The 54,738-nt window shown below is 67.3% G+C and carries 57 protein-coding genes (2 of these 57 only partly in view); 25 read left to right on the plus strand and 32 right to left on the minus strand.

Annotation, left to right across the window (positions count from 1 at the left end):
- Positions 1-227: the start of a GntR family transcriptional regulator gene (locus AC07O0_RS13580; RefSeq protein ID WP_494623819.1), read on the minus strand. 511 nt of this gene lie to the left of the window's left edge; the window shows 227 of its 738 coding nt (coding positions 1-227); its start codon is at positions 225-227; the stop codon falls past the left edge of the window.
- 159 nt (positions 228-386) lie between these two features.
- On the opposite strand from AC07O0_RS13580, the gene uxaC reads away from it, so the two are divergent.
- From uxaC to AC07O0_RS13625, 9 genes are all read left to right on the plus strand, one after another.
- Positions 387-1,790, plus strand: coding sequence for a glucuronate isomerase (gene uxaC / locus AC07O0_RS13585; RefSeq protein WP_494623821.1), 1,404 nt, complete (start codon positions 387-389; stop codon positions 1,788-1,790).
- Positions 1,787-2,638 carry a 5-dehydro-4-deoxy-D-glucuronate isomerase gene (gene kduI, locus AC07O0_RS13590; RefSeq protein ID WP_494623823.1) on the plus strand — a complete coding sequence of 284 codons (852 nt, stop codon included), beginning with the start codon at positions 1,787-1,789 and terminating at the stop codon, positions 2,636-2,638. Before uxaC ends, kduI begins: the two co-directional genes overlap by 4 nt.
- Positions 2,638-3,402, plus strand: coding sequence for a 2-dehydro-3-deoxy-D-gluconate 5-dehydrogenase KduD (gene kduD, locus AC07O0_RS13595; protein ID WP_494623824.1), 765 nt, complete (start codon positions 2,638-2,640; stop codon positions 3,400-3,402). The genes kduI and kduD overlap by 1 nt, the downstream gene beginning before the upstream one ends.
- A complete protein-coding gene (locus AC07O0_RS13600) occupies positions 3,399-3,740 on the plus strand; it encodes a cupin domain-containing protein (protein ID WP_494623826.1) in 342 nt (113 codons plus the stop codon). Before kduD ends, AC07O0_RS13600 begins: the two co-directional genes overlap by 4 nt.
- A gap of 94 nt (positions 3,741-3,834) precedes the next feature.
- Entirely contained in the window at positions 3,835-4,818 is a 984-nt protein-coding gene (locus tag AC07O0_RS13605) for a TRAP transporter substrate-binding protein (RefSeq protein WP_494623828.1), read from the plus strand.
- A 172-nt stretch (positions 4,819-4,990) separates the two neighbouring features.
- Positions 4,991-5,524 carry a TRAP transporter small permease gene (locus AC07O0_RS13610; protein WP_494623830.1) on the plus strand — a complete coding sequence of 178 codons (534 nt, stop codon included), beginning with the start codon at positions 4,991-4,993 and terminating at the stop codon, positions 5,522-5,524.
- 3 nt (positions 5,525-5,527) lie between these two features.
- Positions 5,528-6,808, plus strand: coding sequence for a TRAP transporter large permease (locus AC07O0_RS13615; protein WP_494623832.1), 1,281 nt, complete (start codon positions 5,528-5,530; stop codon positions 6,806-6,808).
- Complete coding sequence (locus AC07O0_RS13620; RefSeq protein WP_494623834.1) at positions 6,805-8,274, plus strand: mannitol dehydrogenase family protein; 1,470 nt, start codon at positions 6,805-6,807, stop codon at positions 8,272-8,274. Before AC07O0_RS13615 ends, AC07O0_RS13620 begins: the two co-directional genes overlap by 4 nt.
- A 164-nt stretch (positions 8,275-8,438) precedes the next feature.
- Positions 8,439-9,299 carry a transporter substrate-binding domain-containing protein gene (locus AC07O0_RS13625; RefSeq protein ID WP_494623836.1) on the plus strand — a complete coding sequence of 287 codons (861 nt, stop codon included), beginning with the start codon at positions 8,439-8,441 and terminating at the stop codon, positions 9,297-9,299.
- On the opposite strand, the gene AC07O0_RS13630 is transcribed toward AC07O0_RS13625, so the two are convergent.
- The 8 genes from AC07O0_RS13630 to AC07O0_RS13665 all read right to left on the minus strand — a co-directional run bounded on the left by AC07O0_RS13630 (position 9,254) and on the right by AC07O0_RS13665 (position 16,534).
- Positions 9,254-9,697, minus strand: coding sequence for a DUF983 domain-containing protein (locus AC07O0_RS13630; protein WP_494623838.1), 444 nt, complete (start codon positions 9,695-9,697; stop codon positions 9,254-9,256). The two genes, AC07O0_RS13625 and AC07O0_RS13630, sit on opposite strands and share 46 nt — an antisense overlap.
- 151 nt (positions 9,698-9,848) lie before the next feature.
- Positions 9,849-11,228 carry an aminotransferase-like domain-containing protein gene (locus AC07O0_RS13635; protein WP_494623840.1) on the minus strand — a complete coding sequence of 460 codons (1,380 nt, stop codon included), beginning with the start codon at positions 11,226-11,228 and terminating at the stop codon, positions 9,849-9,851.
- A gap of 93 nt (positions 11,229-11,321) precedes the next feature.
- Entirely contained in the window at positions 11,322-12,308 is a 987-nt protein-coding gene (bioB, locus tag AC07O0_RS13640; protein ID WP_494623842.1) for a biotin synthase BioB, read from the minus strand.
- Positions 12,305-12,880: a biotin transporter BioY gene (locus tag AC07O0_RS13645; protein ID WP_494623844.1), complete on the minus strand. Its 576-nt coding sequence runs from the start codon at positions 12,878-12,880 to the stop codon at positions 12,305-12,307. Before AC07O0_RS13645 ends, bioB begins: the two co-directional genes overlap by 4 nt.
- A gap of 359 nt (positions 12,881-13,239) precedes the next feature.
- Complete coding sequence (locus tag AC07O0_RS13650) at positions 13,240-14,016, minus strand: ABC transporter permease (protein ID WP_476813105.1); 777 nt, start codon at positions 14,014-14,016, stop codon at positions 13,240-13,242.
- 25 nt (positions 14,017-14,041) lie between these two features.
- The gene (locus AC07O0_RS13655; RefSeq protein WP_494623847.1) at positions 14,042-14,854 is read right to left on the minus strand and encodes an ABC transporter ATP-binding protein; all 813 of its coding nucleotides are present in this window, start codon (positions 14,852-14,854) and stop codon (positions 14,042-14,044) included.
- 80 nt (positions 14,855-14,934) lie between these two features.
- Positions 14,935-15,990, minus strand: a complete 1,056-nt coding sequence (locus AC07O0_RS13660) for an ABC transporter substrate-binding protein (RefSeq protein WP_494623849.1) — start codon at positions 15,988-15,990, stop codon at positions 14,935-14,937.
- A 157-nt stretch (positions 15,991-16,147) separates the two neighbouring features.
- Complete coding sequence (locus AC07O0_RS13665; RefSeq protein ID WP_494623851.1) at positions 16,148-16,534, minus strand: hypothetical protein; 387 nt, start codon at positions 16,532-16,534, stop codon at positions 16,148-16,150.
- 187 nt (positions 16,535-16,721) lie between these two features.
- On the opposite strand from AC07O0_RS13665, the gene AC07O0_RS13670 reads away from it, so the two are divergent.
- Together AC07O0_RS13670 and AC07O0_RS13675 are read left to right on the plus strand one after the other, a co-directional pair.
- Positions 16,722-18,437 (plus strand): lysine--tRNA ligase, encoded by a 1,716-nt coding sequence (locus AC07O0_RS13670; protein WP_494623853.1) that lies wholly within the window; start codon positions 16,722-16,724, stop codon positions 18,435-18,437.
- Positions 18,434-19,117 (plus strand): nitroreductase, encoded by a 684-nt coding sequence (locus tag AC07O0_RS13675; RefSeq protein WP_494623855.1) that lies wholly within the window; start codon positions 18,434-18,436, stop codon positions 19,115-19,117. The genes AC07O0_RS13670 and AC07O0_RS13675 overlap by 4 nt, the downstream gene beginning before the upstream one ends.
- A gap of 12 nt (positions 19,118-19,129) precedes the next feature.
- Here the strand turns inward: AC07O0_RS13675 and AC07O0_RS13680 are convergent, their stop codons facing one another.
- On the minus strand, positions 19,130-19,651 hold the full coding sequence (locus AC07O0_RS13680; protein ID WP_494623858.1) for a cysteine dioxygenase: 522 nt from the start codon (positions 19,649-19,651) through the stop codon (positions 19,130-19,132).
- A gap of 185 nt (positions 19,652-19,836) precedes the next feature.
- Here AC07O0_RS13680 and AC07O0_RS13685 point away from each other — a divergent pair, with 185 nt between their 5' ends.
- Positions 19,837-20,313, plus strand: a complete 477-nt coding sequence (locus AC07O0_RS13685; protein WP_454024990.1) for an Lrp/AsnC family transcriptional regulator — start codon at positions 19,837-19,839, stop codon at positions 20,311-20,313.
- Between the two features lie 109 nt (positions 20,314-20,422).
- Here the strand turns inward: AC07O0_RS13685 and AC07O0_RS13690 are convergent, their stop codons facing one another.
- Positions 20,423-21,607: an acetyl-CoA C-acyltransferase gene (locus AC07O0_RS13690; protein ID WP_494623860.1), complete on the minus strand. Its 1,185-nt coding sequence runs from the start codon at positions 21,605-21,607 to the stop codon at positions 20,423-20,425.
- Between the two features lie 173 nt (positions 21,608-21,780).
- On the minus strand, positions 21,781-23,859 hold the full coding sequence (locus AC07O0_RS13695; protein ID WP_494623862.1) for a 3-hydroxyacyl-CoA dehydrogenase NAD-binding domain-containing protein: 2,079 nt from the start codon (positions 23,857-23,859) through the stop codon (positions 21,781-21,783).
- A gap of 173 nt (positions 23,860-24,032) precedes the next feature.
- Here AC07O0_RS13695 and AC07O0_RS13700 point away from each other — a divergent pair, with 173 nt between their 5' ends.
- Together AC07O0_RS13700 and AC07O0_RS13705 are read left to right on the plus strand one after the other, a co-directional pair.
- Positions 24,033-24,785, plus strand: coding sequence for an enoyl-CoA hydratase-related protein (locus AC07O0_RS13700; RefSeq protein ID WP_494623864.1), 753 nt, complete (start codon positions 24,033-24,035; stop codon positions 24,783-24,785).
- Between the two features lie 106 nt (positions 24,786-24,891).
- The gene (locus tag AC07O0_RS13705; RefSeq protein ID WP_494623866.1) at positions 24,892-25,698 is read left to right on the plus strand and encodes a transglutaminase-like domain-containing protein; all 807 of its coding nucleotides are present in this window, start codon (positions 24,892-24,894) and stop codon (positions 25,696-25,698) included.
- A 33-nt stretch (positions 25,699-25,731) separates the two neighbouring features.
- On the opposite strand, the gene AC07O0_RS13710 is transcribed toward AC07O0_RS13705, so the two are convergent.
- The 5 genes from AC07O0_RS13710 to AC07O0_RS13730 form a co-directional block, all read right to left on the minus strand.
- Positions 25,732-25,986: a hypothetical protein gene (locus tag AC07O0_RS13710; protein WP_494623868.1), complete on the minus strand. Its 255-nt coding sequence runs from the start codon at positions 25,984-25,986 to the stop codon at positions 25,732-25,734.
- Positions 25,987-26,102: 116 nt separating this feature from the next.
- On the minus strand, positions 26,103-26,951 hold the full coding sequence (locus AC07O0_RS13715; protein ID WP_494623870.1) for a metal ABC transporter permease: 849 nt from the start codon (positions 26,949-26,951) through the stop codon (positions 26,103-26,105).
- A complete protein-coding gene (locus tag AC07O0_RS13720; RefSeq protein WP_494624214.1) occupies positions 26,948-27,799 on the minus strand; it encodes a metal ABC transporter permease in 852 nt (283 codons plus the stop codon). Before AC07O0_RS13720 ends, AC07O0_RS13715 begins: the two co-directional genes overlap by 4 nt.
- Positions 27,799-28,707: a manganese/iron ABC transporter ATP-binding protein gene (locus AC07O0_RS13725; RefSeq protein WP_494623872.1), complete on the minus strand. Its 909-nt coding sequence runs from the start codon at positions 28,705-28,707 to the stop codon at positions 27,799-27,801. The genes AC07O0_RS13720 and AC07O0_RS13725 overlap by 1 nt, the downstream gene beginning before the upstream one ends.
- Positions 28,704-29,624, minus strand: a complete 921-nt coding sequence (locus AC07O0_RS13730) for a metal ABC transporter substrate-binding protein (RefSeq protein WP_494623874.1) — start codon at positions 29,622-29,624, stop codon at positions 28,704-28,706. Before AC07O0_RS13730 ends, AC07O0_RS13725 begins: the two co-directional genes overlap by 4 nt.
- A gap of 130 nt (positions 29,625-29,754) precedes the next feature.
- Between AC07O0_RS13730 and AC07O0_RS13735 the strand changes: the two genes are divergently transcribed.
- Both AC07O0_RS13735 and AC07O0_RS13740 read left to right on the plus strand, forming a co-directional pair.
- Positions 29,755-30,210 (plus strand): Fur family transcriptional regulator, encoded by a 456-nt coding sequence (locus AC07O0_RS13735; protein WP_494623876.1) that lies wholly within the window; start codon positions 29,755-29,757, stop codon positions 30,208-30,210.
- Between the two features lie 96 nt (positions 30,211-30,306).
- On the plus strand, positions 30,307-32,106 hold the full coding sequence (locus tag AC07O0_RS13740) for a GGDEF domain-containing protein (protein WP_494623878.1): 1,800 nt from the start codon (positions 30,307-30,309) through the stop codon (positions 32,104-32,106).
- A 12-nt stretch (positions 32,107-32,118) separates the two neighbouring features.
- Here the strand turns inward: AC07O0_RS13740 and acs are convergent, their stop codons facing one another.
- The 8 genes from acs to tsaD all read right to left on the minus strand — a co-directional run bounded on the left by acs (position 32,119) and on the right by tsaD (position 39,396).
- Entirely contained in the window at positions 32,119-34,071 is a 1,953-nt protein-coding gene (acs, locus tag AC07O0_RS13745) for an acetate--CoA ligase (RefSeq protein WP_494623880.1), read from the minus strand.
- Between the two features lie 202 nt (positions 34,072-34,273).
- Positions 34,274-35,455, minus strand: a complete 1,182-nt coding sequence (locus AC07O0_RS13750) for a DUF418 domain-containing protein (protein ID WP_494623882.1) — start codon at positions 35,453-35,455, stop codon at positions 34,274-34,276.
- Positions 35,455-35,979 (minus strand): TetR/AcrR family transcriptional regulator, encoded by a 525-nt coding sequence (locus AC07O0_RS13755; protein ID WP_494623884.1) that lies wholly within the window; start codon positions 35,977-35,979, stop codon positions 35,455-35,457. Before AC07O0_RS13755 ends, AC07O0_RS13750 begins: the two co-directional genes overlap by 1 nt.
- A 78-nt stretch (positions 35,980-36,057) precedes the next feature.
- Complete coding sequence (locus AC07O0_RS13760; RefSeq protein ID WP_494623886.1) at positions 36,058-36,468, minus strand: EVE domain-containing protein; 411 nt, start codon at positions 36,466-36,468, stop codon at positions 36,058-36,060.
- Entirely contained in the window at positions 36,468-36,797 is a 330-nt protein-coding gene (locus tag AC07O0_RS13765; RefSeq protein WP_291674986.1) for a hypothetical protein, read from the minus strand. The genes AC07O0_RS13760 and AC07O0_RS13765 overlap by 1 nt, the downstream gene beginning before the upstream one ends.
- A gap of 21 nt (positions 36,798-36,818) precedes the next feature.
- The gene (locus tag AC07O0_RS13770; RefSeq protein WP_494623889.1) at positions 36,819-37,349 is read right to left on the minus strand and encodes a L,D-transpeptidase family protein; all 531 of its coding nucleotides are present in this window, start codon (positions 37,347-37,349) and stop codon (positions 36,819-36,821) included.
- A gap of 8 nt (positions 37,350-37,357) precedes the next feature.
- The gene (locus AC07O0_RS13775) at positions 37,358-38,356 is read right to left on the minus strand and encodes an NAD(P)H-dependent glycerol-3-phosphate dehydrogenase (protein WP_494623891.1); all 999 of its coding nucleotides are present in this window, start codon (positions 38,354-38,356) and stop codon (positions 37,358-37,360) included.
- On the minus strand, positions 38,353-39,396 hold the full coding sequence (tsaD, locus tag AC07O0_RS13780; protein ID WP_494624216.1) for a tRNA (adenosine(37)-N6)-threonylcarbamoyltransferase complex transferase subunit TsaD: 1,044 nt from the start codon (positions 39,394-39,396) through the stop codon (positions 38,353-38,355). Before tsaD ends, AC07O0_RS13775 begins: the two co-directional genes overlap by 4 nt.
- Before the next feature lie 165 nt (positions 39,397-39,561).
- On the opposite strand from tsaD, the gene hemC reads away from it, so the two are divergent.
- The 5 genes from hemC (at position 39,562) to rpoH (ending at position 46,436) form a co-directional block, all read left to right on the plus strand.
- Complete coding sequence (hemC, locus tag AC07O0_RS13785) at positions 39,562-40,512, plus strand: hydroxymethylbilane synthase (protein WP_494624218.1); 951 nt, start codon at positions 39,562-39,564, stop codon at positions 40,510-40,512.
- Between the two features lie 24 nt (positions 40,513-40,536).
- Positions 40,537-42,501: a uroporphyrinogen-III synthase gene (locus AC07O0_RS13790; RefSeq protein ID WP_494623893.1), complete on the plus strand. Its 1,965-nt coding sequence runs from the start codon at positions 40,537-40,539 to the stop codon at positions 42,499-42,501.
- A 15-nt stretch (positions 42,502-42,516) separates the two neighbouring features.
- Positions 42,517-44,196, plus strand: a complete 1,680-nt coding sequence (locus AC07O0_RS13795) for a heme biosynthesis protein HemY (protein WP_494623895.1) — start codon at positions 42,517-42,519, stop codon at positions 44,194-44,196.
- A 102-nt stretch (positions 44,197-44,298) separates the two neighbouring features.
- Positions 44,299-45,333: an RluA family pseudouridine synthase gene (locus AC07O0_RS13800; protein ID WP_494623897.1), complete on the plus strand. Its 1,035-nt coding sequence runs from the start codon at positions 44,299-44,301 to the stop codon at positions 45,331-45,333.
- A gap of 206 nt (positions 45,334-45,539) precedes the next feature.
- Positions 45,540-46,436 carry an RNA polymerase sigma factor RpoH gene (gene rpoH / locus AC07O0_RS13805; RefSeq protein ID WP_454025011.1) on the plus strand — a complete coding sequence of 299 codons (897 nt, stop codon included), beginning with the start codon at positions 45,540-45,542 and terminating at the stop codon, positions 46,434-46,436.
- On the opposite strand, the gene AC07O0_RS13810 is transcribed toward rpoH, so the two are convergent.
- Positions 46,437-47,492 carry a DUF2125 domain-containing protein gene (locus AC07O0_RS13810; RefSeq protein ID WP_494623899.1) on the minus strand — a complete coding sequence of 352 codons (1,056 nt, stop codon included), beginning with the start codon at positions 47,490-47,492 and terminating at the stop codon, positions 46,437-46,439.
- Between the two features lie 139 nt (positions 47,493-47,631).
- Between AC07O0_RS13810 and AC07O0_RS13815 the strand changes: the two genes are divergently transcribed.
- Positions 47,632-48,189, plus strand: coding sequence for a gamma-glutamylcyclotransferase (locus AC07O0_RS13815; RefSeq protein WP_494623901.1), 558 nt, complete (start codon positions 47,632-47,634; stop codon positions 48,187-48,189).
- Positions 48,190-48,193: 4 nt separating this feature from the next.
- Here AC07O0_RS13815 and AC07O0_RS13820 read toward each other — a convergent pair whose 3' ends face one another.
- The 5 genes from AC07O0_RS13820 to ftsE all read right to left on the minus strand — a co-directional run bounded on the left by AC07O0_RS13820 (position 48,194) and on the right by ftsE (position 52,067).
- Positions 48,194-48,679: a hypothetical protein gene (locus tag AC07O0_RS13820; RefSeq protein ID WP_494623903.1), complete on the minus strand. Its 486-nt coding sequence runs from the start codon at positions 48,677-48,679 to the stop codon at positions 48,194-48,196.
- Between the two features lie 59 nt (positions 48,680-48,738).
- The gene (locus tag AC07O0_RS13825) at positions 48,739-49,521 is read right to left on the minus strand and encodes a lysophospholipid acyltransferase family protein (RefSeq protein WP_494623905.1); all 783 of its coding nucleotides are present in this window, start codon (positions 49,519-49,521) and stop codon (positions 48,739-48,741) included.
- A gap of 51 nt (positions 49,522-49,572) precedes the next feature.
- On the minus strand, positions 49,573-50,274 hold the full coding sequence (locus AC07O0_RS13830; RefSeq protein ID WP_494623907.1) for a YdcF family protein: 702 nt from the start codon (positions 50,272-50,274) through the stop codon (positions 49,573-49,575).
- Between the two features lie 169 nt (positions 50,275-50,443).
- Complete coding sequence (locus tag AC07O0_RS13835) at positions 50,444-51,421, minus strand: cell division protein FtsX (RefSeq protein WP_494623909.1); 978 nt, start codon at positions 51,419-51,421, stop codon at positions 50,444-50,446.
- Positions 51,408-52,067, minus strand: a complete 660-nt coding sequence (ftsE, locus tag AC07O0_RS13840) for a cell division ATP-binding protein FtsE (protein WP_494623911.1) — start codon at positions 52,065-52,067, stop codon at positions 51,408-51,410. The genes AC07O0_RS13835 and ftsE overlap by 14 nt, the downstream gene beginning before the upstream one ends.
- 272 nt (positions 52,068-52,339) lie before the next feature.
- Between ftsE and AC07O0_RS13845 the strand changes: the two genes are divergently transcribed.
- The 3 genes from AC07O0_RS13845 to AC07O0_RS13855 all read left to right on the plus strand — a co-directional run bounded on the left by AC07O0_RS13845 (position 52,340) and on the right by AC07O0_RS13855 (position 54,243).
- A complete protein-coding gene (locus AC07O0_RS13845; RefSeq protein WP_494623913.1) occupies positions 52,340-53,173 on the plus strand; it encodes a zinc finger domain-containing protein in 834 nt (277 codons plus the stop codon).
- 130 nt (positions 53,174-53,303) lie between these two features.
- Positions 53,304-53,864 (plus strand): hypoxanthine phosphoribosyltransferase, encoded by a 561-nt coding sequence (hpt, locus tag AC07O0_RS13850; RefSeq protein WP_454025020.1) that lies wholly within the window; start codon positions 53,304-53,306, stop codon positions 53,862-53,864.
- A 4-nt stretch (positions 53,865-53,868) separates the two neighbouring features.
- Complete coding sequence (locus AC07O0_RS13855) at positions 53,869-54,243, plus strand: response regulator (protein WP_454025021.1); 375 nt, start codon at positions 53,869-53,871, stop codon at positions 54,241-54,243.
- 12 nt (positions 54,244-54,255) lie between these two features.
- On the opposite strand, the gene AC07O0_RS13860 is transcribed toward AC07O0_RS13855, so the two are convergent.
- On the minus strand, positions 54,256-54,738 hold the 3' portion of the coding sequence (locus tag AC07O0_RS13860) for a TspO/MBR family protein (protein WP_494623916.1). The gene runs 27 nt beyond the window's last position; only the last 483 of its 510 coding nucleotides appear in the window; its start codon lies beyond the right edge, outside the window — the gene reads right to left on this strand; the stop codon is at positions 54,256-54,258.

The raw sequence follows: 54,738 nt of genomic DNA on the forward strand, positions 1-54,738 counted from the left end.
ATCAGCGCCTCGCGCACCGGCGTGCGGCTCATGCCGAAGCGGGCGGTGAGGTCCTTTTCGACCAGCGGAGCACCTGGCCGGACCACCATGTCGAGGATCTCGCGGCGGAGCTCGTCCTGCACGACAGAGGCAGCTGTGGCGCGGCCTGCCGTCGCCGCGGCGAGGCGTTGAGGCCTGCGTTCGCGGCGCGCTCCGCCGACCTCGCCTCCTCCTAGCGACTCCGACATCGTCCTATCCCGGCCATGATCGCTCCCTTATTGGACCACGATGCGTGCTCCGCAGCCAATCAGGGCGTAACACGGCTGGGCAGCGCATACTAGTATATTAGTATATTGACATCACCAGCGCCGGCCCTATGGTCCGGCCCGATAGGGGAAACGCCAGCGATGCTGCTGCACGACGATCGTCTTTTGCCTGCCGAACCGGTGACGCGCGGCATTGCGCGCCGCCTCTATGCCGGCGTCCGCGACCTGCCGATCATCTCGCCGCATGGCCACACCGATCCGCGCTGGTTCGCCGAGGACAAGCCCTTTCCCGATCCGGCGACGCTCTTCGTCAAGCCTGACCACTACATCTTCCGCATGCTCTATTCGCAGGGCATCCGCCTCGAGCAGCTCGGCATCGCCCGCAAGGATGGCGGCGAGGTCGAGAGCGATCCGCGCAAGATCTGGCGGCTCTTCGCCAGCAACTGGCACCTGTTCCGGGGCACGCCGACGCGGCTCTGGTTCGAGCACGCCGCCTTCTCGATCTTCGGCATCACCGAGCGCCTCTCGGCCGAGAGCGCCGACCGCATCTACGATCGCATCGCCGAGCAGCTGGAGCAGGACGCGATGCGCCCGCGCGCTTTGTTCGAGCGCTTCAAGATCGAGGCGATCGCCACCACCGAAGGCGCGCTCGATCCGCTGAAATGGCACGACATGATCAAGGCGTCCGGCTGGGGCGGCAAGGTCATCACTGCCTATCGTCCCGACAGCGTCGTCGATCCCGAGTTCGAGGGATTCAAGGACAATCTCGACCAGTTCGGCGAACTGACCGGCGAGGATGTCACGAGCTGGAACGGCTATCTCGAAGCCCACCGCAAGCGCCGCGGCTATTTCATCGAGCGCGGCGCGACCTCCTCCGATCATGGCCACGCCACCGCCCGCACCGCGAACCTGACGCCGGCCGAATGCGAAAAACTCTTCGCCAAGATCCTGAAGGGCAAGTTCTCGGCCGAGGACGCCGATGTCTTCCGCGGCCAGATGCTGACCGAGATGGCGAAGATGAGCCTCGATGACGGGCTCGTGCTGCAGATCCATCCCGGCTCCTACCGCAACCACAACCCATACCTGTTCGAGCAGTTCGGCCGCGACATGGGCTCCGACATCCCGCGCGGCATGGACTATGTCTCGGCGCTGAAGCCCCTGCTCGACGCGGTAGGCAATGAGCGTGGCCTCACCGTCATCGCCTTCACTCTCGACGAGACCAGCTATTCGCGCGAGCTCGCCCCGCTCGCCGGCCACTACCCGGCGCTGAAGCTCGGACCGGGCTGGTGGTTCCTCGATGCGCCCGAGGCGATGCTGCGTTTCCGCGAGCTCACCACCGAGACCGCCGGCTTCTACAACACCGTCGGCTTCAACGACGACACCCGCGCCTATCTCTCGATCCCGGCGCGCCACGACGTCGCCCGCCGGATGGACTGCCACTACCTCGCCAAGCTCGTCGCCGAGCACCGTCTCGACGAGGACGAGGCTGCCGAAGTCGCCCACGATCTCGCCTATCGCCTGGCCAAGGAGGCCTACCGGCTGTGACCAGCGCTACCAAGACCATCGACGAACGCCAGGCCGCCCATCCGCGCGACGTGCGCGGCTATGACACCGAGACGCTGCGCCAGGACTTCCTGATCGAGCGCATCTTCGTGCCCGGCGAAGTCGCGCTGACCTATAGCCATTACGACCGCATGATCGTCGGCGGCGCGATGCCGGCGGCCAAGCCGCTGACGCTCGATCCGTTCGCGCCGACCGGCACGCCCTTCTTCCTGGCGCGCCGCGAGCTCGGCGTGATCAATCTCGGCGGCACCGGCTCGGTCACCGTCGACGGCGAGCGCTTCGAGCTGCCCAATCTCGATGCGCTCTATGTCGGCCTCGGCGCCAAGGAAGTGTCCTTCACCAGTGCCGATCCGGCCAACCCGGCCAAGTTCTATCTGACCAGCGCCCCGGCGCATCGGGAGGCGAAGCACCAGCTCATCCGCAAGGACGACGCCAACACCATCCATCTCGGCTCGGCCGAGACCTCGAACAAGCGCACCATCCGGCAATACATCATGCCGAACAGCACCGGCACCAATCAGCTGGTGATGGGCATGACGGCGCTGGAGCCGGGCTCGGTCTGGAACTCCATGCCCTGCCACACCCATACCCGGCGGATGGAGGCCTATCTCTATTTCAACCTCGACCCCGCCCACCGCGTCTTCCATTTCATGGGCGAGCCGCAGCAGACCCGCCACCTCCTCGTCGCCAACGAGCAGGCGATCATCTCGCCGAACTGGTCGATCCATTGCGGCTGCGGCACCTCGAACTACTCCTTCGTCTGGGCCATGGCCGGCGACAATGTCGAGTTCACCGACATGGATGCCGCCCCGGTGGAGACCCTGCGCTGATGGCGACGGCCTCGCCCTTCTCGCTGGACGGCCGCACGGCGCTGGTCACCGGCGCCAATACCGGCATCGGTCAGGGCATTGCCCTGGCCTTGGCCGAGGCCGGCGCGAAGGTCGTCGCCGCCGGGCGTTCGAGCATGGCGGAGACGGAGAAGCTGGTCGCCGAGGTCGGCGGCAGCTGCTTCGCACTGCAGGCCGATCTCCAACAGGAGGGCATCGCTGCGCATGTCGTCGAGCAGGCTCAGGCGCTCGCCGGCCCGCTCGACATCCTCGTCAACAATGCCGGCATCATCCGCCGGGCGGACGCGCTCGATTTCAGCGAGAGCGACTGGGACGAGGTGATGAACCTCAATCTCAAGGCCAATTTCTTCCTGGCTCAGGCCTTCGCCAAGGCGGCACTCTCCGCCGGCCGGACCGGGCGCATCGTCAACATCGCCTCGCTGCTTTCCTTCCAGGGCGGCATCCGCGTCGCCTCCTATACGGCGAGCAAGAGCGGGCTTGCCGGCCTGACTCGGCTGCTCGCCTGCGAGTGGGCGGCAAAGGGCATCAACGTCAACGCCATCGCGCCCGGCTATGTCGAGAGCAACAACACCGAAGCACTGCGCGCCGATCCCGACCGCAACGCCGCGATCCTCGCCCGCATCCCGGCCGGGCGCTGGGGCAGGCCGTCCGATATCGGCGGCGCGGCCGTGTTCCTGGCGAGCGACGCCGCGGCCTATATCCACGGCGCGATCCTTCCCGTCGACGGAGGCTGGCTGGCGCGATGACCGACCGTCTCAACTCCTTCTTCCAGCATGATGCCGAGATCGCCTGGGAGCCGACCGAACCCGGCGTGAAACGCAAGATCATGGCCTATGGGCCGGACCTGATGGTGGTGCGCGTCGCCTTCGAGAAAGGCGCGATCGGCAAGGCCCACCAGCACCCGCACCGCCAGGCTTCTTACGTCGAAAGCGGCGTCTTCGACGTCACCATCGACGGAAAGACCAACCGGCTTTCGGCGGGCGATAGCTTCTTCGTGCCCGAGAACCTCGTCCACGGCGTCGCCAACATCGAGGCCGGGCAGTTGATCGATTCCTTCACGCCGATGCGGACGGAATTTTTGTGAGAGCTCGCCGTGTCGGCCGTGCCGGCGCGGCTCCCGTCTGGGGACAAGAACGACCGGAATAAGCCGGCAACTTTATTGGGGAGAGGACAAGACCATGCTCAATCGACGGAGTTTCTCCGCGCTCGCCAGCGTCGCTTTCGCCGCGCTGCTCGCGACCTCGGCTCAGGCGCAGAACGTCACCCTGCGCTCGACCGACATCCACCCGACCGACTATCCGACGGTCGAGGCCGTCCGGCATATGAGCAAGCTGCTCGATGAGCGCACCCAGGGGCGGATCAAGATCAACGTCTTCCATTCGGCCCAGCTCGGCCAGGAGAAGGACACGATCGACCAGACGCGCTTCGGCGTCATCGACATCAACCGCATCAACATGGCGCCGTTCAACAACCTGATCCCGGCGACCAACGTGCCCTCCCTGCCCTTCATCTTCCGCTCGGTCGACCATATGCGGAAGGTCATGGACGGCAAGATCGGCGATGACCTGCTCAAGGACTTCGAGAAGCACGATCTGATCGGCCTCGCCTTCTACGATTCCGGCTCGCGCTCCTTCTATAATTCCAAGAAGGCGATCAACTCGCCCGCCGACATGAAGGGCATGAAGATCCGCGTGCAGCAGTCCGACATGTTCGTCGCGCTGGTCTCGGCGCTCGGCGCCAACGCCACGCCGATGCCGTTCGGCGAGGTCTATTCGGCCCTGCAGACCGGCGTCATCGACGGCGCCGAGAACAACTGGCCGTCCTATGAATCGACCCGGCATTTCGAGGTCTCGAAATTCTATTCGGTGACCGAGCACTCGCTCTCGCCGGAGGTGCTGGTGATGTCGAAGAAGAGCTTCGACAAGTTCAACGCCGCCGACCAGGCGCTGATCAAGGCTGCCGCCAAGGAGTCCGTCGCCAAGATGCGCGAGCTCTGGGACGCCCGTGAGAAGGCCTCGGAAGCCAAGGTCAAGGCCGGCGGCGCCCAGGTCAACATGGTTGAGAAGCAGCCCTTCATCGACGCGATGAAGCCGGTCTACGACAAGTTCGTCACCGACGCGAAGCTCAAGGACATGGTCGCTGCCATCCAGGCGGTGAAATGAACTGACCAGCGGGGCGGCTTCCGGGCCGCCTCGCCCGTTTCTGTCATCCCGGACAAGCCGCGAAGCGGCGCTGATCCGGGATCCATGCCTGAACCGTTCCGGCATGGATCCCGGGTCTTCGCTTCGCTGCGCCCGGGATGACTCAAGAAATTTAGACAGAACCGGACATCCCATGCACGCCTTCACCGCGCTTCTGACGCGCCTCGGCGCCAAGCTCAGCCTCTATGCCCTGTTCACCGCCGGCACCGGCCTCGTCCTGATGACGATCATGGTCGCCTGGGGCGTGTTCGGCCGCTATGTCCTCAACGACACGCCGATCTGGGTCGAGGCCGGCTCGCTGTTCCTGATGTCCTGGTTCATCCTCTTGGGTGCCGCCGTCGGCGTACGCGAGAGCGACCATCTCGGCTTCGAGGTCGGGCTGGTGATGTCGCCGCCGCCCGTGCGCGCCGCGCTGATCCTGATCGGCGAAGGTCTGGTCTGCGCCTTTGGCATCGCCATGCTGGTCTACGGTACCCAGCTCGCCGCCGGCACCTGGAGCGACCGCATGCCGATCATCGGCATCTCGCGCGGCTGGGACTATGTGCCGATCGCCGCCGGCGGCGCGCTGATCGCCCTGTTCGCGCTCGAGAAGATGCTGCTCTTCGTCACCGGCGAGAAGCAGGCCCCGCTCGGCTTCGGCCATTTCGGCTCCGAGCAGGAGGTCTGAACCATGGAACTCTGGGTTCTCTTCGGCACCTTCTCGCTGCTGCTGCTGATCGGCGTGCCCGTCGCCTTCTGCCTCGGCATCGCCTCGGTCGCGACCGTGGTCTATATGGGTCTGCCGCCGGTCGTCGTCTTCCAGCAGATGAACTCCGGCATGAACGCCTTCGCCATGATGGCGATTCCGTTCTTCATCTATGCCGGCGACCTGATGATCCGCGGCGGCATCGCCGAGCGGCTGATCCAGATGGCGGCGAGCCTGGTCGGCCATCTGCGCGGCGGGCTCGGCCAGGTCAACGTCGTGACCTGCACGCTCTTCGGCGGCATCTCCGGCTCAGCCGTGGCGGACGCTTCCGCCGTCGGCGGGCTGATGATCCCGCAGATGAAGAAGCGCGGCTACGACGCCGACTACGCCGTCAACGTCACCGCGAATGCGGCGATCATCGCGCTCTTGATCCCGCCCTCGCACAACATGATCATCTATTCGCTCTCGGCGGGCGGCAATCTCTCGATCGCCGATCTCTTCACCGCCGGCGTCATCCCCGGCCTGCTGCTCTGCGCTGCGCTGATGTTCGCCGCCTGGGCAGTGGCGGTGAAGCGCGGCTATCCGCGCGAGCCTTTCCCGGGCCTTGCCGCCGTCGGCCGCTATGTCGTGCTGGCCCTGCCCGGCATCCTGCTGATCGGCATCATCTTTGGCGGTGTCCGCTCCGGCGTTTTCACCGCGACGGAATCCTCCTGCGTCGCCGTGGTCTACGCCATCCTGGTCACCATCCTGGTCTATCGCCAGCTGACCTGGACCGCCTTCGTCGAGGCGACGCTCGGCGCCGTCCGCACCACCGCCATGGTGCTGCTGGTGATTGGTGCTGCCGGGTCCTTCGGCTGGCTGATGGCCTTCCTGCAGGTGCCGCAGGCGACGATCGCGGCGATGAAGGCGGTCTCCGACAACCCGCTCGTCATCCTTTTGATGATCAACATCATCCTGCTGGTGCTCGGCACCTTCATGGACATGGCGCCGATGATCATCATCTGCACGCCGATCTTCCTGCCGGTGGTCAAGGCCTTTGGCGTCGACCCGATCCATTTCGGCGTGATCCTGATCCTCAACGCCGGCATCGGCCTCAACACCCCGCCGGTCGGCTCGGTGCAGTTTGTCGCCTGCGCCATCGGGCGCATCTCGATCGGCGAATCCATGCGCACGATCTGGCCGTTCTACGGCGCCTCTGTTGCCGTGCTCCTGCTGGTGACCTATGTGCCCGGCATCTCCCTCTGGCTGCCGAGGCTGTTCCATTGACCCGTCTGTCCTCCGCCACCCTTGCCGCGCTTCCGGCCGCCGTCAGACGGCCGGGCTATGACCGCAGCAAGCTCCAGCCCGGCATCGTCCATCTCGGCCTCGGCGCCTTCACCCGCGCCCATCTATGCGAGTTCACCGACGACGCGCTGGAGCGGGAGTTCGGCGCCTGGGGCATCATCGGCGCCAGCCTGCAGCGGCCCGACCAGCGCGACCGGCTCAAACCTCAGGACGGGCTCTACACCTTCCTGAAGCGCGCCCCGGCCGGGCCCGAGCTGCGCGTCATCGGCTCGGTGCTCGACGTCCTCGTCGCCCCCGAGAGTCCGCAGGCGCTGGTGGCGAAGCTTGCCGCGCCCGAGACGAAAATCGTCTCGCTCACCGTCACCGAGAAGGGCTATTGCCATGATCCGGCGACCGGCAGGCTCCGGGGCGACCATCCCGACATCGTCCACGATCTCGCCAATCCCGCTGCGCCGCGCTCGGCGATCGGCCTGATCGTCGCCGGCCTCGCCGCCCGCAAGGAAGCCGGCCTCGGCCCCTTCACCGCGCTCTGCTGCGACAACCTCCCCTCCAACGGCCATGTCCTCGCCGGCCTCGTCCGCGATTTCGCCGCGCTGCGCGACGACAAGCTCGCCGCCTGGATCGAGGCCAACGGCGCCTTCCCCTCGACCATGGTCGACCGGATCGTGCCGGCGACGACCGAGGCTGATATTGCCGAGGTCGCGAGCCTGCTGGGCCTCGACGACGCCGCACCCGTGATCGGCGAGCCTTTCCGGCAATGGGCGGTGGAAGACGTGTTTGCAGCGGGCCGGCCGCGCTGGGACGCGGTGGGCGCGCAGATGGTCTCGGAGGTCGCGCCCTTCGAGTTCATGAAGTTGCGCATGCTCAACGGCGCGCATTCGAGCCTGGCTTATCTCGGCTATCTCGCCGGGCACGAGACGGTCGCGGCGGCGAGCGGCGATCCGGTCTTCGCCCGTTTCCTGCAGGGGCTGTGGAGCGAGATCACCCCGACCGTGCCGGCTCCGCAGGGCGTCGATCTCAAGACCTATGCCGGCGACCTGCTCGCCCGCTTCCAGAATCCGGCGATCAAGCATCGCACCTGGCAGATCGCCATGGACGGCTCGCAGAAACTGCCGCAGCGCCTGCTCGGCACCATTCGCGAACGCCTGAAGGCTGGCGCGCCGATCGACCATCTTGCCCTCGGCGTCGCCGCCTGGATGTCCTATGTCACCGGCACCGACGAAAAGGGCGAGCCGATCGACGTGCGCGATCCGCTCGCCGGAGAATTCGCGATCCGCGCCAAGGCCCTCGGCCGCGACGCCGTAGCGCTGAGCAGCGCCCTGTTCGGCATCGGCGCGATCTTCGGCGACGACCTGCCGCGCGAGGAGCGCTTCACGCGGGCCGTGGCCGGTCATCTCGGCAGCCTGTTCCAGAAGGGCGCGAAGGCGACGGCTGCGGCGCTGGGCTAGGAACGCCCGTCATGCTCGGGCTTGACCCGAGCATCTCAGGCCGGAAGAGGCTCCACCGGACGCCCTCTCGTCACGAGATTCTCGGGTCTGCGCTTCGCTCCGCCCGAGAATGACGCGTTCGGTCCCCCTTGATCCTCACCCCACCCTGACGCCAGATACAGGCGATGTTCGCCCGCTTCGCCAACGCCCTGGCCACGAGCGCCCTCGCTGCTCTGCTGCTCCTGCCCTCAGCTGGAGCGAAGGCCCAGGCGCAGCCAGCCGCGACCTATGTCGTGCCGAACTACTGGGATCCGAATGTCCGGGTCGAGCGGCCGGATCTCGGTCCGCCGCGGGTGATCCGTTTCCTGACCGACGACGATTTCCCGCCGATGCATTTCGCCACGCCCGAAGGTGGCGTCACCGGCTTCTCGGTCGAGCTCGCTCGTGCCGTCTGCGAGAAGCTGGCCCTGAGCTGCACCATCCAGGCGCGCCGCTTCGACACCTTGCTGGATTCCCTCGCCGAGGGCCGCGGCGACGTGCTCGCCGCCGCCATTCCGGTCACAGCTGAGCTGCGCTCACGTTTCGCCGCCAGCCAGATCTATCATCGCTCGCCGGCTCGCCTGCTGACGACACGCGGCAATGCCCGGGCTGAGCTCGAACTGGGTAGCTTGCGCGGCACGCGCGTCGCCGTCGTCTCGGGCACGGCGCATGAGGCCTTTCTCGAACGGCTCGCCCCGTTCATCCAGCGCCGTACGGCACCCGACCTGCAGGCGGCGCTTGCTCTGCTGCGCAGCGGCGATGCCGAATATGTCTTCGGCGACGGGGTCGCACTGGCGCTGACCATCGCCGGGCGCGGTGGCAGCGAATTCGCCTTCGCCGGCGGCCCTTATCTCGAAGCGCGCTATTTCGGCGAGGGCGTCGGCTTCCTGCTGCGCAAGGACGACCTCATCCTGAAGCGGGCGATCGACTACGCGCTGCAGGGCCTCTGGGACGATGGCACCTATGCCAGGCTGTTCATCCGGTTCTTCCCGGTCAGCCCGTTCTGAGTGTCATCCTTGGCCGGCTGACTCGGCTTCGCCAGGCGGCCTTCCTCCGCCTTGTAGAAGAACTGCGAAGCGACGAGCCAGCCCTTGAGCGGCCGCAGCGGCGGGATGCAGGTCAGCAGCACCAGCGGCAGCGTCGTCACCAGATGCACCCAGGTCGGCGGCTGGTAGCTCAGCTCGAGCCAGAGCGGGAAGGCCACGGCCGGCACGCAGACGAACATCATCACGAAGAAGGCCGGACCATCCGCCGGATCGGCGAAGGAGTAATCGAGCCCGCAGGCCTCGCAACGCGGCTTCAGTGTCAGGAAGCCGTCGAAAAGCTGCCCTTCGCCGCAACGCGGGCAGCGGCCGCGCAGACCGGTCTTGAGCGGAGACAGCGCCGGCCAATGCTGATGTGCCATGTCGTCCTCCTGACGGTGAAGCAGCATGATTGACTGCATTCATCGGAGATTGACCGCTACATAGCGCCAATATTGATTGCAGTCAATATTGGCAAGCGTGCAACACTGTCGCAGGTCATGCGCCTGATACAGGCCGTTGCGATCAAGCCGGCTAGAGCGCGCGAACACTCGCTTCCGGCGCCTGCTCCAGCGCGTGCGCCATGAAGGCGAGCGCATCGCTGAGCGCCTTGCGCCCAATCGGTCCGCCCAAGCAGATGCGGGCAGCCTCCGGCGCCGGCCCCTTCGCGGCGAAGGCGTCGCTGGCGACGATGCCGATCCCGGTCGCCTGCATCTGCCCGACGAAAGCTGCGCGAGTCCAGGGCGGCGGCAATTCCAGCCAGAGATTGAAACTCAGCGGATCCGTGCGGCTTAAGCCCGCCGGCAGGATCTCGGCCGCGAGCCGCTGCCGCGCCGCCGTCTCCGTCCTGAGAAAATCGAGCAGCGCATCGGCACTGCCATCCTCGATCCAGCGCGTCGCCAGCGCCGCGGTCAGGGGCGAGGCCATGATGCTGCTGGCACGCAGGGCCGCGGCGAAGGGCCAGCCCGAGCGGACATCCGGCGCCACGACATAGGCGAGCCGCAGGCCGGCACCGAGGCATTTCGACAGACCGGCAATGTGCCAGGTCAGTTCAGGCGCGAGCGCAGCGAATGGGGCTGGTGCCGCGCGAGGCACGAAGCCATAGGCTTCGTCCTCGATGATCACCACGCCATGGCGGCGAGCGATCGCCACGATCTCGCCGCGCCGCTCTGCCGGCATCGTGATCGTCGTCGGATTCTGCAGGACTGGATTGAGATAGAGCGCCTTAGGCTTCAATCGCACGCAGGCCTCGGCGAAAGCCTCGGGATCGAGGCCGTCGGCGTCCATCGTCAGACCAGTGAGGGCAAGGCCGAGTTGTGCGCAGATCGAACGGATGCCGGGATAGGTCAACGCCTCGCACAGCACCGGATCGCCCGGCCTGGCCAAGCTAGCCAGGATCGCCAGCAGCGCCGCATTCGCGCCCGGCACGACGAAAAGCCGCTCGGGCGCCGGTGCCAGGCCACGCCGGCCGAGCCAGAGCGCGGCCGCGGCCTTGTCGGCGGGCGCGCCGCCGAGCGGCTGATAGCGCAGCAGACTGACGAGCCGCTCGCCGACCTCCGCCATGCCCTGCCTCAGCCGGGCGATCAGCACGGGATCGTCGGGCTCCGGCGGCAGGGTCATCGAGAGGTCGACCAATTCCACTGCTGGTGCCCGCGGCGCCGCGACCTTGGCCGGCGAGGCCTTGACGAAGGTGCCCTGCCCGACCCGTGACTCGACCAGGCCGCGCCGCTGCGCCTCGACATAGCCGCGCGCCACAGTGGTGAAGTCGACCGCAAGCGCCTCGGCCAGCCGCCGTTGCGGCGGCAATCTATCTCCCGCTGCCAGCGCCCCCGCCGCGATGTCGGCGGCGATCCGATCGGCAATGGCGAGATAGCGCGGCTTGTCGCTCTGGGTCAGGTCCGGCAGCCAATCCATCGATGCGATCCGTCATGAGGCGAAGCACTGAATGGATTGACTGTATATTGTTGCAGAGGATCGTTGTCACCTGCCTGCCGAGTGCGAGGTGGGTTATCCTGCCTGTACCTGCGGTCGGGCATCCGCCAGGCCGCTGATCGCCGCGAACAGCCCGGCATCCGCGCCGATGCCGGCGTTCGGCGCCGTCAGCAATGTCTCGCCATAGAACAGCGAATTGGCGCCGGCGACGAGGCAGAGGATCTGCGCCTCGCGCCCCAGCGTTGCCCGCCCGGCCGACAGCCGCACAGTCGCCGCCGGCATCACCAGCCGGGTCGCCGCGACCATCCGGACGAGATCAAGCGGATCGACCGGCGGACGCCCTGCCAACGGCGTGCCCGCGACCGGGATCAGCGCGTTGATCGGCACGCTCTCCGGGTGCGGCGTCAGTACGGCGAGCGCCTGCAGCATCGCGGCCCGATCGCGCACGCTCTCACCCATGCCGATGATGCCGCCGCAACAGACCTCAATACCCGCCGCCCGCACCGTCGCGAGCGTATCCAGCCGGTCTTGGAAGGTCCGGGTCGTGATGATGCTGCCGTAGAACTCCGGGCCGGTATCGAGGTTGTGGTTGTAGGCGGTCAGGCCGGCCTGGGCGAGGCGCTCGGCTTGGTGCGGCTTCAGCATGCCGAGCGTGACGCAAGCCTCCATGCCGAGCGTCCTGACGCCCCAGACCATGTCGATGACGGCATCGAATTCCTTGCCGTCGCGAACCTCGCGCCAGGCCGCGCCCATGCAGAAGCGCGAGGCTCCAGCAGCCTTGGCCCTGGCAGCCAGCGCGACCACCCGCATCGGGTCCATCAGCCGCTCGCGGGTTAATTCGACCTCGCGGTGATGTGCCGATTGCGGGCAATAGGCACAGTCCTCCGGGCAGGCCCCGGTCTTGATCGAGAGCAGGCTCGCCTTCTGCACGTCGTTCGGATCGTGATGGCTGCGATGCACACCATTGGCCCGGCCGATCAGCTCGAGCAGCGGCAGCTCATAGAGCGCAACGACCTCTTCGACCGTCCAATCATGGCGGATATCCCCGTCGACGCCGCTCATGAGCGCCACCGCTCACCAAGGCGCAAGGCGGCCGGCGCAAGCGCGGCGCCGACGGCGACCACGCCGATCTTGATGAGGTCGCCGAGCACGAACGGCCACAGGCCGACAGCCAAGAGCTGCGATGCCGGCACGAACAACGCCAGCCAGGCGAGCCCGAGGCTATTGATCAGAGCAAGCCCGGCGAGCATGGCAAAAACCTGCCCGAGCAGGCCCCCGCCCTGAGCGAGCCTTCCGACCAGCCAGCTCGCGACCAGAAAGCCGGCGAGATAGCCGCCGGTCGGGCCGAGCAGATAGGCAAGGCCAATACCGCGCTCCGGCGAGCCGGAGAATACCGGAAACCCGGCCGCGCCCGCGACGAGATAGGCGGCGACGATCGACACCGCCATCTGCGGCCCGAGCGCCACGGCAAACGCCATGACGGCGAGCGTGTGCAAGGTCATCGGCACCGGCCAAAACGGGATTTGCGTCTTGGCCGCGAGCACCATTAGGCCAACGCCTGTGATCACGACTGCTGCGCGTCGGGCGACGGATGCGAGCCGGATCGCCCGGCTCCCTGTCAGGGTGGAAGGCATTGAAATCTCCAGTTATCTATAATTTACTGATTGATCGATAAATTACTCCATGAATATCAGGATTTGGCAAGCCTGGGAATCTGAGGCGCTTCTAACCGCCAAATCGAATCACCCGGAAAGATCGAAAAACGATAATTTCGCGCAAAAAATCGACCCATCAAGGCCATTTTGTCGCAAATTTTTCCTGAGAAATAGTTTTATAGATAATTTTTAAATCAAGGCCTTTACAGCCGAGGAAATCGCCGGAGGACGCCATCTGACCGGGCAGCAGCAGGGCCCGCCCCTGTGCGAGAACCAAGGCAGCCCGCGATATGAATACTAGAATGCGGCCGTCTCGACCGCCGGAGCTCGGGGTAGGTTCAGCCGACGATCTCGCCGCGGAAGGCCCAGCGCGTCATCCGCCGCTCGACCAGAGCGCAGGCGGCGTACATCAGCACGCCCATGATCGCGATGGCGAAGAGGCCGGCGAAGGTCGTGGCGGAATCGTTGCGGGCACCGGCCGAGAGCATCAGAAAGCCGATGCCGCGATTGCCGCCGACCGTCTCGGAGATCACCGAGCCGATGAAGGCGAGCGTCACCGCGACCTTCAGGCTGGCGAAGAGATAGGGCATGGCGCGAGGCACGCCGACCTTGGTCAGGATCTCCCACTGGCTGGCGCCAAGCGAACGCATCACGTCGCGCATCTCCGGCTCGATCGTGGCAAGGCCCGTGGCGACGTTCACCACGATCGGGAAGAAGGAGATGACGAAGGCGGTGATGATCGCCGGCAGAGCCCCGACGCCGAGCCAGATCATCAGGATCGGCACGATCGCGACCTTTGGCACGGCGTTGAAGGCGATCAGCAGCGGGTAGAGCCCGGAATAGACGAATGGCGAGGCGCCGACGGCAAGGCCGAGCAGCACACCGAAACCGATCGCCAGCACGAAGCCGATCGCCGTCGTCCACAAGGTTTCCAGGCAGTATCGCAGCAGGATGTCCCAGCGCTGGACCATCACCTCGAAGATGCGCGTCGGCCTCGGCGCCAGGATCTCAGGCACGTCGAAGACGATGCAGGCAAGCTCCCAGAGCAGCAGCAGCCCGGCCATGGCGAGCCAGGGCATGGCGACGAGCAGGACCTGCCTCTGCCGATCAGTCATTTTTCGATCCCGCCGGGGGGCTGCATCACGCATGCTCCATATGGATGCGCTCACGCAGGTCGTGGACGATGTCGACGAACTCGGCGGTGAAGGTCGTCTCCAGCGTGCGGGGCCGCGGCAGCTCGATCTTGCTGATCTTGACGATCCGCCCCGGCCGGCGGCTCATCACATAGACGGTGTCGGCGAGATAGACCGCCTCGCGCAGGTCGTGCGTCACCAGCACCGCGGTGAAGCGGCGCTCCAGCCAGAGCGCCTGCATCACGCCCCAGAGCTCCTCGCGGGTGAAGGCGTCGAGCGCCCCGAAGGGCTCGTCGAGCATCAGGATCTCGGGCTCGTGCACCAGCGCCCGGCACAGGCTGGAACGCTGCTGCATGCCCCCCGAAAGCTGCCAGGGGAACTTGTCGCCGAAGCCGCCGAGGCCGACCGAGGCGAGCAGCGTCTCGACCCGCTCGATATACTCGGCCTTGTTCCTGCGGAAGCGGCGCTTGTGCGGCTCGACCACTTCGAGCGGCAGCAGGATATTGTCGCGCGTCGTGCGCCAGGGCATCAGCGTCGGCGCCTGGAAAGCCATGCCGACGCCGCGGATCGGGCCCTTGACCGGCTGGCCGTGGACGCGGACCTCGCCGCCGCTCGGCGGCAGCAGGCCGGTGACCAGCTTCATCAGCGTGGACTTGCCGCAGCCGGAGGGGCCGACCACGGCGATGAACTCGCCCTTGGCGATGTCGAGCGTCGCATCCTCCAGCGCCAGCATGCGCGAGGGGCCGCTGCCATAGGCGAGGCTGACCTTGCGCAATTCGACGAGGGGCGTGTCGGTGGAAGCCGGCATGAAGAGCGTCATTCTCGGGCTTGTCCCGAGAAGCTCAGGACGAGGAAACTCCAGGAGATGGCCGGGTCAAGCCCGGCCATGACGGCTGGGTGTCACGGCGCGACCATGCGCTCCGCCTTGGGCGGCAGGAATTTGTTCGAGAACACCTTGTCGGGCGCCGGCGCGGCCGGCAGGCCGAAGGCGTCGGCGACGTCGGTGACCGAACGGGCGAAGCGGGCCGGATCGACATCGCCCATGCCGCTCTCCTTCACGAAGGGCGTCAGCACGTTCATCTTCAGCGACAGGTCGAGGCGCTCGGCCTCCAGCTTCTCGTCGATCAGCGGATCGCGCTTCTTCACTGCGGCGAGGCCGACGGCCGGATTGGCGGCAACCTCCTTCCAGGCCTTGGCGGTGGCGCGCAGGAAGCCTTTGACCACCTCCGGCTTCTCGGCGAAGGCCGGCGAGACGATGATGCCGTTGCCGTACACGTCCATCTTGTAGTCGGAGTAGTTGAAGGAGACGATGTCCTCCTGCTTCACGCCGCGCGCCTTCAGGTCGAGCACCGACGAGAAGAAGTGGCCGCTGATGAAGTCGACCGTGCCCTGCACCATCGACTGCTCGCGCAGCTGCGGCGTCAGGTTGACGTGATTGACGGTCTTAGCGTCGATGCCGACCTTCTTGGCGAAGGCGGGGAAGAGCCGGAAGGAGGCGTCGAACACCGGCGCGCCGAGCTTCTTGCCGGCAAGGTCGGCAGGCTTGCTGATCCCGGTTTTCTTCAGCGTGTGCACGCCGAAAGGCGGGAAGTCATAGGCCATGAAGACGCAGAGGATCTCCTTGCCGGCGTTCTTGGCGTTGTACTCGATCAGCGAGTTCACATCGGCAAAGCCGATATCGTAAGCGCCGGTGGCGACGCGCTGGACCGCGCCGGCCGAGCCCTGGCCGGGGTCCATGGTCACGTCCAGCCCCTCGGCCTTGTAGTAGCCCTTCTCCAGCGCCACCAGGAAGGGCGAGGTCGGCCCCTGGAAGACCCAGTCGAGCGTGAACTTCACCGCCGTCTGCGCCTGCGCCGGAGACATCGCGCCCAAGGCCAGCGCCGCTGCACTGACCAATGCGACGCGGCGGCTGAGCGCCCACGCCAAGCCCTTGCCGGCCCGCTGCGAGCCGGACATCCCCCACTTCACCTCACGAACCATCGAAGCCGACCCCTGCTTATGTTGTACGACGACGCTAGCGGGGCCCGGTTCGGAGTCAATCGAGCCGCCGGGGTTGTCTGCCGCTTTTTTGGGCGCGGTCATTCGTGCCGCAGGCAGGGCGACGCCTTCCTGCTCAAGGCGCGCTCGCGCTGATGATCTTCAGCTTGAAGACATGCGGCCGGTTCGGCCGGGTCATGAAGGCGTAGTCGACCAGATCGAGCTTGTCCTGCGGTTTGAACCAGGGGCGGAACTGCGGCGGCCGCGGCCGGCCGATCCAGGCATCATTGCCAAGAAAGAGCAGGTCGCGCGACAGCGTCTCCTCGAGCAGAAGTGCCGGATTGTCCTTGTCCCAATGGCAGACGCCGTTCTTCGGCCCGACCGGCCCGCCCTTCCAGTTCCAAGTGTAGGCCGGAGCCTTGTTGGGTTCGATCGTTTCGTGGACTTCCAAGGTTCCGGCATGCTTGCCGTTCACGCCGTGAAACACGCTCAGCCGATCGGTTTTGATGATGACCTCCGACATGGCGAACCCTCGCGAGCTGCCCCGTCCCAGCGCCGAGCATAGACCGATCCCTGGCGGCGGGCAGCAGCTGAGAGCGGAACATGAGCTCTACGCGAGGGCGCCAGACCGCCGGCCGCATTGACGCCGCCCCTGCATATCTGCGAAACCGCCCGCTTCCCTGCCCTATCCAGCGAGACTTGAAGCCAAAATGCCCGCTTTCGACCCCGCGCTGATCGAAGCCGCCCGCGTCTCGGCCGCCTGGCCGTTCGAGGAAGCCAAGAAGCTCGTGGTGCGGCTGCAGAAATCGGGCAAGCAGGAAGCAGTGTTCGAGACCGGCTACGGCCCCTCCGGCCTGCCGCATATCGGCACCTTCGGCGAGGTCGCGCGTACTTCGATGGTTCGGCATGCCTTTCAGGTGCTGACCGATGGCGCCATCCCGACCCGGCTGATCGCCTTCTCGGACGATCTCGACGGCCTGCGCAAGGTGCCCGACAACGTCCCGAACAAGGAGCTGCTGGCGCAGCATCTCGGCAAGCCGCTAACCGAGGTGCCGGACCCGTTCGGCACGCATGACTCGTTCGGCCGGCACAACAATGCCCGGCTCTGCGCCTTCCTCGACCAGTTCGGCTTCGACTACGAGTTCAAGTCCTCGACCGACGCCTATCGCGCCGGTGAGTTCGACGCGACCCTGCTCAGGATGCTGGCCCGCTTCGACAAGATCATGTCGATCATGCTGGCGACCCTGCGCGAGGAGCGCGCCGCGACCTATTCGCCCTTCCTGCCGATCCACCCGAAGACAAGGATCGTCATGCAGGTGCCGATCGAGGCGCGTGATGTCGAGGCCGGCACCATCACCTGGTCCGATCCGCAGACGGGCGAGCGCTTCACCACACCGGTGACCGGCGGCCATGCCAAGCTGCAATGGAAGCCGGACTGGGCGATGCGCTGGGTCGCTCTCGGCGTCGACTACGAGATGGCCGGCAAGGACCTGATCGACTCGGTCAAGGTTTCCTCGCAGATCGCCCGCGCTATCGATGGCACCCCGCCGGAAGGCTTCAACTACGAGCTCTTCCTCGACGAACAGGGCCAGAAGATCTCGAAGTCGAAGGGCAATGGCCTCACCATCGAGGACTGGCTGAGCTATGGCTCGCCGGAGAGCCTGGCGCTGTTCATGTACTCGCGTCCGCGCGAGGCCAAGAAGCTGCATTTCGACGTCATCCCGCGCGCGGTCGACGACTACCTGCAGTTCCTCGGCGGCTATGACCGGCAGGACTGGAAGAACCGCCTCGGCAACCCGGTCTGGCACATCCATGCCGGCACGCCGCCGCAGCCGGACGTGATCGCCACCGGCGCGGGCGACAATGCGGTGCGCACCCAGATCTCGTTCTCGCTGCTGATGAACCTCGTCGCCGTCGCGAATTCCGAGGACAAGGCCGTGCTCTGGGGCTTCCTGCAGCGCTATGCGCCCGGCATCTCGCCGCAGACGCATCCGCGGCTCGACGCGCTGGTCGGCTACGCGCTCGCCTATTTCCGCGACTTCGTGAAGCCGGCAAAGCATTATCGCCCGGCCGACGAGACCGAGCGCGCCGCCTTCATCGCACTCGACGCCGCGCTCGCTGCGCTGCCGGCGGGTGCGAGCGCCGAAGAGGTTCAGGACGCAGCGCTCGACGTCGCCCGCGCCATCCCGCGTTACCAGAACCTCACGGCCAAGAACGCGACGCCGGAGCGGCCCGGCGTCTCCGGCGACTGGTGGAAGGCGATCTATCAGGTGATGTTCGGCGAGGATCAGGGCCCGCGCTTCGGCTCCTTCGCCGCGATCTACGGCCTCGACAACACCCGCAAGCTGATCGCCAAGGCGCTCGATGGCGGGCTGATCCGCGAGCACGAGGCCTTCCTGGCGGCGCGCCAGCCGCTCAGCGCATGAGCACAGCGGCGGCTGAGGCGGTCGAGAAGGCCATCGCCAGCCGCCGCGCCGTGCGCGCCTTCCTGCCTGATCCCATCGATCCCGCATTGGTGCGCCGCCTGATCGAACTGGCGGCGCAGGCGCCGAGCGGCACCAACATGCAGCCCTGGCGGCTGCGCGTGCTCGGCCCCAGGATCCGCGCCAGGCTGGAGACGGCGCTGGTCGCCGCGCTCGACGATCCCTCCCCGCGCGAGGAGGAGTATCGCTACTACCCGGTGACCTTCCGCGAGCCCTATCTCTCGCGCCGCCGCAAGGTCGGCTGGGATCTCTATGGCCTGCTCGGCGTCGCCAAGGGCGACCATGCCGGCATGCGCCGCCAGACCGAGGCCAATCTGCGCTTTTTCAGCGCCCCGGTCGCGCTGATGCTGACGGTCGACCGCGATCTCGAGATCGGCTCCTGGCTCGATCTCGGCGCCTTCGTCCAGACCCTGCTGATCGCGGCGCAGGGCCACGGGCTCGACTCCTGCCCGCAAGCGATCTTCGCAAGATTCCACGCGGTCGTCCGGCGCGAGCTCGCTATTCCCGAGGGTGAGGTGGTAGTCTGCGGCATCGCGCTCGGCAAGGCCGATCCGGAAGCGCCGGCGAACCGGCTCGTGCCGGAGCGCGAGCCGGTCGAGGGCTTCACCAGCTGGCTGGATTAGCCGCTGCGCGCTTCAACCCGCCACGGCGGTGTACTCGGTCTCGACCGAGGAATCATGGAGATGGTGGTCGTAGCCGTAGATGTGGATCGAGATCGCATCGCCGACACCGCGGTTCTGCATGCGATGGATGTTCGGGCCTGATGGCACCATGCAGGCGACGTAAGCAGCACGGCGCTCCTGCTCCTCGGTCGGCACGGCGCGATTGGCATCAATGGCGCGATACCAGGTTTCCGTGACCGTGCCCGAGACGACGCCGAAGCAGCACGAGCAATGATGGTCGTGGATGCAGGTCGTCGAGCCTTCGCCCCAGACCATCGCCCAGACGCTGACGGCGTCGTTGCCGGCGAGCAGGTTGCGGGCATAGCCGCCCGGCTTGCGCTGCAGCGGCAGGGCCTGGATCAGGTCGGGGACCGCGACGAGCTCGTTGAGGACGGCACGGGCCGCAGCGAGATAGTCGCGCGAGCAGGTGCCCTCATGGGTGCGCAGGGCATTCAGGACAGCGCCGCGCCGCTCCTCGCCGAGAAAGCCCTGCATGTTCTTGATCTCCACCGCACCGAATGACGGGGGAATGATAGGCCGGGCCCGGTGGCAATGGTTTGCGATCCCTCGTCTAAAACGGAGTAATCTTAGAAACAGATACCAATTCTAGCTACAATATGAGAAAGAAATTTCTACGCTCGAGCAGCGAGTGATATTCTGTTCCGAGGGGATCCCCAATCGTGGTCAAGCTCGACGCCTTCGACCTGCGTATTCTCGCCTTGCTGCAGGAGGATGCGAGCAAGCCGCTGGCCGAGATCGCCGATGCGGTCGGGCTATCGCCGACGCCGTGCTGGCGGCGTATCCAGAAGCTCGAGGCGGAAGGCCATATCCGGCGGCGGGTCGCGCTGCTCGACCGCGACAAGCTCAAGGCCGGCGTCACCGTCTTCATCGCGGTGAAGACGGCGCGCCATTCGATGGAGTGGCTGGAGCGCTTCCACGCTGCCGTGCACGACCTGCCCGAGATCGTCGACTTCTACCGGATGAGCGGCGACATCGACTATCTGCTCAAGGCCTATGTCTGCGACATCGCCGCCTATGACGCGCTCTACAAGAAGCTGATCGCCCGGATCGAGCTCAGCGACGTCACCTCCATGTTCGCCATGGAGGAGCTGAAGTCGACCACCGCCATCCCGCTCGGCTTCGCCGCCGAGGGATGATCAGCTCTCCGTCATGCTCGCCCTTGTGGCGAGCATCCACGTCTTGGAGACCGCATTCATCGAATGAAGACGTGGATGGCCGGGACAAGCCCGACCATGACGGCAAGGCCTACCTGTTGATCTCGAACAGGCCGGCGCAGCCCATGCCGCCGGCGACACACATGGTGACGACGGCATAGCGCGCCTTGCGCCGGCGGCCCTCCAGAAGCGCATGGCCGACCAGCCGCGCCCCGCTCATGCCGAAGGGATGGCCGATCGCGATCGCGCCGCCATTGACGTTGACCTTGTCGGGGTCGATGCCGAGCGTATCGCGGCAATAGAGCGACTGCGAGGCGAAGGCCTCGTTCAGCTCCCAGAGGTCGATGTCAGAGATCTTGAGGCCGTTGCGCTCCAGCAGGCGCGGCACGGCGAAGACCGGGCCGATGCCCATCTCGTCGGGCTCGCAGCCGGCCGAGGCGAAGCCGCGGAAGATGCCGAGCGGCGTAAGGCCACGGCGCTTGGCTTCATCAGCCGACATCACCACGCTGGCCGAGGCGCCGTCCGAGAGCTGGCTGGCATTGCCGGCAGTGATGAACTTGTCCTCGCCGCGCACCGGCTTGAGCTTGAGCAGCCCCTCCAGCGTCGTCTCGGGCCGGTTACCCTCGTCCTTGGAGAGCGTGACCTGTTCCTGCCGAACCTCTCCCGTCGCCTTGTCGGTGGCGGCCATCACCGCGCTCATCGGCACGATCTCGTCGTCGAACAACTGGCGTTGCTGGGCGCTCGCAGTGCGGCGCTGGCTCTCGACCGAGAACTCGTCCTGCGCCTGGCGCGAGATGCCGTAGCGCTCGGCGACGATGTCGGCGGTCTCGATCATCGTCGTGTAGATCGTCGGCTTATTGGCCTTCAGCCATTCGTTTTCGGTCAGGTCGCGCCGCACCACCGGCCCCACCAGCGAGATCGACTCGACGCCGCCGCCGATCGCGACCGGCACGCCATCCATCACGACGCGCCGCGCCGCATGCGCAATGGCCTCCAGCCCCGAGGCGCAGAAGCGGCTGACGGTGACGCCGGCGGACTGCACCGGGATGCCGGCGACGAGTGCGCCATGACGGGCGACATTGCCGCCGGTCGCCGCTTCCGGGTAGCCGCAGCCCATCACAACTTCCTCGACCGCTTCCGGCTCGAGCTTCGCCCGCGCCATGGCGTGCCTGATCGCATGGGCGGCCATGTCGGCGCCGCGGACCTGGTTGAAGGCGCCGCGATGGGCCTTGCCGATTGGGGTGCGGGCAGTCGAGACGATGACGGCTTCAGTCATGGCGATCCTCTTCGGTCTTTGGCTGTTCGCTTTTAACTCGATGTCATCCCGGACGCAGCGAAGCGGAGATCCGGGATCCATGCCTGAGCCTCTATCGGGAGGGTTCAGGAATGGGTCTCGGGTCTCCCTTCGGTCGCCCGGGACGACACAATATTCTTGAATCGCTGGCCGGTTTATCCAGCAGTCTTCACGGCCGAAAAGCCCTTGCCCTCGGCGGCGAGCTTGCGCAGCAGCGGCGCCGGCTCGAGCGAGGCATCGCCGCTTTCGGCCGCCTGCTGCTCCAGCCGCTCGACGATCGCGCTGAGCCCGACGCTCTCAGCCCAATGCATCGGTCCGCCTCGCCAGGCCGGCCAGTTGTAGCCGTTGAGCCAGACCGTATCGATGTCGCCGGCGCGGGTCGCAATGCCCTCGTCGAGGATGCGCGCGCCTTCGTTGACCATCGGGTCGAGCAGGCGCGCCAGGATCTCCTCGGCTGTGAAGCTGCGCCGCGTCACGCCCTTGCTGGCCGAGACCTCGGCGATCAGCGCCTCGACCTCCGGATCGCGCTCGCCGGCACGGGCGCCCTCGGGATAGCGGTAATAGCCGCGCCCGGTCTTCTGGCCGAACCAGCCGCGCTCGCAGATCGCATCCGCCACCGCCGCGCTCTTGCCGCGCGCCTTGCGGCTGCGCCAGCCGATGTCGTTGCCGGCGAGGTCCGACATGGCGAAGGGCCCCATCTTGAAGCCGAAGCCGGTCAGCGCCGCATCGACCTCATGCGGCAGGGCGCCGGCGACGAGCAGGCGCTCGGCGGCGCGGGTGCGCGCCTCCAGCATGCGGTTGCCGACGAAGCCGAAGCAGTTTCCGACCACGACCGGCACCTTGCCGAGCTTGCGGCCGAGGCCGATCGCGGTCGCGACCACATCGGCCGCGACGCCGGCCGGACGCACGATCTCCAGGAGCTTCATCACATTGGCCGGGCTGAAGAAATGCAGGCCGAGCACCTCGGCCGGCCGGCTCGTCACAGCGGCGATCTCGGCGAGATCGAGATAGGAGGTGTTGCTGGCGAGGATCGCGCCCGGCTTGGCGATCGTGTCGAGCGCGCCAAAAATCTCGCGCTTGACGCCCATCTCCTCGAAGGCGGCCTCGACCACGATATCGGCCTCGGCAGCGGCAGAGAGCCCGACGGCCGGGGTGATCAGGGCCATGCGCTGCTCGCGCACCGCCTCGGTCATCGAGCCGCGCTTGACCGAGAAGCCATAGGTGTCGCGCACCCGCGCATAACCCTTGTCAATCTGTTCCTGCGTGGCCTCGATCAGCGTCACCGGGATGCCGGCATTGGCAAAACACATCGCGATGCCGCCGCCCATGGTGCCGGCGCCGATCACGGCGGCGCGCACGATCGGGCGCGGCTTCACGCTCTCGTCGATGCCAGGGACTTTCGCCGCTTCGCGCTCGGCGAAAAAGACATAGCGCAGCGCCTTGGAGCGCTCATCGCCGAGCAGTTTTACGAACAGCGCCCGCTCGGTCGCATGGGCCTCGGCCGGCGCCAGCGTGAAAGCGCCGCGCACCACCTCGACCAGCGCCGCGACATTCGGCATCTCGCCGGACTTCGCCAGCGCATCCTTCGCCAGCGCCTCGAAGGCCTCGCGATCGGCCGCCGTCAGCTTGTCGGCGCGTTCGCCGGTCTTCGCTGGCGCGCCCTTGCTTGCCAGCTCCTGCGCCAGCGCAGCGGCTGCTCCCACGGCATCGCTCTCGACGAGCTTGTCGACCAGCCCGAGCCCCAGCGCCTTCTGCGCCGGTATCGGTTCGCCCGAGAGCATCATCGGGAAGGCAGCGGCTGCCCCGATCAGGCGCGGCAGGCGCTGCGTCCCGCCGGCGCCGGGGATCAGACCGAGCTTGACCTCGGGCAGGCCGAGTCTGGCGGCAGGCGTCGCCACGCGGCCATGGCAGGCGAGCGCGACCTCGAGCCCGCCGCCGAGCGCAACGCCCTCAATCGCCGCGACGACTGGTTTCGGCGCGTTCTCGATCGCGGCCAGCAGGTCCGGCAGGATCGGCGGCGCCGGCGGCTTGCCGAATTCGCTGATGTCCGCGCCGGCGATGAAGGCGCGGCCCTTGGCGGCGATGACCAGCGCAACGACATCGGCATCGGCCATGGCCTGCGTCAGCGCCTGCAGCAGGTCGGCGCGCAGCGTGGCCGACAATGCGTTCACCGGCGGATTGTCGAGGCTCGCGACCGCCACATCTCCGTGGCGGCTCAAGGTGACGGTAGGCATGCGATCTCCACCCTGTCTTGCCGGCGCGGCGTCACGCCTTGATTATTTGAAACTTAAAATAATGTCGGTTGCACTGCAACGACGCAGAACCTGCCGGGCTTCCTTGACCGGCGCAATCCCCTCCCCCATCGTCTGCCGCCGCCTCGGGCGGGAGAGACGATGAGAAGGTTTGCATGACCGAGACCGTTCTGAGCGAGACCCCGGCCGAGGGCGTCAGGCAGATCACCATGAACCGGCCCGACCGGCGCAATGCGCTCGACCGCGCCACCTATCAGGGTCTGATCGACGCGCTTGCCGCGGCTGACGCCGACGCCTCGGTGCGCGCCGTCGTGCTCACCGGCGCCGGCGGCTGCTTCACCAGCGGCAACGACATCAAGGACTTCGCAGCGGCCGCGGCCACAGGTGTCGGCGCCGAGATCGCCATCGACTTCCTGACCGCGATCTCGACGGCGAAGAAGCCGATCGTCGCCGCGGCGGAAGGTTTTGCCGTCGGCATCGGCACCACCATGCTGCTGCATTGCGATCTCGCCTATGCCGGGCGCGGCGCCAGCTTCCGCATGCCTTTCGTCAGCCTCGGCCTCTGCCCGGAGGGTGGGTCGAGCTATCTCCTGCCGCTGATCGCCGGCAGCAAGCGCGCCGCCGAATTGCTGATGCTGGGCGAGCCCTTCGGACCCGAGGTCGCGCAGGACGCCGGGTTGATCAACGCTGTCACCGACGATGGCGGTGCGCTCGCAGCAGCTCTCGATAAGGCCAGGGCGCTGGCGGCGTTGCCGCCGCAATCGGTCGCGCTGACCAAGTCCCTGCTCAAGCGTGGCAGCGCCGCCGCCGTGGCCGAGACGATCGGGACCGAGGCGCGCCATTTCGGCGAGCGGCTGAAATCCGCCGAGGCGCAAGCCGCCTTCATGGCGTTCCTGACCAAACGCTGACGACGGCGCGCATCCTTCGCACTGTTGTCGCGGAAATCGCGGAACATCCTGCTCCCCGTCTGGTTGACGCACGCGCCTCCTGGCGCCGCTGTGTAAGGAGCAGGATGTGCAGCTGAAGGTCGTCGCCACCCTCGTCTATCGCTTCGACCATGAAACGCCGGTGATCGTCGCGATCGAGCCGGCGCGATCCTCGGACCAGACCATTTTGTCCGACCGGCTGCTTGTCGACCAAGGGACCGAGCTGATCCGCGACCTCGACGCCGACACAGGCATGCGCCGCTTCCGCGCCGTGCTGTCGGGCCAGGTCTCGATCCAGTATCAGGGCACGATCGACAACGGCACGCGCCGCCTGCTGCATGCCAATGCGCGCCAGCATGCCTGGGCCGAATTGCCGGCGGAGGTGCTGCCCTATCTGCTGCCCAGCCGCTTCTGCCCCTCCGACAACCTGATGCGCTTCGCCCAGCGCGAGTTCAGCGACATCGAGGCCGGCGGCGCCAAGGTGCTCGCCGTGGTCGACTGGTTGCAGGAGCATGTCGATTACGTGCGCGGCGTCAGCAACGCCCAGACCACGGCCGAGCAGACCTTCATCGACCGCGCCGGTGTCTGCCGCGACTTCAGCCATCTCGCCATCGCGCTCTGCCGCGCGCTCAACCTGCCAGCGCGCGCCGTCAGCGTCTACGCCGCCGAGCTCGACCCGCCGGACTTCCACGCCGTCTTCGAGGTCTTCCTCGACGGGCGCTGGTGGCTGGTCGACCCGACCCGGCTGGCGCCGGTCGAAGGCATGGTCCGCATCGCCGCCGGGCGCGACGCCGCCGACATCGCCTTCCTGACCAGCGGCAGCCTGTGCCAGTGCCTGAACCAATGGGTCGAGGTCAGCCGCATCGAAGACAGTGAGCCGGCGCAGGCGGCCTGACCCGGCGTTGAGCGGGCCGCTCAGCCGCGGCGATCAATCATCGTCGTCATCGTCGCGCCGGCGCCTGCGCCGCCGGGAGTGGTAGTAGTCGTCTTCGCGCCAGCGCCGCCGATAGCCATCATCGTAGTAGCGGCGGCGATACCAGCGACGGCGCCGGCGATCATCGTCGTCGTCATCATCGTCGGCCCTTACGGCGGTCGCGGTCAGCGCCGAGCCGGCGATCGCCATGGGCAAGGCGAACAGCGCCAGCCGCAGCAACGTTCGTCGTTTTTCGTCGATCTCGGACATCATCGTCTCCTCCATGTCCGCCATGCCCCATGGCAGCGGGACAACTTGGCGGATTTGGGAAGAACGAGTGGCGACCAGCCTTATTCCCGAGGACGCCTGGTTTTTCGCAGCACGGTTCAGGCCGGGCGCGGCGCGGCCAACCTCCGCGTCTTGAGGAGGCTGCGTATCAGCGCCGCCAGGAAAAGCGCCGCCTGCACCACGACGATGCACGGTCCGGTCGCGACGTCGAGATGGAAGCTCAGGATCGTGCCGGCGACGCTCGACGTCACCGCCGCCGCGATCGCGGTCAGGAGCATCAGGTCGAAGCGGCGGGTGGTCAGGAAGCCGATCGCCCCCGGCGCAACCAGCATGGCGACGACGAGGATGATGCCGACGGCCTTCAGCGCCGCGACGATGGTCAGCGCCAGCATGGCGAGCAGGCCGAAATGCAGCGCCTTCACTGGCAGGCCAATCGCCCGCGCATGCGCCGGATCGAAGGCATGCAGCAGGAAGTCGCGCCGCTTCGCCAGCATGATGGCGGTGACCGGCAGGGCGATCAATGCCGTCTCGGCTATGTCGCCCCAGGTCACGCCGAGCATGTTGCCGAACAGGATGTGCAGCAGGTGCTGGTCGCTGTCGACCTTGACGAAGAGCACGAGCCCGAGCGCGAACATCCCGGAGAAGACGATGCCCATCACCGTATCCTCCTTCACCCGGCTGTTCTCCTTGAGATAGCCGATGCCGAAGGCGCAGGTCAGGCCCGCCGCGAAGGCGCCGATGGCGAGCGGCAGACTGGCGATATGGGCGAGCACGATGCCGGGCAGCACCGCATGCGAGACGGCATCGCCCATCAGCGACCAACCCTTGAGCACCAGGAAGCAGGACAGCACGGCGCAGACGAGCCCGACCATCACCGCGACGGCAAGGCCGCGCAGCATGAACTCGTGGGCGAAGGGCGCCAGAAGCCAGGTTTGAATGAGGCTCATGCCGCCGCTCCCGTGCTGGCGGCCCGGCGCGCGCCGAGGCGGCCATGCTTGGGCGCAAACAGGAAGGCGGCGAGGAAGAGCAGCGTCTGGAAGACGACGATCAGCCCGCCGGTCGAGCCGTCGAGGAAGTAGCTGGCATAGGCGCCGACCGCCGAGGTGACGACACCCATCGTCACCGCGATGGCGATCAGCCGGCCGAAACGGTCGGTCAGCAGGTATGCGGTCGCGCCGGGCGTCACCACCATCGCGATGACGAGGCAGGCGCCGACCGTCTGCAGCGCCGCGACCGTGCAGGCGCTGAGCAGCACGAAGAACAGGATCTTGAGCCGCGTCGGCGACAGGCCGACAGCGCGCGCCTGGTTCTCGTCGAAGAAGACCAGCATCAGGTCCTTCCAGCGCAGCAGCAGGATGGCGAGCGAGATAAAAGCGATGATCGCGACCTGGATCACGTCCTCGTCGGAGATGCCGAGGATGTTGCCGAGCACGATCGACTGGACGTTGACCGAGGTCGGGTTGATCGAGACGATCATCAGCCCGACCGCGAAGAAGCTGGTGAAGACGATGCCGATCACGGCATCCTCGCGCAATTGCGTGCGCACCCTGACCAGCGCCATGGCGAGCGCCGCCAGCAGGCCGGAGAAGAAGGCGCCGGCGGCATAGGGAACCTTCAGGAGATAGGCGAGCGCGACGCCCGGCACGATCGCATGCGCCAGCGCATCGCCCATCAGCGACCAGCCCTTGAGCATCAGATAGCAGGACAGGAAGGCGCAGACGCCGCCGACCAGGGCGGAGACCCAGATCGCCTTGACCATGTACTGGTAGCCGAAGGGTTCGAGCAGGAGCTCCATCACGGCTGCCCGTCCTTCCTGCCGGCGGCGGGCTTCTCGTGGTCGCGGTCGCCATAGAAGACGAGCGGGCGCTCGTCGTCGGTGATCACGGTGACGCGGCGGTCGTCGGCATCGGCATGCAGGCTCGCGCCTTCCAGGCGGAAATGCCGGAGCGCGCCACCGAAGGCCCGCTGCAGATTGTCCTGGGTGAAGGTCGTCTCGGTCGGCCCAGCCGCAAGCACGGTCTTGTTGACGATCACGACCTGGTCGCAGAAATCCGGGATCGAGCCGAGATTATGGGTCGAGACCAGCATCAGCCGCCCTTCCGCCCTGAGTTCGCGCATCAGCCCGACGATCTGGTCCTCGGTCTTGACGTCGACACCGGTAAAGGGCTCGTCGAGCAGGATGACCTGCCCACCCTGCGCCAGCGCCCGCGCCAGGAAAACGCGCTTGCGCTGGCCGCCGGAGAGCTCGCCGATCTGGCGACGGCGGAACTCCAGCATGTTGACGCGATCGAGCGCCTGCTCGGCCGCCTCGCGATCCGCCCGCCGCGGCAGGCGCATGAAGCCCATATGGCCATAACGCCCCATCATCACGACGTCGTCGACCAGCACCGGGAAAGTCCAGTCGACCTCCTCGGCCTGCGGCACATAAGCGACGAGGCCGCGCTTCAGCGCTGCACGCACCTCCATGCCGGCGATGCTGACCAGCCCTTGTGCCGGCTTGAGGAAGCCCATCAGGGTCTTGAAGATCGTCGACTTGCCGGAGCCGTTGACGCCGACCAGCGCGCAGATCGTGCCGGGACCGAGCGCGAAGGAGGCGTCGTTCACCGCAGTCACGCCATTGGCGTAGCGGACGGTGACGCCGCTGACCACGATCGACGGCGTGGGCCCCTGCCCCGGGCGGATCTCGGCGCTCTGCAAGTTCACTGGCCGAACCCCTTCGCAATCGTGTCGACGGTGACTTCGAGCAGCTTGAGATAGGTCGGCACCGCCCCGCGCGCATCGGAGAGCGAGTCGACATAGAGCACGCCGCCATATTTGGCGCCGGTCTCGCGCGCGACCTGCTTGGCGGCGCGGTCCGAGATCGTGCTCTCGCTGAACACGGCCGGGAGCTTGTTTTTGCGGACGAGGTCGATCAACCGGCGCACCTGCTGCGGCGTGCCCTGCTCGTCGGCGTTGATCGGCCAGAGATAGGCTTCGCGCCAGCCATAATCGCGGGTCAGGTAGCTGAAGGCGCCCTCGCTGGAGACGAGCCAGCGCTTGTCGGCCGGCACCTTGTCGAGCCGGGCACGCAGAGGAGCGTCCATCGCCTTGATCTGCACGGCGTAGTCGGCGGCGTTCTTCGCATAGATCGCGGCATTGGCCGGGTCGGCCTCGCTGAGCGCCTTGCGGATGTTCTCGACATAGATCAGCGCGCTTGCCGTCGACATCCAGGCATGCGGGTTGGGCTTGCCTTCATAGGGCCCCTCCTTGATGCCCATCGGTTCGATGCCAGTGGTGACCACCGCGCTCCGGACGTTCTTCACATTGTCGAAGAACTTCTCGAACCAGCGCTCGAGATTCATGCCGTTCCAGAGCACGAGATCGGCCGACTGCGCCTTCACCACGTCGAGCGGCGTCGGCTGGTAATCATGGATCTCGGCGCCCGGCTTGGTGATCGACTCGACAATCGCCACCGTGCCGGCGACGTTCTGGGCGATATCCTGGATCACCGTGAAGGTGGTGACGACACGCAGCGGCTTGCCCGGCGCGGCCTGCGCCAGGGCGCCCCCGACAGAGGCGGCGAGGCCAAGCGCAAGCGTCGTGGCGGCGGCAAGGCCAAGGAAGCAGCGGCGCGGGAACATGGTCTCTCCGATAGCGGGACTGGGGATAATGTAACGCTATTGCAACCTACTTGCATTTGTCAACGCAATTGCAAATGAATTGCGATAAGGTATTTTTGCAAATGCCTCTCAGCGTTGCTACCTCTCTGGGATGAAAGGAATCGACCAGCGCGTGGAGGCGTTCGAACTCCAGCTCCGCAAGGCGGGCCTGCGCATGACCCAGCAGCGCCGGCTGATCCTGCGTGTCTTGGCGGAGGCAGACGACCACCCCGACGCGAAAGGCATCTTCACCCGCGCCTTCGTGCACGACCCGACGCTGTCACTCTCGACGGTCTACCGCACGATGAAGGTGCTGGAGACGCAAGGGGCGATCGAGCGCCACGCCTTCGAGGACGGTGTCTCGCGCTACGAGCACGCCGACCAGGCCCATCACGACCATCTGATCGACATCGAAAGCGGCAAGGTCATCGAGTTCTCCTCGCCGGAAATCGAGGAGCTGCAGGCGAAGATCGCCGCCAAGCTCGGCTATGAGATCGTCCGGCACAGGCTGGAGCTCTACGGCAGGAAGCTCGGCAAGCCGGCCAAACGCAAGCGGACCGAGAGCTGAAATCCGGCCTTGGCGGCGATCGGTTTACTGAATCTCAATCGCCGGCTTCGATAGCTCACGCAACGGCAACCTGCCGTCCCAAGATGCGTGTCGGTTTTGAGCAATCGCTTCGAAAAGCCAGTCGCCGCCCATCAGCGGCCGGGTACCAGCCTCGATACCAAGCTTATCCTGGGCTGCATGGTCCTGCTCGCGCTGGCGCTGGCGCTCGCGCTCGGCCTGATCGCCATTCTCGGCAGCGACTATGCCCGCGCCAGCCGGAACCTCGAGGCGCTGACGCTCTACCAGAAGGTCCTGACGGCAGCGAACCGGCTCTCGGCCGAACGCGGCCCGATGAACAGCGTGCTCGGCGAGGAACCGGCGCCCGACACGCCGGCCCGGCGCAAGCTCGCCGAGTTCCGTGCGCTGAGCGACCGGGCACTGGCCGAGATCGCACCGGATGCAGACAACGAGGTGATCCGGCACCTCGTCGCGCGCGACAGGCTGGCGGCCGTCCATCTCCGCCTCACCGAAGCGCGCCGCGCCGCCGATCGGTTGAGCGCCCTCCCCCTGGCCGAGCGCAGCAGCACCGAGATCCGGGGCGCGATCACCGGCATGTTCGATGTGGTCGATACGATGCGGCCGGTGGTGGCCGCCGCGATGGCCGAGCTGACGGAACACGACAGCTCACTGGCCGGACATGCATTGGGCGGGCTGATGCTCGGCGATCTGCGCGAATATGCCGGGCGGATGGGCTCCTTCCTTGCCCCTTCGATCGCCGCCCGCGTGCCGCTCTCTCCGACCGCCTACGACGAGCTCGTCCTGACCTCCGGCCGCATCCTGCAGATCTGGCAATCACTGGAGCGCCAGCTCGCCCTTCACGCCGATGCGCCGGACCTGATCGCGGCCGTAGGCGAGGCAAACCGGCTCTATTTCGGCGAGGGCCTCAGCCTGATCGCGCGCTTGACCGCCGAAGGCAAATCCGGCGGCTACTCGGTCACCACCGAAGAGATGACCCTGCAATATGTGCCATCGATGGCGCCGCTGGAGCGGCTGCGCGCGCGCTTCCTCGACGATATGCTGGCGCATGCGCAGGATGCTCGGATAACCAGCGCCTGGTGGCTCCAGGCCGTCGCCGCCTTCACCGTTCTGATCGTCCTGACCAATGTGTTCCTGCTCCTGGCGGCACGCCGCCGGATCTTCAGGCCGCTGCTGCGGGCCCGCGACCATATCGTCGCCCTCGCCGAGGAGCGTGATCTCGATCGAGCCGCCCGCACCGGCAATCATGACGGCGAGATTCGCGAGCTGTTCGCGGCGCTCGAAACCCTGCGCCTCAAGCTGCGCGAGCGCCTGAGGCTGACCGAGCGCCTGAAGGTGCAGGCCGAGACGGATGCGCTGACGGGGCTGCTGAACCGCCGCACCTTCGACCGCCTCGGACAGGGCGATCCCGATTTCGATTATCTGCCTATCGAGACCGGCCTGATCCTGATGGACATCGACCGGTTCAAGCCGATCAACGACACCTATGGCCATATTGCTGGCGATCAGGTCCTGCGGACCATTGCTGGGTTGATGGCGGAGATGGTCCGCAAGAACGATCTCGTCATGCGCTATGGCGGCGAGGAATTCGCCATTGTCCTGCCCAATACCGGGATCCGCACGCTTGCGCGGATCGCCGAGACGCTGCGCGCGGCGATCGTCGAGCAGGCGATCATGCTGGGCGACGGCACGGAACTGCGCGTCACCGCGAGCTTCGGCGTCGCGACCGGCCGCCGCGATGGCCCTGGCTGGGAGATCCTGATCGAGGCAGCCGACCAGGCGCTCTACGCGGCCAAGGCAAGCGGCAGGAACCAAGTCAGCATCGCCGGCGAGCAAATGCTCGCCGATCCCATCGCGATCAAGCCGGTCAGGATTGCCTGACGTCGCGGGCGCTCAGCCCGCCTTGCGCTTGTTCTGCCGGTTGGCGATCAGGTCGTCGACGACGGCCGGATCGGCCAGGGTCGAGGTATCGCCGAGCGCACCGAACTCGTCCTCGGCGATCTTGCGCAGAATGCGGCGCATGATCTTGCCGGAGCGGGTCTTGGGCAGGCCAGGCGCGAACTGGATCAGGTCGGGCGAGGCGATCGGACCGATCTCCTTGCGGACATGCGCTACCAGCTCCTTGCGCAGGTCTTCGTTCGATTTCTCGCCCGCCATCAGCGTGACATAGGCGTAGATGCCCTGTCCCTTGATATCGTGCGGATAGCCGACCACCGCTGCCTCCGAGACCTTCGGATGGGCGACCAGCGCCGACTCGACCTCGGCCGTGCCCATGCGGTGGCCGGAGACGTTGATCACGTCGTCGACACGGCCGGTGATCCAGTAATAGCCGTCGGCATCGCGCCGGCAGCCGTCGCCGGTGAAGTACTTGTTCGGATAGGTCGCGAAATAGGTCTCCTCGAAGCGCTTATGGTCGCCATAGACCGTGCGCATCTGGCCCGGCCAGCTCTCGGCGATGACGAGGTTGCCCTCGGCCGCGCCCTCCAGCACCTTGCCCTCGGCATCGACCAGCTCGGGCTTGACGCCGAAGAAGGGCCGCGTCGCCGAGCCGGGCTTGAGCTTGGTCGCGCCCGGCAGCGGCGTGATCAGGATGCCGCCGGTCTCGGTCTGCCACCAGGTGTCGACGATCGGGCAGCGATCGTCGCCGACGACGCGGTGATACCACTCCCAGGCTTCCGGGTTGATCGGCTCGCCGACCGAGCCGAGCAGGCGCAGCGACTTGCGCTTGGTCTTCTTCACCGGCTCCTCGCCGGCGCCCATCAGCGAGCGGATCGCGGTCGGGGCGGTGTAGAAGGTGTTGACCTTGTGCTTGTCGACGACGTCCCAGAAGCGCGAGATGGTCGGATAGGTCGGGATGCCCTCGAACATCAGCGTCGTCGCGCCGTTGGCGAGCGGCCCGTAGAGGATGTAGCTGTGACCGGTGACCCAGCCGACATCGGCGGTGCACCAGTAGATCTCGCCGTCATGGTAGTCGAAGACGTATTGATGCGTCATCGAGGCGTAGACGAGATAGCCTGCCGTCGTGTGCAGAACGCCCTTGGGCTTGCCGGTCGAGCCTGAGGTATAGAGCACGAAGAGCGGGTCCTCGGCCTTCATCTCGGCCGGCGGGCAGTGACCGGAGGCCTTCGCCGCCTCGTCATGGTACCAGACGTCGCGGCCTTCCTTCATGGTAACGTTGCCGCCAGTGCGCTTGACGACGATCACCGTGCCGATGCCGCCCTTCACCTTGTCGTCGGCCGCATCGACATTCTTCTTCAGCGGCACCGGACGCCCGCCGCGCAGGCCCTCGTCGGCCGTGATCACGATCTTTGAATCGGCGTCCTCGATCCGGTTGGCGAGCGAATCCGGCGAGAAGCCGCCGAACACCACCGAATGCACCGCGCCGATCCGGGCACAGGCCAGCATCGCATAGGCCGCTTCGGGGATCATCGGCAGGTAGATGGTGACTCGGTCGCCCTTCTTGACGCCGTTCGCCTTCAGGACGTTGGCGAACTTGCAGACCTCGGTGTGGAGCTGGCCGTAGGTGATCTTCTTCGATTCGCCGGGGTCGTCGCCTTCCCAGATGATCGCGGTCTGCTTGGCGCGAGTGGCAAGGTGCCGATCGACGCAGTTGTAGGCGACGTTGGTGGTGCCGTCCTCATACCATTTGATCGAGACCTTGCCCGGCTTGTAGCTGGCGTTGCGAACCTTGCTGTAGGGCTTGAACCAATCGATGCGCTTGCCGTGCTCGGCCCAGAACTTGTCCGGATCCTTGATCGAGGCCGCATACATCTTCTTGTACTTGGCATCGTTCAGCCATGCCTTCTTGGCCCAGGCGGCCTGCACGTCATAGATCTTCTCGGACATCTCAAGCGTCTCCCCAGACTTGGGCCGTCATCAGGGCCGGTTTCATCGGCTCGCAGCGACGCGCCACGACGATCCGACCGGCCTTATTCGAGTTCGTCGCATCATAGGCAGCGAACCCGCGCCGACAAGCACCGCGGGCTCGCACTTTGGTGTCACAGACTTTTGGCGAGGTTGTGCAGTGCGAAACGGGCCAAAAACCGGCCTATCTCACGGCTTCCGGAACCATGTCCAGCGGCCGGCGCGGCCCCGCCATGCGCTCGACGAACCACTCGAACGGCCCCTTGGCGAAGACCTTGCCCCACAGCGACGCGACAATCAGCAGGCCGAAATAGACCAGCACCGCCAGCCCGATACCGGCCGCCGGGCCGAGTCGGCCGTAAAGGCCGAGGCCATAACCGAGGAAGATCAGCGCGCAGGCGATCGACTCGCAGATGTAGAGCGACAGCGACAGTCGGCCATCCGCCTGGAAGATGCGCCCGATCCTGGCGCCGAGGCGGCTGTTGAAGACGCTCAGGCCGGTGCCGATCAGGACGAGGCTGAGCAGCGGCGGGAACAGCCCGCGCAGGATCAGTTCGGCCGCAGCGAAAGCTGGCTTCATCGCGCCGGGTGGTGCCACCGCCATGGCCGCATAGGCGATATTGCCGATGAGAGCCGGCAGCCAGAGCAGGCGGGCGATCGCGCGGCCTTGTGCTGCAAGGCTGCTCAGCGGCGCGGAGCCGAGATGCCGATAGGCCGCCATACCCAGGAAGAACATCATCGCGACATGCGGCAGCGTGATGAAGGGCGAAAGCCCGTAGAACACCGCCCATTCGACCAGTCGATAGCGCACGATCCCGAGAAAATCGCCGGAGCGGTGCAGAGCGACAGCAGCGGCATCGTCACCCTTCCAGCTGTCCGGTTCGATGATGCCGACAATCCCCAGAAGGGTATGGGTGAGGATCGCGAGCAGCCACATCAGCGCCGCCGCCTTGACGAGGCGCAGCGCCGACCAGCGCGCCGCCAGCGGCAGGATCAGGCCGAGCAGGGCATAGGCCAGGAGGATGTCGCCAGCGAAGAGCAGGAGCGCATGGGCAACGCCGAGCAGCCCAAGCGCCAGCAGCCGTCGCCGATAGCGTTCCGGGCCGTTGGTTTCGATCTGGCGCGCCGCGCCATAGCCGAACAGGAACGAGAAGATCAGGATGAACTTCGCTTCGAACAGCGCCTGGATCAGGAAGACCGCGAAGCGGTCGAGCGCGCCGGGAAAGGCCGAGCGCCACCAGTCGCCGCCGAAGCCGAAGGGCATGGCGAAAAACGGCAGGTTGACGACGAGGATGCCAAACAGTGCGACACCGCGGATCATGTCGATGGCCGGGTCGCGCCCGGCCGCGGTTGGAGCAGGCGTCATCACAGCTGCTCCGTCAGCTTGAGCAGGGTTTCGCGCGTCGCAGCGGCATCGCCCTCGTCCAGCCTGGTGAAGAAGGCGCCATCGACGGCAAGCCGGATCGCGATCGCAAGGCCGCGCGGCAGTCCATCCTCGCAGGCCGCCTCGAGCCAGCGCCGGTCGGCGGCGAGGAGCGGCGCGAGCGCGGGCGACTCCGGCGGCAAGGCGGCGATCAGCACGCCGAGCAGCCGGTCGATCTCATCGCCATTGGTGAAGGCGATCCCGATATAGGCGCGCAGCCAGCGGCCGGGCCGGGCGGGTTCGGGCTCGCTTCGCATAGCCTCGGCAATGGCGAGCTCGGTCAGCGCGACGATGCCCTCGACCAGCGCGATGAGCAGCCGCTCCTTGTCTGGGAAATGGTAGAGGATGCCGCCCTTGCTGACGCCGGTCTCGGCCACGAGCCGGTCGAAGGTCAGCGCCTCGACGCCGCTGCGGACGATGATCGCCCCGGCAGCTTCGAGCAGTTCGGATTTCTTGCTTCGGCGCACGGCTGCACCTCCATAACTAAACCGTCCAGACGGTATAGTTATGGAGTTTGTCGCCAACCCGCAAGAGGGGACTAAGCGCTACAGCCCGCCCATCTTGCAGACGAGAGCCCATTCCTCGTCCGTCACCGGCTGCACCGAGAGGCGGAAGGAGGTGACGAGCGACATCTTGGCGAGCTTAGGCTCGGCCTTGACCGCGGCGAGCGAGACCGGCTTCGGCAGCGGCTTCAGCGCCTTGAAATCGACCAGCACCCAGGGAGGACCGGCCTCGACCCAGGGATAATACTCCTTGATGACCTCGACGATGCCGACGATCTCGAGCCCTTCGTTGGAGTGATAGAAGAAGACCTGATCGCCCTTCTTCATCGCCATCAGGTTGAGCTTGGCGGTGTGGTTCTTCACCCCGTCCCAATGCGTGCCCTTCGCCCCGGCCTTGACCTGGTCGTCCCAGGAGAAGACCGAGGGTTCGGATTTGACCAGCCAGTGCGCCATCAGCCTTCGTCCTCTTCCTTCAACGGCACCGGTGGCCGCGACGCCGCCTCGCCCTGTTCGTTCCAGAATCGCACCATCTCGCGTGTCAGTGCGGCGTAATCCTGGGGCGAGAGCTCGATCCGGGTTTCGCCCTCGCCGAAAGGCAGGATCAGCACGAAGCGATGCGTGTCCTCGCGGCGCCGGCGACGCAGTTCGATCACCCGCCCGGCGATGCGCCCGGCGAGCGGCACTGGCTGGCTCTCGGCCACCAGTTCGGCCCCGGTCGTCTTGCGCACCTCGGCGATGCCGCGTGCCACGCGCTTCGTCAGATCGGACCAGTCATTCGCCATTCCCGTCTCCGCTATCCCGCCTCATGGCCGGATCTCGACCGCGGTCCCTTCCGGAACGCGCGACCAGATCTCGCGAATCTCGGCATTGGTGACGGCTATGCAGCCATCCGTCCAGTCGCGTTCGCGATGCAGCCCGCCCAACCAGCCGAGGCCATTGCGGATGCCGTGGATCATGATGTCACTGCCGGGCGAGACTCCGGCCTGCCTGGCCGTGTCGTTCGCGCGCGCATCTGGGTAGGAGATGCGCAAGGCCAGATGATAGCGACTGCGCGGATGCTTGAAGTCGACGGTGTAGACGCCCTCCGGCGTGCGGCCATCGCCCTCGCGCGCTTTCTGTCCGACGGGGTTCGAGCCAAGCGCGACCGCATAGCGTGCGAGCACCTGGCCGTCGCGCTCGAGCGTCAGCCGGCGGGCAGCTTTTTCGATCACGACCCGTGTCGCTTGCGCATCGGTCGACGCGCGGGCCGGCAGTGTTCGAAACGCTTGCGTGAACTCCAGCCCGAGCGCCAGAACCGCTCCGGCCATGGCGAAAATGGCGATGCGCTTCAGCATCGGCAGTATCAATTCTCCGCCCGCACCGGGCGCGCCAGCAGGTCAGCGACCGCTTCGCGCACGCCGACAGTGCCGGCGATGATGCTCGCGACGGCCTCCGCGATCGGCATGTCGATCTCCCGCGCCCGCGCCATCTCGACCAATACGGACGCAGTGAAGGCGCCTTCCGCGAGCTTGCCGCCGGCAGCTTCGGCCGGCGTTTTGCCCTGCCCCAGAGCCTGGCCATAGGCGAAGTTTCGCGATTGCGCCGTCGCGCAGGAGAGCACGACGTCGCCCAGTCCCGAAAGTCCCATCAATGTCTCGGCCTGCCCCCTATGCGCCTCGCCGAAACGGCGCAGCTCGGCAAAGCCGCGCGCAACGAGGGCGGCACGAGCGCTCTCGCCGAGGCCGAGGCCGATCGCGATGCCGGCGGCGATGGCGAGCACATTCTTCGCGGCACCGCCGATCTCGACGCCGCGCGGATCATTGCTGTGATAGATCCGCAGCGTCGACGAATTCAGCGCCTCGGCCAGCGCCCGTGCCAGAGCGGCATCGGCGCAGGCGAGCGTCAGCGCCGTCGGCAGGCCGCGGGCGATGTCGGCGGCAAAGCTCGGCCCTGACAGCACCGCTGGAATCGCCTGCGGCACTGCCTCGGCGATGATCTGCGTGGTGAAGCGCCCGCTGCCCTGCTCGATGCCCTTGGCGGCCGAGATCACCGGCAGCCCACGCGGCAGCGCCGGAGCCAGCAGCGTCGATGCCGAGCGCAGCGCCTGCGTCGGCACCGCCAGGATCAGCGCCTCGACCCTGCCCAATGCCGCGATGTCGGAAATCGGTTCGATCGCCTCGGGCAACTTCGCGCCCGGCAACCGCGGCGCCTCACGCTTCTCGCGAAGGCTCGCCACGGTCGCTTCGTCGCGGGCCCAAAGCAGCACGCGTTGTCCGGCTCGCGCTGCGGCGAGCGCCAGCGCCGTGCCGAAAGCGCCGGCGCCGGCGACGCCGATCGTCCTGTAGCGGTTTTTTGCGCTCACGCCTTCGCCCTGAGTTCGTCGAGCGGCCAGCGCGGACGCGCCACCGCGCCCATATCGTCGACGAGGCCGAGGCGCAGGCGCTCGAGCCCGGCCCAGGCGATCATCGCGCCATTGTCGCCGCAGAGCGCCACCGGCGGCGCGACCATCGGCAGGCCTGCCTCGGTGGCGAGCCGCATCAGCCCGTTGCGGATCTGCTGGTTGGCGGCGACACCGCCGGCGACGACGAGCGAACTCGGCTTGATCCCGGCCTCGCGGCAGGCGCGCAGGCCGGCGCGCGTGCGGTCGACCAGCACGTCGACGACCGCGGCCTGGAAGGAAGCGCAGAGGTCGGCGACGTCGCGGTCCGACAGCGGCGCGATCCGCTCGGCGACCAGCCGCACCGCCGTCTTCAGGCCCGACAGCGAGAAATCCGGATTGGGCCGCCCGCTCATCGGCCGCGGGAACTCGAAGCGCTCGGGATCGCCGCTGCGCGCCTCGCGCTCGACCGAAGGGCCGCCCGGATAGGGCAGGCCGAGCATCTTGGCGATCTTGTCGAAGGCTTCGCCGACCGCATCGTCGATCGTGGTGCCGAGCCGGAGATAATCGCCGACGCCGCGCACGGCGAGCAATTGCGTATGCCCACCAGAGACCAGCAGCAGCAGATAGGGGAAGGCGAGATCGTCGGTCAGCCGCGCCGTCAGCGCATGGCCTTCGAGATGGTTGATCGCGATGAAGGGCCGCCCGGTCACGAGCGCGATCGCCTTGGCGGTGGTGAGGCCGACCATGACGCCGCCGACCAGCCCGGGACCTGCCGCTGCAGCGACGCCGTCGATCTCGGATGGCTTCATGCCGGCGGTCTCGAAGGCGCGGGCCACGATCCGGTCGATCGCCTCGACATGGGCGCGCGCCGCGATCTCAGGCACGACGCCACCATAGGCGGCATGCGCCGCGATCTGGCTGAGGACTTCGTTCGAGAGGATCTTCGCTTCGCCGGAACGTTCGACGCAGACGATCGCGGCGGCCGTCTCGTCGCAGGTCGTCTCTATGCCCAGAACTCGCATGCTCGTCATGGTGTTGGGCGGGCATCGGCGCCGGTCGCCGGGCTGCCGCCAGGGTGCGCGGTTTCGCGCGGGGATTTCCTCCGTATAGTGCTGCATGAAGGAGAAGGCCAATGGCCAGCGCCGTTTGATGGCGCGAAAGCGGAGACCTCATAGAGAATGACCGACATGCCGACCCCGCCACGCGAAAGCCGGCTCCCGGGCCGCTTCATCCTCGGCACGCGTGGCAGCCCGCTTGCTCTGGCGCAGGCGCACGAACTCGCCCGCCGGCTCGGCGCCGCCCATGGCTGGAGCAGCGCAGAACTGCCGCTCGACGTGATCCGCACCACCGGCGACGCGATCCAGAACCGGGCGCTCTCGGAGGCCGGCGGCAAAGGACTCTTCACCAAGGAGATCGACGCTGCCCAGCTCGCCAGCACCATCGATTTCGCCATCCACTCCGCCAAGGACCTGCCGACCGCCCTCCCCGATGGCCTCGTCATCGGTGGCTACCTGCCGCGCGAGGATGTCCGCGACGCGCTGATCGCACGCGGCATCTCCAGCCTCGCCGACCTGCCGCAAGGCGCCGTCGTCGGCTCGGCCTCGCTGCGCCGCCAGGCCATCCTCAAGCGCGCCCGGCCCGATCTCCAGGTGACGCTGCTGCGCGGCAATGTCGGCCGGCGGCTTGAGAAGGTCGCGAATGGCGAGCTCGACGCCACCCTGCTCGCGCTCGCCGGATTGCGCCGCCTCGGCCTCGCCGACAAAGCGACCGGCATCCTCTCGCTCGATGAGTGCCTGCCGGCCGTCGGCCAGGGCGCCATCGCCATCGTGATTCGCGCCGGAGACGCGGCCGCTGCCGCGGCACTCAGCCCCATCATCTGCCGCGACACCGGCCACGCGCTTGCCGCCGAGCGCGCCTTCCTGACCGAGCTCGACGGCTCCTGCCGCACGCCGATCGCCGGTCACGCCACCGTCAATGGCGAGCGCCTGCATCTGCGCGGCCTGCTGCTTTCGCCCGACGGCACGGCGAGCGCCGAGGGCGAGCGCCATGGTTCCGTCACGGAGGCCGCGCAACTGGGAGCCGATCTCGGGCGCGAATTGCGTGCCCGCGCCCCGGCGGGCATCTACGATCCGGCCTGAGCGAAGCCCGCACGAGGAGGCGATATGCGCGTTTTGGTGTTCAGACCGCTCGAGGATGCCGAGCGCAGCGCGCAGACCTTGCGCGAGCGTGGCAAGGATCCGGTGGTCGCGCCGCTGTTCTCGATCCTGCCGAGCGATGAGAAACCGCCCAGAGGACCGTTCGATGCGCTGGTTTTGACCAGCGGCAATGCCGTGCCGGCGCTGGAGACTTTGCCGAAGGCTTGGCGCAACACGCTTCCCGCCTTCTGCGTCGGGACGCGTACGGCGGAGACCGTCGGCACGCTCGGCTTCAGCGCACACAGCGCCCGGGGCGGGCGCGCCGAGCTGCTAGCGCTGATCCTCGAACGCCTGCCGAGGGGGCAGAAGCTGCTCTTCGTCGCCGGCCGCGATCGCCACGAGGACCTGCCGCAGCAACTGCGCGACGCCGGCCACGACGTGACAGTCTGGACGGCCTATCAGGCGAAGGCGGTCGATGCCTTGCCCGCCGCCGCTGCCGATGCCTTGCGGGACGGCTCGGCCGACGCCGCCCTGCATTATTCGCCGCGCAGCGCCCTCGTCTTCGTCGATCTTGCCGGCAAGGCTGGATTGGCTGAGCAGGCGCAAGCCTTGCCCCAGGTCACGCTCTCGGCCGAAGTCGCCGCCGCGCTGATCTCGGCCGGTTCCGATACTGTGCTTGTCGCCGAGCATCCCGAGGAGGCCGCGCTCTTCGCCGCCCTCGACCAGCTTCCCACTCGCACTCTGCTGACCGCCGATGCTAAGGAGCCGGCAGCGGCGGACGAGAAGGCGGACAAGGACGGCATGACGGCAGAGCCAAGCAGCGAACAGGGCCAAGCCGGAAAGCGCCGCAGCCGCTCGGGCCGGACACCGCCGACAATCGAGCTCGCCGCGACTGAAACCGTCGAGACGCCGCCTCCGGAGGCCGCCAGCTCGGCTGCGAACGCCGCCGAGGCCGAACGTGCCGAGACGCAGGCCGAGGCCGTGCTGCCGACCGAGGCGCTCGCCCAGGAATTCACGCCGCCGCCGGTGCCCGAGCATCAGCGGCGCTACAGCCTGCCGACCGTCGCACTCGCCGGCCTCGCCGGCGGCGTGATCGGCGCCGGCATGGTCCTTCTGGGCCTGCGCCTGTCCGCTCCCGATGACGGCGCCCGCTTCGCCGAGCTCACCAAGCGCGTCGAAAGCTTGCAGGCGCAGAGCGCCGCTTTGCCCAATCGCGCCGCGCTCGACGCCGTAGACCGCAAAGCCGCCGCTGCCGCCGAGAGCGCCGCCAGGGCGAGCAGCGAGGCACAGGCCAATGCCACCCGGCTCGCCGAACTGGCCAAGGCTGCCCCGGCAGCCGGCGCCGGCATCCCTGCCGGGCTGAACGAAAAACTCGACCGCGCCGACAGCATGGCCGCCGCCGCCCGCGATGCAGCCGCGACGCTGGGCCAGCGCCTCGCTGGCGTCGAGGCCGCGGCCAAGAATGCTGCCCAGCCGAGCAAGCAAGCGCTCGCCGCGGCGCGCGTCGTCCTCGCCGAGCGCATCCGCGATGCGGTCGGCTCCGGCCGCCCTTTCCAGACAGACCTCGCCGCGCTCGGCGACATTCCGGCCGAACAGAAGACGGCGCTCGCCGCCGTGGCCAGTTCCGGTGCCGCCACGCGTGAGCAGTTGCTGGCGCAGTTCAAGAGCCACCACGCTTTGTTCGTGCGTGAGACCGCGCCGGCGGCGAACAGCTGGGAAGACAAGCTGCTTGGGCTGGCGAGCCGCATCGTCACCATCCGACCTGTCGGCGAAACGGTGTCCAACGACCCGGCGACCCTGCCGATCAGGCTCGAGACGGCACTCTCCCGGAACGAGATCGCGAAGGCTGCCGAGCTCTGGACCCAGCTGCCCGAGCCCGCGCAGCGCGGCAGTGAAGCGTTCGGTGCGGCGCTGAAACTGCGTGCGGTCGCGGAATCGACGATCAACCGTATCGCGCAAGATGCGGTCGCGGCACTGGGTACGGCAGGCTGAGAAGGATAGATCCCGATGGTTCGCGTACTGGTCTATCTCTTCGTTATCGCACTGCTCGCCGCCGGCGCCGTCTGGCTGGCAGATCGGCCGGGTGAAGTCCTCGTCGTCTGGCAGGGGCTGGAATATCGCAGCACTGTTGCCATCGCAGCGATCGCCGTCGTCATCCTCGCTTTCCTGGTGATGGTCGCCTGGGCGATCTTGCGCTTCGTCTTCGGCCTGCCCTCCGCCTTCGGCTTCGCCTCGCGCGCCCGCCGCCGTGCCCGCGGCTTCGAGGCGATCTCGCGCGGCATGGTCGCGATCGGCGCGGGCGATCCCGTCGCCGCCGGGCGCCATGCCGTCGATGCCCGCAAATTCGCCGCCAATGAGCCGCTGACGCTGCTGCTCGAGGCGCAATCGGCCCAGCTCTCGGGCGATCGCGGCCAGGCCGAGGCCGCCTTCAAGGCGATGCTCGACAAGCCCGAGACCCGTGTGCTCGGCCTGCGCGGGCTCTTCGTCGAGGCGCGTCGGCGTGGTGACATGGCCGCCGCCCGTGCTTTCGCCGATGATGCGGTGCGCCGCTCGCCTTCTCTGGCCTGGGCCAATGACGCCCTGCTCGACTTCCACACTGCCGCCGGTGACTGGCAGGCGGCCCGTACCGCGGTCGAGCGCCGCGCCGCGCTGCGCCTCGCCGACAAGGGCGAGGCCAAGCGCCAGCGCGCCGTCCTGCTCGCCGCCGAAGCGCTCGAAGCCAAGGATCGCGAGCCGGAGAAGGCCCTTGCCGCCGCGCTCGAAGCGATCAAGCTTGCGCCTGGCCTCACGCCTGCAGCCGCCCTCGCCGGCCGGATGCTGTCGGAACGCGGCGACATCAAGAAGGCGGCGCGGCTGCTGGAAGCGGCCTGGAAGCAGGTCTCGCATCCCGATATCGCCGGTGCCTATCTCGATGTCCGCCCGGGCGACAGCGCCCGCGACCGTCTCGCCCGGGCGGAGACGCTGACCAAGCTCAGGCCCGCCGATCCCGAGGGCGTGCTGGCCCTGGCCGGCGCCGCCATCCACGCCCAGGATTTCGCCCGCGCCCGTGCCACCCTGAAGCCACTGCTTGCCGGCGGCGCCTCGGTCCGCGCCTGTCTGCTGATGGCCGAGCTGGAGGAGGCCGAGCACGGCGCCACCGGCCGCGTCCGCGAATGGCTGGCCCGTGCCACTCGCGCACCGCGTGACGCCGCCTGGGTCGCCGACGGCCTCGTTTCCGATCAATGGCTGCCGGTCTCGCCGATCTCGGGCCGGCTCGACGCCTTCGTCTGGACCGTGCCGCCAGCGACGCTCGGCAGCCAGGGCTCGCATCTCGACGACGACGTCCTCGCCGATCTCGACGATCCCTCGGCGCCGCTGCTCGAAGGCAAGGCGGAGGTCGCCGAAGCGGTGACAATTCCGGCAGCGGCCGGACTCGCTCCGCCGCCTGCACCCGAGCCGCCCAAATCCGAGCCCAAGGTCGAGCCAAAGCCGGAACCCAAGGTCGAGATCAAGCCGGAAACCTCCGTCGCGGCAGCCCCTCCTCCGGCCGAGCCGGTCGTCGGGATCGCGCCGGCGACGACAAAACCGACACCACAGCAGGCCAAACCCGCGCCGGTCGTCTTCCCGGTCGCGCATGCACCGGACGATCCCGGCCCGGAGCAGCAGGCGCCGGGCGAGGCCAAGGGCCGGTTCCGGATCTTCAGCTGAGGCCGCAGCGCGTGTCATTCTCGGTACTGCGGCCGCGAATGACACGTGCGATCCCTTGCATCGACAGGTGCAGTTTAAGCGCCGCGCGCCTATAGACGGCGCATGACCACACCCGAAACCGCCACCCCGCAACCTGCCACCGAACTCGTCATCGCACCCGAACAGGCCGGCCTGCGCCTCGACAAAGCCCTCGCTCTGCTCGGCGGCGAGGTCTCGCGCGCCCGTCTGCAGCAGGTGATCAAGGAGGGCGGCGTCAGCATCGACGGGACGGTCGTCGCCGATGCCAGCCGTAAGGTCGCCGCCGGCCAGCGCCTCAGCCTCGTCATGCCCGAGGCCAAGCCGGCCGCGCCGATCGGCCAGGACATCCCGCTCACCGTCGTCTTCGAGGACGAGCACCTGATCGTGATCGACAAGCCCGCCGGGCTCGTCGTCCACCCTGCCGGCGGTCATGAGGACGGCACGCTCGTCAACGCGCTGATCGCCCATTGCGGCGAGAGCCTTTCGGGCATCGGCGGCGTGCGCCGGCCCGGCATCGTCCACCGGCTAGACAAGGACACCAGCGGCCTGCTCGTCGTCGCCAAGAACGACAAGGCCCATCGCGGCCTCGCCAAGCAGTTCGCCGACCATGGCCGCACCGGACCGCTGGAGCGGGCCTATCTCGCGCTGGTCTGGGGCGCGCCGCGCCGGCAGACCGGCACGATCGACGCGCCGATCGAGCGTTCCAACCGCAATCGCGAGAAGATGATGGTGGTCGGCGAGGGCCGCGGCCGCGAGGCGATCACCCATATCGAGCTGATCGAGCGCTACCCCCCTCTGCTACGCGGCCACGAGGAGGTCGAGGCACTGGCGAGCCTGGTCGAATGCCAGCTCGAGACCGGCCGCACCCACCAGATCCGCGTCCATATGAGCCATATCGGCCACCCGCTGCTCGGCGACCAGCTCTACGGCTCCGGCTTCATGACCAAGGCGAGCCGCCTGCCCGAAAATGCCCGGACAGCACTCGCCGATCTCGGGCGCCAGGCATTGCATGCGCGCCTGCTCGGTTTCGAGCATCCGGTCACCGGCGAGGAATTGCGCTTCGAGTCGGAACCGCCCGCCGACTTTGCACGTTTGCAAGCAGAACTCTCGATCCTGTGACTGATTTTTGCTGCGCCGCCCACTTTCCGCCACCCTCGCATCGTCTATACTGCGCTGCGAAAGCGGATGGCTAAAGGGGCGCCGCTGGGTGCACGGCAGGTGACTGGACGGAAGTCGTCGCCGAGGCAGTGCACCGGATGATCCTGCCCGATGGAACATCGGGTGGTTGGCTCGCCGTTCAGCGGGAGCCGGAAAGGAGTACGAGCATGGCGACTGCGTCGTTGCCCGTCATGTCCGCGGAGGGCGGACTTTCACGTTATCTGGACGAGATTCGTCGGTTCCCGATGCTGGAACCGAACGAGGAATTCATGCTGGCCAAGAGCTGGCGCGAGCATGGCGACCGCGATGCGGCCCACCGGCTCGTGACCTCGCATCTGCGCCTCGTCGCCAAGATCGCCATGGGCTATCGCGGCTACGGCCTGCCGATGGGCGAAGTCGTGTCGGAGGGCAATGTCGGCCTGATGCAGGCGGTCAAGCGCTTCGAGCCCGACAAGGGCTTCCGGCTCGCGACCTATGCGATGTGGTGGATCAAGGCCTCGATCCAGGAGTACATCCTGCGCTCTTGGTCGCTGGTGAAAATGGGCACCACCGCCAACCAGAAGAAGCTGTTCTTCAACCTGCGCAAGGCCAAGAGCAAGATTTCGGCGCTCGGCGAGGGTGATCTCAAGCCTGATCAGGTCAAGAGCATCGCGACCAAGCTCGGCGTCAACGAGCAGGACGTGATCGACATGAACCGCCGCCTCGGCGGTGACGCCTCGCTGAACACGCCGCTGCGCGAGGACGGCGAAGGCGAGTGGCAGGACTGGCTGGTCGACGATAGCGAGAGCCAGGAGCGCCGCCTCGCCGATTCCGAAGAGAGCGACAACCGCCATCTGGCGCTGCGCGAGGCGCTGGGCGTTCTCAACGATCGCGAGCGCCGCATCTTCGAGGCGCGCCGCCTTGCCGAAGACCCGATCACCCTGGAGGAACTCTCCGAGGAGTTCGGCGTCTCGCGCGAGCGCGTCCGCCAGATCGAGGTCCGCGCCTTCGAGAAGGTGCAGGACGCGGTCAAGAAGGCGCTGGTGAAGATCGAGGCGCCGCGGGCAGCCCTGCCCGCCGCCTGATCAGTAAAGCGGCTGCAACGGCTGCAAGGGCAGTCTGAGCGGCCCGAGGAAAACCCTGCCTTCGCGCAGGACCAGCGGCGGCAGCGGCGAAAGCCCTGCCGCCGTATTGCTTTGCCCACCATCGCTGCGCCCGCCGAGCAAGGCGCCGAGGCCCGCGGTCAGGCCGCCGACCTTGATGCCGGCGATACGGTCGACACCGGCGACCGCCGCCGCGATCTTGCCGGCTGGCCGGTGCGCCTCGTCGAGCGCCACCAGGCCGGTCGCCTCGAGCCGCGTCGGCCCCTTGGTCAGGACGAGCTTGGTCACCTCCAGCCCGCCGCCTGCGGTTCGCCAGGCTTCGAGCGCATCGGGATTGAAGCCGCGCCGGAACGACGGCGCCTGCGACAGGCTGGCCTGCAGATCGAGATCGGCGAGCTGGCCATTGCCGATCAGCGCTTCCAGCGCCGGCAGCACGCCACCCTTGGCGTTGACCGCAAGATCGACTGTCCCCTCGCTGGCAAAGCGCTGCGGGTTGGGCCGCAGATGCGCTTCTGCGGCATTCGCCCGCCAGGTCTCGGCAGCTTCCTGCCCGGGCTCGGTGACGGTCAGCACCGGCTCGCCCAGCACCAGCGAGAAGCGCTCGAAGGCGAGCCCGCTGAGATGCAGGCTCGCGGCCAACCCCTTCCAGTCGAGCGCCGCCTTGCGCCCCTGCGGCAGGTTCGCCAGCATCGGCCCGGTCATCTGCAGGATGATGTGGCCTGGGGTCCAGACCTGCGCGACGGCGACCGCCGGCCCGGCATCGACCTTGACCTCGTCGCCCCAGCGCGTGGACGTCAGCGTCAGGCTGGCGCAGCGCACCTCGATGCGGAAGGGATAGCCGCCGACGCTGCGCTCGCGACAGGTCCAGTTGCGCCCGGCCCGTGCCTCGCGGGCGATGCCGGCATCGAGTTCCTGGTCGACCTTGCTGCGCGCGAAGCCCCAGATGCTCGACCAGCCAGCGGCGAGCAGCGCCAGCAGCACGAAGGGCGCGTAGAGCCAGAAGCGGCCATGCCGGCGCACGGGCGTGATATCAGACATGCGCGGGCGCTCCATTGCGAAAATCTCGGCAGGTTGATAGCGACCGGGGCCGCAGCGCGCCAGCGCTGGCGGAGATTATCCGCCAACGGATCGCGCTTGCCTCTCTGGCGAGGCAAGCGGGCTAAATTGTGAGGATCGGATGACGGGGCCGCTTCCGCCGGAAGATCTCTGGGTGTTCGGCTACGGTTCGCTGATCTGGCGTCCCGGCTTTGCCTTCGTCGAGCGCGCCAGCGCGCGCCTGCACGGCTACCACCGCGCGCTCTGCATCTATTCGCACGTCCATCGTGGCACGCCCGAGGTGCCCGGCCTGGTGCTCGGCCTCGATCGCGGAGGCATCTGCCGCGGCGTCGCCTTCCGCGTCGCCGCCGACCAGGCCGAAGAGACGATCGACTACCTGCGCGCCCGCGAGCAGGCGACCGCGGTCTATCTCGAACGACGGCTGACGCTGCGGCTCGACGACGGCAGACGCCTCAATGCGCTCACCTATATCGCCGACCGCGACCACTATCAGTATGCCGGTCGCCTGCAGGAAGAGGCGGTGCTGGCCTTCGTCCGGCAGGGCAAAGGCGTCTCGGGGGAGAACCCGGACTATGTCCGGCGCACCCATGAGCATTTGCACGAGATGGGCATCCACGATCCGCTGCTGGCGCATCTCGTCGCCGAGCTCGACAAGGCTGGCGGGCCGGCGTCGCCCTGAGCGCTCACGCCTCGGGCACCAGGTCGCAGAGCACCGCGCGGCGGCCGGCGCCATCTTCGGCCAGGAGATGAATGTGGATCTCGCTGGCGCCGGCCATGGCGACGGCGTCGCGCCAGCGCGTCAGCGCCGCGTCGATGCCGAACGGCCCGCTGTCACGCGCCGCGACGATCTTGCGGTCCGGCGACACTGCCAGCAGCACCGCATCGCTGAAGCCGAGCGCGTGCCCGTCCTGAATGGCGAAGACCGAGGCGACATAGCGCCGGCCGGTACGGCCGCGCCAGGCGGTGAAGCGGCGCTCGGCGAGCTGGGCGGTAGCGCGCAGCGGCATCTCGCGCACCTGCCCCGGCACGACGACAGCGTCATCGAACAGCGGAACAGCGCGCTCCGCCTTGGCGGGCTGGAGCGCCTCCAGCAGATTGAGCTGACGCGGCATCTTGTCGATCGACCGGTTGCGGTCGAATGGGAAACGGGCTCGGGCCAAAGCAGCCATGTCGTTCCTCCTTTGTTCCAGAACAAAATCGGAACACTCGAGCCCCTTGTCAAGGCCGATCAGGCGCTGGGCTGCGCCTCCTGACGTATGCTGACAGGAGGTGGCACGCCGAGCCGGTCGAGCTCGGCGAGACCGTCGGCCAGCAGCCGGTTGCTCGCGGTCTCGATCTGCTCCTGCAGCAGGGCGTGGAACGCCACCTTGTCCATCCCCGGCGGGATCGGCGGCAGGATCTCGACACGGATCGTACCCGGCCGCTTGATCAGGCTGCGGCGCGGCCAGTACAGCCCGGCATTGAGCGCGACGGGCACGCAAGGCACGCCGAGCTCGGCATAGAGATGGGTAACGCCGTATTTGTAGGCCGGCTCGGCGCCGGCCGGCCGGCGCGTTCCTTCCGGGAAGATCATCAGCTGGCGGCCGTTCTGGCCGAGCTCGACCTTGGCGCGCCGGGTCACCTCCTGCAGCGCCCGGCTGCGGGCGCCGCGATCGACCGGGATCATCCTGAGCTTGATCAGGCACCAGCCGAAGAAGGGCAGCCAGGTCAGTTCGCGCTTGAGGATGTAGACGGGATTGCGGAACACCGTGACCAGCGCGAAGGTCTCCCAGGTCGACTGGTGCTTGGCCGCCATCATCAGGCCGCCGGCCGGAATGTTCTCCACGCCTGTGATCTCGTAGCGCGTCCCGACGATCACCCGCATCCACCAAAGCGAAGTCTCGGCCCAGCACAGCGCAACCTTCAGCAGGAAACGCGGCGGCAGCACCATCGTCACCATGGCCGCGAGCAGCCAGAATGCGAGGTTCAGATAGAAGGCGACGTTGAACAGGAGAGAGCGGATCAGCAGCATGATCCGCAAGAACCCCGGCGGCCCGGGCGCGTCAAGAGCCAGCCGGAGAGATCAGGCTCCGCGCGCCTGCGTTGCCGCTCGCGAACGCTTGTCGTGCTCGGGGCCGATCTGATCGCCCGGCTTGGGCGAGATCGGCTTGCGCCCGCCGATGATCACGGAAAGCCGCGAGGTCTCGGGGTCGGTCTCGAGTTTGCTGCGCACCGCTGCGACGAGGTATTTGAGGTATTCCGGCACCAAAAGGCGAACTGTATGCCAGTCGCGCCACCAGCCGGCGACGTCGACCTGATCGGTCACCACGGGGTGGGACACGACACGTACGCCCGGCATCGCATGGCCGAACTCGAGCAGCGTACGCGGCATGTGGTAGTTCGACGTCACCAGCAGCAGCGAGCGGAAATCGTGACGCCGGACCCAGCGTCGCGCCTCGATCGCGTTGCCGATGGTGTTGCGGGCGCGATAGTCGAGATCGACGCAGCAGGCGAGCGCCTCGCGCGCGCTCGGATTGAGCTTGGCCAGCTCCTCGCGGCTCGTCCGCTCGTTGACGCCGCTGATCAGCAAACGCCGCCCGCGATCGGCATTGAGCAGGCTAACGGCGTCGCCGATCCGCTGCGCCCCACCGGTGACGACGACGATCGCATCGGTCCGCGGCGGCGAGACAGCTTCGGCCATCGAAAGGCCGGTGGCGAACCGGACATAGCCCGCGGCCACGGCGAAGCCGCCAAGCAGGAACGACCAGAGCAGGAAACGGCGCAACCAACGGCGCCGCGGGGAGGCGAGCGTCGTCATCGGTCGCAGGGCAGCCAGGCTGTCCTCAGCACTGGGAAGATGACCTTGCCGGGTTCCAAGCAGCACCATGAGATCGGGTAACTAACCGCCCAATCGGGCACAATGACGGCACTTCACAACCCCGCCGCGCAGCGAGTCAGCCCATTGCCCTGAGATAATGCCGCACCGTCAGCCGCGAGACGAGTCCCGCGATCGCCGCGACCACCGCCGCGACCAGGGTGACGACGGCATAGCCGGACCAGCCGATCTCGAACGCCCCGAACAGCGCCTGCAATTGATCGGCCTCGGGCGTCGCGCTCCAGGCCGAGGACAGGAAGCCGAGCAGAGCGATAGCGATGATCGCCGCAAGCCCGCCGGCGGCCCCCCCGCGCAGGCCGAGCGCGACAAAACGCGTCTGGAACTCGCGCGCAATGAACTCGTCGGTCGCACCGACGAAATGCAGCACCTCGACCGAATCGCGACTGCCGGCCATGGCACCGCGCGTGGCGAACGCGACGGCCAGCCCGGCCGCCACCAGCACCAGCAGCACCACGGCGACGCCGGCCAGGATGATCGTGCTCGCCATGGTCGAGAGGCGGCGCACCCAGAGCCGGTGGTCGTCGAGCGTCGCGCTCGGCACCTCGCGCCGCAGCGTCTGGCTGAAGGCGACGAGATCATTGGCGGAGGTCGAGGACAGCCGCAGCACGATCAATCGCGGCACTGGCAATTCGACAAGGTCGAGCCCTGCGCCAAGCCATGGCTCGAGCAACTTGTCCGATTCGGCCCGCGGCATCGGCCGCGCTTCGGCCACGCTCGGCACGGCCCGCGCGAGCGCGATTGCGCGGGCGATGTCCTGCTCGATATTGCGGCGCGGATCGGGCCTGACCTGGATCGTCATCTCGTTGGCGACCGCACCACGCCATTGCTCGGAGGCGCGGGCCGCCAGTAGCGCCGCTCCGGCGCTGAGCGCCGCGAGGAAGGTCAGGATGGCGATAACGACGACGAGCGCGCGCCCTGCGACCGAATCGACCGGCACCAGGGGCTGGTCGCGGCGCAGGCTCGCCGGCAGGCGCTGCCCGCTGCGCGGACGCTCCTCCTCGGCTTCGTCCATGTCGAGATGGTCAGGCATCGACATGCAGATGCCCATCCGCCAGCACCAGGCGCGGCGCGTCGTAGAGCTCCATCAGGGCGATGTCGTGCGTCGCGATCACCACCGCCGTTCCCAGCGACTGCAATTCCATGAACAGCCTGAGCAGGCGGCGGCCGAGGCCCGGGTCGACATTGCCGGTCGGCTCGTCGGCGAGCAGCAATTGCGGCCGGCTGATCAGGGCCCGCGCGATCGCGGCGCGCTGCTTCTCGCCGCCGGAGAGCACGGCCGGCACGGCATGCATGCGCTCGCCGAGCCCGACCCAGCGCAAGAGCTCGACGACCTCGGCGCGATAGCTCGCCTCCTCCTTGCCAGTGACCCGCAGCGGCAGCGCGACGTTCTCGTAGACCGTCAGATGGTCGAGCAGCCGGAAATCCTGGAAGACGACACCCATGCGCCGACGGAAATCCGTGAGCGTGGCGGCGTCGAGGCGCGACACGTCCTGGCCGAACAGGTTGACCAGGCCGCGCGTCGGCTTGAGCGCCATCAGGACCAGCCGGATCAGCGTGGTCTTGCCCGCTCCCGACGGCCCGGTCAGGTACTGGAAGGAACGCGGCGCGATACTGAAGTTGATGTCCTTCAGCACCTCCGGTCCCATCCCATACCGCAAGCCGACATTCTCGAACCGAACCAACGCAGTTCCTCTCGCTCACTCGCATCCGAATCGCGCCGGACGAACGCCGAGCCGGCGCGATCCTACACCGAGACGAAGCGCCAGCGGGAAGCATAGGGCGCTTTTTCCTCAGGTGGGCATCGCCCAGGGTTTACGCGACATTAACCATAAATCGACCCTATGAGAGGCGGAGCTGCGTGCTGCACCCGCTTGCGCTTGCGCGCAGCGACGAGAGGATCAGGCTCCGGACCGATACCTTTGGGATGCAGCGCGGAGCGAGCGTTTTTAAGGCCATGCTGATCGTCTGCCCCAACTGCGCCAGCCGGTACGAGATCGCCGAGGCCAAGATCGGGACCGGCGGCCGCAAGGTGCGTTGCGCCAGCTGCCAGACGACCTGGCAGATCGAGGCACCGCAAGCTCAAACGGCAGACGCGCAGCCGACCGAAGAAGTCCTGCAATCCGACCTCGATGCGGCGATCCCGGAGCTTCCCAGCCCCCCCACCCCGGAGCAGACCGCCGCGGAGCTGGAAGAGGAACTTCGCCGTGCCGCCGAGATCGACGCCGACATCTCGGCGATCGCGGCCGAGCGAGCCGAGCCTGTGCAGCCGGATGCCGCACAGCCCGCACCTGCCAGGAGCAAGCGGAGCTGGGCAAGCGCCCGCAACCCGGCATTGCGCCTGCAATCGGCGGCAGCTGGCGTCTTCGTGGCCGCCAGCCTCGCTGCGCTCGGTCTCGGCCTCTGGCAACGCGAGCGCGTGGTGCGAGTGGTGCCGCAATTCGCCGATCTCTATGCGAAGATCGGCCTGCCGGTGAACGTACGCGGCCTTGCCTTCAGCGCCGTCGAGAGCGAACTGGTTCAGGATCCGCAAGGACGCTTCCTCGTCGTCTCCGGCGATGTCACCAACGTCGCCAAGGGCACGACGAAGGTGCCGCCGATCACGGTGATGGTGCGGGGCGACGATGGCAAGCTGCTCTACAGCTGGACGACGGAGCCGCCGCGCCCGTCGCTCGAGCCGGCGGAGCTGATGCATTTCCGGGCACGCCTCGCCTCGCCACCGCAGGATGGCCGCTCGGTCCAGTTACGCTTCGGTGCGGGTAGTCCCGACGGTATCGCCAGCCTCTACTGATTTCCCGCACAGCCCGGGTCCAGCCGCTTCAATTGTCGGCACATGGACGCTATGACTGAGGCCTGAAGAGTTTAGCCCGCGATCACGGGGCTGCGCGGGTATAGGCCCGCGCCGAAAGGAACGGTCGTCGATGTCTCAGCCCCAGCGTATCCGTGTTCTCTATGACGAAGCGGCTATCGCCGCCCGCAACGCCGAAATGGCGGCGGAGATTTCTGCCGATGCTGGCGAGAATCTGCTCGTCGTCGCGGTGCTGAAGGGCAGCTTCATGTTCGTCGCGGACCTGATCCGCGCCATGCATCGCGCCGGCATGACCCCACAGGTCGAGTTCGTCCATCTGTCGAGCTATCGCGCCGCCACGGTCTCCTCCGGCCAGGTCGAGATTCTGCGCGACGTCCAGAGCGATGTTCGCGGTCGCCACGTTCTGCTTGTCGACGATATCCTCGAATCCGGCCGCACGCTTGCCTTCGCCAAGGACCTGCTCACCGCACGCGGCGCCGCACGCGTCTCCACCGCCATCCTGCTCGAGAAGCCGGGCAAGCGCGCCGTCAACATTACGGCCGACTATGTCGGTTTCGAATGCCCCGATTATTTCGTCGTCGGCTACGGTATGGACGTCGCCCATTCCTATCGCCAACTGCCCTATGTCGGGGTGATCGAAACCGCCGATCAGGCCGGCCTGCCAGGGATCTGAAGCGATGTCGCGCATTCTCGTGGTCGATGACGAGGAGAGCCTGCGCGCCCTGGTCGCGCGTGGTCTCGCCATGGACGGACATGACTGCCTGACCGCAGGTGACGGCGCCGAGGCGCTCGACATCCTGATGGCCGAACAGGGCCGTTTCGATCTGCTGCTCACCGACATCCGCATGCCGCTGATGGACGGCATCGCGCTGGCGCTCGCCGCCAAGCAGCAATTCCCCGATCTCACCATCATGCTGATGACCGGCTATGCCGAGCAGCGCGAGCGGGCCAAGAGCCTGGAGACGATCGTCTCGGAGGTGATGACCAAGCCCTTCACCATCGCCGAATTGCGCGAGACGGTGCTGCGCGTGATCGAGCGCTCGATCGGCTGAGCAATCGCGAGGCTAGCGGTTCAACCACCAGATCGAGGCGTTGAGCAGGCTCGCGAACGAGGCCCAGGCGAGATAGGGCACGAACAGAGCGGCCGACAATCTGTCGCCGAGCCCGGCGAAACACCGCATCGTCCAGATCATCGCCGCCAGCAGCAGCGCAATGACGAGCAAGCCGCCTGCCGGGCTGTTGAGCCCGAAGAACGCGCAGGACCAGAGCATGTTGAGCGCGAGCTGGACGTGATAGGCGAGCAGCGTTTGCGCCCTGCCCGGCCGATCGCCAGGCAGCCGCCAGACGCGGAAGGCCGCCAGTGCCATCAGCGCGAACAGCGTCGTCCAGACCGGCGCGAACAGCCAGTTCGGCGGATTGAAAGGCGGCTTGGCGAGGCCGGCATACCAGCCAGGGATCTGCGGCACTGTCACGGCGCTGCCGATGAGCGACGCCACCACCACCGGCAAGATCGCGAGAACTGCGGCAAACCACAGGTTTGGCCGACG

Source organism: Allobosea sp. GW821-FHT10B12 (assembly GCF_059415545.1).

Excerpts from the sequence above, each read along its gene's own strand:
- acs (WP_494623880.1), bottom strand. The coding sequence starts at position 34,071 with ATGTCCGAGAAGATCTATGACGTGCAGGCCGCCTGGGCCAAGAAGGCA.
- AC07O0_RS13690 (WP_494623860.1), bottom strand. The coding sequence starts at position 21,607 with ATGACTGAAGCCGTCATCGTCTCGACTGCCCGCACCCCAATCGGCAAG.
- AC07O0_RS13635 (WP_494623840.1), bottom strand. The coding sequence starts at position 11,228 with ATGGATTGGCTGCCGGACCTGACCCAGAGCGACAAGCCGCGCTATCTC.
- AC07O0_RS13720 (WP_494624214.1), bottom strand. The coding sequence starts at position 27,799 with ATGGAGCTCCTGCTCGAACCCTTCGGCTACCAGTACATGGTCAAGGCG.
- AC07O0_RS13800 (WP_494623897.1), top strand. The coding sequence starts at position 44,299 with ATGACCACACCCGAAACCGCCACCCCGCAACCTGCCACCGAACTCGTC.
- AC07O0_RS13750 (WP_494623882.1), bottom strand. The coding sequence starts at position 35,455 with ATGACGCCTGCTCCAACCGCGGCCGGGCGCGACCCGGCCATCGACATG.
- AC07O0_RS13770 (WP_494623889.1), bottom strand. The coding sequence starts at position 37,349 with ATGCTGAAGCGCATCGCCATTTTCGCCATGGCCGGAGCGGTTCTGGCG.
- AC07O0_RS13855 (WP_454025021.1), top strand. The coding sequence starts at position 53,869 with ATGTCGCGCATTCTCGTGGTCGATGACGAGGAGAGCCTGCGCGCCCTG.
- AC07O0_RS13605 (WP_494623828.1), top strand. The coding sequence starts at position 3,835 with ATGCTCAATCGACGGAGTTTCTCCGCGCTCGCCAGCGTCGCTTTCGCC.
- AC07O0_RS13600 (WP_494623826.1), top strand. The coding sequence starts at position 3,399 with ATGACCGACCGTCTCAACTCCTTCTTCCAGCATGATGCCGAGATCGCC.
- AC07O0_RS13735 (WP_494623876.1), top strand. The coding sequence starts at position 29,755 with ATGAAAGGAATCGACCAGCGCGTGGAGGCGTTCGAACTCCAGCTCCGC.
- AC07O0_RS13845 (WP_494623913.1), top strand. The coding sequence starts at position 52,340 with ATGCTGATCGTCTGCCCCAACTGCGCCAGCCGGTACGAGATCGCCGAG.
- AC07O0_RS13795 (WP_494623895.1), top strand. The coding sequence starts at position 42,517 with ATGGTTCGCGTACTGGTCTATCTCTTCGTTATCGCACTGCTCGCCGCC.
- AC07O0_RS13670 (WP_494623853.1), top strand. The coding sequence starts at position 16,722 with ATGCCCGCTTTCGACCCCGCGCTGATCGAAGCCGCCCGCGTCTCGGCC.
- AC07O0_RS13660 (WP_494623849.1), bottom strand. The coding sequence starts at position 15,990 with ATGTCCGGCTCGCAGCGGGCCGGCAAGGGCTTGGCGTGGGCGCTCAGC.
- AC07O0_RS13615 (WP_494623832.1), top strand. The coding sequence starts at position 5,528 with ATGGAACTCTGGGTTCTCTTCGGCACCTTCTCGCTGCTGCTGCTGATC.
- AC07O0_RS13665 (WP_494623851.1), bottom strand. The coding sequence starts at position 16,534 with ATGTCGGAGGTCATCATCAAAACCGATCGGCTGAGCGTGTTTCACGGC.
- AC07O0_RS13680 (WP_494623858.1), bottom strand. The coding sequence starts at position 19,651 with ATGCAGGGCTTTCTCGGCGAGGAGCGGCGCGGCGCTGTCCTGAATGCC.
- AC07O0_RS13820 (WP_494623903.1), bottom strand. The coding sequence starts at position 48,679 with ATGGCTGCTTTGGCCCGAGCCCGTTTCCCATTCGACCGCAACCGGTCG.
- AC07O0_RS13675 (WP_494623855.1), top strand. The coding sequence starts at position 18,434 with ATGAGCACAGCGGCGGCTGAGGCGGTCGAGAAGGCCATCGCCAGCCGC.
- AC07O0_RS13835 (WP_494623909.1), bottom strand. The coding sequence starts at position 51,421 with ATGTCGATGCCTGACCATCTCGACATGGACGAAGCCGAGGAGGAGCGT.
- AC07O0_RS13630 (WP_494623838.1), bottom strand. The coding sequence starts at position 9,697 with ATGGCACATCAGCATTGGCCGGCGCTGTCTCCGCTCAAGACCGGTCTG.
- AC07O0_RS13730 (WP_494623874.1), bottom strand. The coding sequence starts at position 29,624 with ATGTTCCCGCGCCGCTGCTTCCTTGGCCTTGCCGCCGCCACGACGCTT.
- AC07O0_RS13810 (WP_494623899.1), bottom strand. The coding sequence starts at position 47,492 with ATGTCTGATATCACGCCCGTGCGCCGGCATGGCCGCTTCTGGCTCTAC.
- AC07O0_RS13645 (WP_494623844.1), bottom strand. The coding sequence starts at position 12,880 with ATGCCTTCCACCCTGACAGGGAGCCGGGCGATCCGGCTCGCATCCGTC.
- kduD (WP_494623824.1), top strand. The coding sequence starts at position 2,638 with ATGGCGACGGCCTCGCCCTTCTCGCTGGACGGCCGCACGGCGCTGGTC.
- AC07O0_RS13610 (WP_494623830.1), top strand. The coding sequence starts at position 4,991 with ATGCACGCCTTCACCGCGCTTCTGACGCGCCTCGGCGCCAAGCTCAGC.
- hemC (WP_494624218.1), top strand. The coding sequence starts at position 39,562 with ATGCCGACCCCGCCACGCGAAAGCCGGCTCCCGGGCCGCTTCATCCTC.
- AC07O0_RS13655 (WP_494623847.1), bottom strand. The coding sequence starts at position 14,854 with ATGACGCTCTTCATGCCGGCTTCCACCGACACGCCCCTCGTCGAATTG.
- AC07O0_RS13760 (WP_494623886.1), bottom strand. The coding sequence starts at position 36,468 with ATGGCGCACTGGCTGGTCAAATCCGAACCCTCGGTCTTCTCCTGGGAC.
- bioB (WP_494623842.1), bottom strand. The coding sequence starts at position 12,308 with ATGAGCGGCGTCGACGGGGATATCCGCCATGATTGGACGGTCGAAGAG.
- rpoH (WP_454025011.1), top strand. The coding sequence starts at position 45,540 with ATGGCGACTGCGTCGTTGCCCGTCATGTCCGCGGAGGGCGGACTTTCA.
- AC07O0_RS13650 (WP_476813105.1), bottom strand. The coding sequence starts at position 14,016 with ATGACTGATCGGCAGAGGCAGGTCCTGCTCGTCGCCATGCCCTGGCTC.
- tsaD (WP_494624216.1), bottom strand. The coding sequence starts at position 39,396 with ATGCGAGTTCTGGGCATAGAGACGACCTGCGACGAGACGGCCGCCGCG.
- AC07O0_RS13715 (WP_494623870.1), bottom strand. The coding sequence starts at position 26,951 with ATGAGCCTCATTCAAACCTGGCTTCTGGCGCCCTTCGCCCACGAGTTC.
- AC07O0_RS13825 (WP_494623905.1), bottom strand. The coding sequence starts at position 49,521 with ATGCTGCTGATCCGCTCTCTCCTGTTCAACGTCGCCTTCTATCTGAAC.
- AC07O0_RS13790 (WP_494623893.1), top strand. The coding sequence starts at position 40,537 with ATGCGCGTTTTGGTGTTCAGACCGCTCGAGGATGCCGAGCGCAGCGCG.
- AC07O0_RS13815 (WP_494623901.1), top strand. The coding sequence starts at position 47,632 with ATGACGGGGCCGCTTCCGCCGGAAGATCTCTGGGTGTTCGGCTACGGT.
- uxaC (WP_494623821.1), top strand. The coding sequence starts at position 387 with ATGCTGCTGCACGACGATCGTCTTTTGCCTGCCGAACCGGTGACGCGC.
- AC07O0_RS13710 (WP_494623868.1), bottom strand. The coding sequence starts at position 25,986 with ATGTCCGAGATCGACGAAAAACGACGAACGTTGCTGCGGCTGGCGCTG.
- AC07O0_RS13695 (WP_494623862.1), bottom strand. The coding sequence starts at position 23,859 with ATGCCTACCGTCACCTTGAGCCGCCACGGAGATGTGGCGGTCGCGAGC.
- AC07O0_RS13625 (WP_494623836.1), top strand. The coding sequence starts at position 8,439 with ATGTTCGCCCGCTTCGCCAACGCCCTGGCCACGAGCGCCCTCGCTGCT.
- AC07O0_RS13765 (WP_291674986.1), bottom strand. The coding sequence starts at position 36,797 with ATGGCGAATGACTGGTCCGATCTGACGAAGCGCGTGGCACGCGGCATC.
- AC07O0_RS13700 (WP_494623864.1), top strand. The coding sequence starts at position 24,033 with ATGACCGAGACCGTTCTGAGCGAGACCCCGGCCGAGGGCGTCAGGCAG.
- hpt (WP_454025020.1), top strand. The coding sequence starts at position 53,304 with ATGTCTCAGCCCCAGCGTATCCGTGTTCTCTATGACGAAGCGGCTATC.